General features: G+C 36.5%; 60 protein-coding genes, 2 pseudogenes and 3 other annotated features (2 of these 65 cut by a window edge). Of the genes and pseudogenes, 17 read left to right on the forward strand and 45 right to left on the reverse strand.

Features of this window, described 5'->3' with window-relative positions:
- Positions 1–304 carry the 5' portion of a YqeG family HAD IIIA-type phosphatase gene (locus SB773_RS06160; protein WP_002015225.1) on the reverse strand. The gene continues 209 nt to the left of window position 1, outside the view, so only the first 304 of its 513 coding nucleotides appear in the window; it begins with the start codon at positions 302–304; its stop codon lies off the left edge, out of view.
- Between the two features lie 246 nt (positions 305–550).
- Here SB773_RS06160 and sda point away from each other — a divergent pair, with 246 nt between their 5' ends.
- Positions 551–706 (forward strand): sporulation histidine kinase inhibitor Sda, encoded by a 156-nt coding sequence (gene sda, locus SB773_RS06165; protein WP_002015226.1) that lies wholly within the window; start codon positions 551–553, stop codon positions 704–706.
- 152 nt (positions 707–858) lie between these two features.
- Here sda and SB773_RS06170 read toward each other — a convergent pair whose 3' ends face one another.
- Both SB773_RS06170 and sigK read right to left on the reverse strand, forming a co-directional pair.
- Positions 859–1,647 carry a phosphatidylserine decarboxylase gene (locus tag SB773_RS06170; RefSeq protein WP_410589002.1) on the reverse strand — a complete coding sequence of 263 codons (789 nt, stop codon included), beginning with the start codon at positions 1,645–1,647 and terminating at the stop codon, positions 859–861.
- 291 nt (positions 1,648–1,938) lie between these two features.
- Positions 1,939–2,652 (reverse strand): RNA polymerase sporulation sigma factor SigK, encoded by a 714-nt coding sequence (gene sigK / locus SB773_RS06175; protein ID WP_000051382.1) that lies wholly within the window; start codon positions 2,650–2,652, stop codon positions 1,939–1,941.
- A 263-nt stretch (positions 2,653–2,915) separates the two neighbouring features.
- On the opposite strand from sigK, the gene SB773_RS06180 reads away from it, so the two are divergent.
- On the forward strand, positions 2,916–3,146 hold the full coding sequence (locus tag SB773_RS06180; RefSeq protein ID WP_410589004.1) for a hypothetical protein: 231 nt from the start codon (positions 2,916–2,918) through the stop codon (positions 3,144–3,146).
- A 54-nt stretch (positions 3,147–3,200) separates the two neighbouring features.
- Here the strand turns inward: SB773_RS06180 and SB773_RS06185 are convergent, their stop codons facing one another.
- The gene (locus tag SB773_RS06185) at positions 3,201–4,661 is read right to left on the reverse strand and encodes a YcdB/YcdC domain-containing protein (protein ID WP_410589006.1); all 1,461 of its coding nucleotides are present in this window, start codon (positions 4,659–4,661) and stop codon (positions 3,201–3,203) included.
- Positions 4,662–5,001: 340 nt separating this feature from the next.
- Between SB773_RS06185 and SB773_RS06190 the strand changes: the two genes are divergently transcribed.
- On the forward strand, positions 5,002–5,652 hold the full coding sequence (locus SB773_RS06190; protein WP_002015229.1) for a GTP pyrophosphokinase: 651 nt from the start codon (positions 5,002–5,004) through the stop codon (positions 5,650–5,652).
- A 26-nt stretch (positions 5,653–5,678) separates the two neighbouring features.
- Here SB773_RS06190 and SB773_RS06195 read toward each other — a convergent pair whose 3' ends face one another.
- Both SB773_RS06195 and SB773_RS06200 read right to left on the reverse strand, forming a co-directional pair.
- Positions 5,679–6,143 (reverse strand): hypothetical protein, encoded by a 465-nt coding sequence (locus SB773_RS06195; protein ID WP_410589008.1) that lies wholly within the window; start codon positions 6,141–6,143, stop codon positions 5,679–5,681.
- Positions 6,144–6,197: 54 nt separating this feature from the next.
- Positions 6,198–7,583 carry an alkaline phosphatase gene (locus SB773_RS06200; RefSeq protein ID WP_410589010.1) on the reverse strand — a complete coding sequence of 462 codons (1,386 nt, stop codon included), beginning with the start codon at positions 7,581–7,583 and terminating at the stop codon, positions 6,198–6,200.
- A gap of 269 nt (positions 7,584–7,852) precedes the next feature.
- Between SB773_RS06200 and SB773_RS06205 the strand changes: the two genes are divergently transcribed.
- Positions 7,853–8,692: a GNAT family N-acetyltransferase gene (locus tag SB773_RS06205; RefSeq protein WP_410589012.1), complete on the forward strand. Its 840-nt coding sequence runs from the start codon at positions 7,853–7,855 to the stop codon at positions 8,690–8,692.
- 15 nt (positions 8,693–8,707) lie between these two features.
- Positions 8,708–9,592: an alpha/beta fold hydrolase gene (locus SB773_RS06210; RefSeq protein WP_410589014.1), complete on the forward strand. Its 885-nt coding sequence runs from the start codon at positions 8,708–8,710 to the stop codon at positions 9,590–9,592.
- Positions 9,593–9,628: 36 nt separating this feature from the next.
- Here SB773_RS06210 and SB773_RS06215 read toward each other — a convergent pair whose 3' ends face one another.
- From SB773_RS06215 to SB773_RS06225, 3 genes and pseudogenes are all read right to left on the reverse strand, one after another.
- On the reverse strand, positions 9,629–10,129 hold the full coding sequence (locus SB773_RS06215) for a DoxX family protein (RefSeq protein ID WP_410589016.1): 501 nt from the start codon (positions 10,127–10,129) through the stop codon (positions 9,629–9,631).
- Between the two features lie 264 nt (positions 10,130–10,393).
- Positions 10,394–10,738 (reverse strand): annotated as a pseudogene (locus SB773_RS06220) (delta-aminolevulinic acid dehydratase); the annotation flags it as partial.
- Positions 10,739–11,314 (reverse strand): histidine phosphatase family protein, encoded by a 576-nt coding sequence (locus SB773_RS06225; protein WP_410589018.1) that lies wholly within the window; start codon positions 11,312–11,314, stop codon positions 10,739–10,741.
- A 169-nt stretch (positions 11,315–11,483) separates the two neighbouring features.
- Between SB773_RS06225 and SB773_RS06230 the strand changes: the two genes are divergently transcribed.
- From SB773_RS06230 to SB773_RS06240, 3 genes and pseudogenes are all read left to right on the forward strand, one after another.
- A complete protein-coding gene (locus SB773_RS06230; RefSeq protein ID WP_410589020.1) occupies positions 11,484–11,822 on the forward strand; it encodes a phosphoglycerate mutase in 339 nt (112 codons plus the stop codon).
- 285 nt (positions 11,823–12,107) lie between these two features.
- Positions 12,108–13,183 (forward strand): annotated as a pseudogene (locus SB773_RS06235) (RNA-guided endonuclease TnpB family protein).
- Positions 13,184–13,456: 273 nt separating this feature from the next.
- The gene (locus SB773_RS06240) at positions 13,457–13,579 is read left to right on the forward strand and encodes a DUF4023 domain-containing protein (RefSeq protein ID WP_000071866.1); all 123 of its coding nucleotides are present in this window, start codon (positions 13,457–13,459) and stop codon (positions 13,577–13,579) included.
- A gap of 43 nt (positions 13,580–13,622) precedes the next feature.
- Here the strand turns inward: SB773_RS06240 and SB773_RS06245 are convergent, their stop codons facing one another.
- Complete coding sequence (locus tag SB773_RS06245) at positions 13,623–14,861, reverse strand: TolB family protein (protein ID WP_113734193.1); 1,239 nt, start codon at positions 14,859–14,861, stop codon at positions 13,623–13,625.
- Positions 14,862–15,090: 229 nt separating this feature from the next.
- Between SB773_RS06245 and SB773_RS06250 the strand changes: the two genes are divergently transcribed.
- From SB773_RS06250 to SB773_RS06260, 3 genes are all read left to right on the forward strand, one after another.
- A complete protein-coding gene (locus SB773_RS06250) occupies positions 15,091–17,838 on the forward strand; it encodes a S8 family peptidase (protein ID WP_410589023.1) in 2,748 nt (915 codons plus the stop codon).
- A gap of 70 nt (positions 17,839–17,908) precedes the next feature.
- Positions 17,909–18,137 (forward strand) — a binding site (T-box leader).
- A gap of 52 nt (positions 18,138–18,189) precedes the next feature.
- Positions 18,190–18,417, forward strand: a binding site (T-box leader).
- 158 nt (positions 18,418–18,575) lie between these two features.
- Positions 18,576–20,330, forward strand: a complete 1,755-nt coding sequence (locus SB773_RS06255) for an aromatic amino acid hydroxylase (protein ID WP_060751081.1) — start codon at positions 18,576–18,578, stop codon at positions 20,328–20,330.
- Positions 20,311–20,625, forward strand: coding sequence for a 4a-hydroxytetrahydrobiopterin dehydratase (locus SB773_RS06260; RefSeq protein ID WP_060751082.1), 315 nt, complete (start codon positions 20,311–20,313; stop codon positions 20,623–20,625). Before SB773_RS06255 ends, SB773_RS06260 begins: the two co-directional genes overlap by 20 nt.
- A gap of 16 nt (positions 20,626–20,641) precedes the next feature.
- Here SB773_RS06260 and SB773_RS06265 read toward each other — a convergent pair whose 3' ends face one another.
- Both SB773_RS06265 and SB773_RS06270 read right to left on the reverse strand, forming a co-directional pair.
- On the reverse strand, positions 20,642–21,499 hold the full coding sequence (locus tag SB773_RS06265) for a VOC family protein (protein WP_410589026.1): 858 nt from the start codon (positions 21,497–21,499) through the stop codon (positions 20,642–20,644).
- Between the two features lie 21 nt (positions 21,500–21,520).
- Positions 21,521–21,925: a DoxX family protein gene (locus tag SB773_RS06270; protein WP_410589028.1), complete on the reverse strand. Its 405-nt coding sequence runs from the start codon at positions 21,923–21,925 to the stop codon at positions 21,521–21,523.
- 156 nt (positions 21,926–22,081) lie between these two features.
- Between SB773_RS06270 and SB773_RS06275 the strand changes: the two genes are divergently transcribed.
- Positions 22,082–22,627: a helix-turn-helix domain-containing protein gene (locus SB773_RS06275; protein ID WP_002015249.1), complete on the forward strand. Its 546-nt coding sequence runs from the start codon at positions 22,082–22,084 to the stop codon at positions 22,625–22,627.
- A 39-nt stretch (positions 22,628–22,666) separates the two neighbouring features.
- Here SB773_RS06275 and SB773_RS06280 read toward each other — a convergent pair whose 3' ends face one another.
- From SB773_RS06280 to SB773_RS06340, 13 genes are all read right to left on the reverse strand, one after another.
- Positions 22,667–23,044 carry a hotdog family protein gene (locus tag SB773_RS06280; protein WP_002015250.1) on the reverse strand — a complete coding sequence of 126 codons (378 nt, stop codon included), beginning with the start codon at positions 23,042–23,044 and terminating at the stop codon, positions 22,667–22,669.
- A gap of 110 nt (positions 23,045–23,154) precedes the next feature.
- Positions 23,155–23,613, reverse strand: coding sequence for a GNAT family N-acetyltransferase (locus tag SB773_RS06285; protein ID WP_002015252.1), 459 nt, complete (start codon positions 23,611–23,613; stop codon positions 23,155–23,157).
- 58 nt (positions 23,614–23,671) lie between these two features.
- A complete protein-coding gene (locus SB773_RS06290) occupies positions 23,672–24,199 on the reverse strand; it encodes a GNAT family N-acetyltransferase (RefSeq protein WP_002015253.1) in 528 nt (175 codons plus the stop codon).
- A gap of 294 nt (positions 24,200–24,493) precedes the next feature.
- A complete protein-coding gene (locus SB773_RS06295; protein WP_410589032.1) occupies positions 24,494–24,889 on the reverse strand; it encodes an ankyrin repeat domain-containing protein in 396 nt (131 codons plus the stop codon).
- The gene (locus tag SB773_RS06300) at positions 24,880–25,674 is read right to left on the reverse strand and encodes an ABC transporter ATP-binding protein (protein WP_410589034.1); all 795 of its coding nucleotides are present in this window, start codon (positions 25,672–25,674) and stop codon (positions 24,880–24,882) included. Before SB773_RS06300 ends, SB773_RS06295 begins: the two co-directional genes overlap by 10 nt.
- Complete coding sequence (locus tag SB773_RS06305) at positions 25,661–26,689, reverse strand: FecCD family ABC transporter permease (protein ID WP_410589036.1); 1,029 nt, start codon at positions 26,687–26,689, stop codon at positions 25,661–25,663. The genes SB773_RS06300 and SB773_RS06305 overlap by 14 nt, the downstream gene beginning before the upstream one ends.
- Before the next feature lie 5 nt (positions 26,690–26,694).
- Positions 26,695–27,642: an ABC transporter substrate-binding protein gene (locus SB773_RS06310; RefSeq protein ID WP_002015260.1), complete on the reverse strand. Its 948-nt coding sequence runs from the start codon at positions 27,640–27,642 to the stop codon at positions 26,695–26,697.
- A gap of 147 nt (positions 27,643–27,789) precedes the next feature.
- Entirely contained in the window at positions 27,790–28,026 is a 237-nt protein-coding gene (locus SB773_RS06315; protein ID WP_002034123.1) for a YrhC family protein, read from the reverse strand.
- A 126-nt stretch (positions 28,027–28,152) separates the two neighbouring features.
- Complete coding sequence (gene adhE, locus SB773_RS06320) at positions 28,153–30,756, reverse strand: bifunctional acetaldehyde-CoA/alcohol dehydrogenase (protein WP_410589039.1); 2,604 nt, start codon at positions 30,754–30,756, stop codon at positions 28,153–28,155.
- A gap of 257 nt (positions 30,757–31,013) precedes the next feature.
- Positions 31,014–32,147, reverse strand: a complete 1,134-nt coding sequence (locus tag SB773_RS06325; RefSeq protein WP_088034209.1) for a bifunctional cystathionine gamma-lyase/homocysteine desulfhydrase — start codon at positions 32,145–32,147, stop codon at positions 31,014–31,016.
- 3 nt (positions 32,148–32,150) lie between these two features.
- The gene (locus SB773_RS06330) at positions 32,151–33,074 is read right to left on the reverse strand and encodes an O-acetylserine dependent cystathionine beta-synthase (RefSeq protein ID WP_289404667.1); all 924 of its coding nucleotides are present in this window, start codon (positions 33,072–33,074) and stop codon (positions 32,151–32,153) included.
- Positions 33,075–33,156: 82 nt separating this feature from the next.
- A complete protein-coding gene (gene mtnN, locus SB773_RS06335) occupies positions 33,157–33,852 on the reverse strand; it encodes a 5'-methylthioadenosine/S-adenosylhomocysteine nucleosidase (RefSeq protein WP_113734184.1) in 696 nt (231 codons plus the stop codon).
- Positions 33,853–33,866: 14 nt separating this feature from the next.
- Positions 33,867–34,505 carry a class I SAM-dependent DNA methyltransferase gene (locus SB773_RS06340; RefSeq protein WP_113734183.1) on the reverse strand — a complete coding sequence of 213 codons (639 nt, stop codon included), beginning with the start codon at positions 34,503–34,505 and terminating at the stop codon, positions 33,867–33,869.
- A gap of 137 nt (positions 34,506–34,642) precedes the next feature.
- Here SB773_RS06340 and SB773_RS06345 point away from each other — a divergent pair, with 137 nt between their 5' ends.
- Positions 34,643–34,858, forward strand: a complete 216-nt coding sequence (locus SB773_RS06345) for a YrzA family protein (RefSeq protein WP_113734182.1) — start codon at positions 34,643–34,645, stop codon at positions 34,856–34,858.
- A gap of 34 nt (positions 34,859–34,892) precedes the next feature.
- Here SB773_RS06345 and SB773_RS06350 read toward each other — a convergent pair whose 3' ends face one another.
- The 12 genes from SB773_RS06350 to alaS form a co-directional block, all read right to left on the reverse strand.
- Complete coding sequence (locus tag SB773_RS06350; RefSeq protein WP_012261740.1) at positions 34,893–35,552, reverse strand: YrrS family protein; 660 nt, start codon at positions 35,550–35,552, stop codon at positions 34,893–34,895.
- A 116-nt stretch (positions 35,553–35,668) separates the two neighbouring features.
- Complete coding sequence (locus SB773_RS06355) at positions 35,669–37,420, reverse strand: peptidoglycan D,D-transpeptidase FtsI family protein (protein WP_088034200.1); 1,752 nt, start codon at positions 37,418–37,420, stop codon at positions 35,669–35,671.
- 92 nt (positions 37,421–37,512) lie between these two features.
- Positions 37,513–37,989: a transcription elongation factor GreA gene (gene greA, locus SB773_RS06360; protein WP_105584419.1), complete on the reverse strand. Its 477-nt coding sequence runs from the start codon at positions 37,987–37,989 to the stop codon at positions 37,513–37,515.
- Between the two features lie 276 nt (positions 37,990–38,265).
- The gene (gene udk / locus SB773_RS06365) at positions 38,266–38,904 is read right to left on the reverse strand and encodes a uridine kinase (RefSeq protein WP_002015274.1); all 639 of its coding nucleotides are present in this window, start codon (positions 38,902–38,904) and stop codon (positions 38,266–38,268) included.
- A 17-nt stretch (positions 38,905–38,921) separates the two neighbouring features.
- Positions 38,922–40,202, reverse strand: a complete 1,281-nt coding sequence (locus SB773_RS06370; protein ID WP_002015275.1) for a peptidase U32 family protein — start codon at positions 40,200–40,202, stop codon at positions 38,922–38,924.
- 18 nt (positions 40,203–40,220) lie between these two features.
- Complete coding sequence (locus tag SB773_RS06375; RefSeq protein ID WP_002015276.1) at positions 40,221–41,150, reverse strand: peptidase U32 family protein; 930 nt, start codon at positions 41,148–41,150, stop codon at positions 40,221–40,223.
- Between the two features lie 7 nt (positions 41,151–41,157).
- Positions 41,158–41,799, reverse strand: a complete 642-nt coding sequence (locus tag SB773_RS06380; RefSeq protein ID WP_002034114.1) for an O-methyltransferase — start codon at positions 41,797–41,799, stop codon at positions 41,158–41,160.
- 215 nt (positions 41,800–42,014) lie between these two features.
- Positions 42,015–43,085 carry an endolytic transglycosylase MltG gene (gene mltG, locus SB773_RS06385; RefSeq protein ID WP_410589046.1) on the reverse strand — a complete coding sequence of 357 codons (1,071 nt, stop codon included), beginning with the start codon at positions 43,083–43,085 and terminating at the stop codon, positions 42,015–42,017.
- 240 nt (positions 43,086–43,325) lie between these two features.
- The gene (locus SB773_RS06390; RefSeq protein WP_002034112.1) at positions 43,326–43,604 is read right to left on the reverse strand and encodes a DUF1292 domain-containing protein; all 279 of its coding nucleotides are present in this window, start codon (positions 43,602–43,604) and stop codon (positions 43,326–43,328) included.
- A 12-nt stretch (positions 43,605–43,616) separates the two neighbouring features.
- A complete protein-coding gene (gene ruvX / locus SB773_RS06395; protein WP_001221204.1) occupies positions 43,617–44,030 on the reverse strand; it encodes a Holliday junction resolvase RuvX in 414 nt (137 codons plus the stop codon).
- A gap of 3 nt (positions 44,031–44,033) precedes the next feature.
- Positions 44,034–44,300 carry an IreB family regulatory phosphoprotein gene (locus tag SB773_RS06400; protein WP_000348591.1) on the reverse strand — a complete coding sequence of 89 codons (267 nt, stop codon included), beginning with the start codon at positions 44,298–44,300 and terminating at the stop codon, positions 44,034–44,036.
- A gap of 78 nt (positions 44,301–44,378) precedes the next feature.
- Positions 44,379–47,021, reverse strand: a complete 2,643-nt coding sequence (alaS, locus tag SB773_RS06405) for an alanine--tRNA ligase (RefSeq protein WP_410589050.1) — start codon at positions 47,019–47,021, stop codon at positions 44,379–44,381.
- A gap of 41 nt (positions 47,022–47,062) precedes the next feature.
- Positions 47,063–47,281, reverse strand: a binding site (T-box leader).
- A 267-nt stretch (positions 47,282–47,548) separates the two neighbouring features.
- Between alaS and SB773_RS06410 the strand changes: the two genes are divergently transcribed.
- Positions 47,549–47,863, forward strand: coding sequence for a PH domain-containing protein (locus tag SB773_RS06410; RefSeq protein WP_410589052.1), 315 nt, complete (start codon positions 47,549–47,551; stop codon positions 47,861–47,863).
- Between the two features lie 38 nt (positions 47,864–47,901).
- Here SB773_RS06410 and SB773_RS06415 read toward each other — a convergent pair whose 3' ends face one another.
- The gene (locus tag SB773_RS06415) at positions 47,902–48,969 is read right to left on the reverse strand and encodes an AI-2E family transporter (protein ID WP_241875786.1); all 1,068 of its coding nucleotides are present in this window, start codon (positions 48,967–48,969) and stop codon (positions 47,902–47,904) included.
- Positions 48,970–49,145: 176 nt separating this feature from the next.
- Between SB773_RS06415 and SB773_RS06420 the strand changes: the two genes are divergently transcribed.
- Complete coding sequence (locus SB773_RS06420; RefSeq protein WP_002015285.1) at positions 49,146–49,358, forward strand: hypothetical protein; 213 nt, start codon at positions 49,146–49,148, stop codon at positions 49,356–49,358.
- Between the two features lie 36 nt (positions 49,359–49,394).
- Here SB773_RS06420 and SB773_RS06425 read toward each other — a convergent pair whose 3' ends face one another.
- The 7 genes from SB773_RS06425 to cymR all read right to left on the reverse strand — a co-directional run bounded on the left by SB773_RS06425 (position 49,395) and on the right by cymR (position 55,801).
- A complete protein-coding gene (locus SB773_RS06425) occupies positions 49,395–49,523 on the reverse strand; it encodes a YrzQ family protein (protein WP_002015286.1) in 129 nt (42 codons plus the stop codon).
- A gap of 18 nt (positions 49,524–49,541) precedes the next feature.
- Positions 49,542–49,730, reverse strand: a complete 189-nt coding sequence (locus tag SB773_RS06430) for a hypothetical protein (protein WP_002015288.1) — start codon at positions 49,728–49,730, stop codon at positions 49,542–49,544.
- 127 nt (positions 49,731–49,857) lie between these two features.
- Complete coding sequence (gene recD2 / locus SB773_RS06435; RefSeq protein WP_088293724.1) at positions 49,858–52,194, reverse strand: SF1B family DNA helicase RecD2; 2,337 nt, start codon at positions 52,192–52,194, stop codon at positions 49,858–49,860.
- Between the two features lie 107 nt (positions 52,195–52,301).
- Positions 52,302–52,961 carry a tetratricopeptide repeat protein gene (locus SB773_RS06440; RefSeq protein WP_002088750.1) on the reverse strand — a complete coding sequence of 220 codons (660 nt, stop codon included), beginning with the start codon at positions 52,959–52,961 and terminating at the stop codon, positions 52,302–52,304.
- 110 nt (positions 52,962–53,071) lie between these two features.
- Positions 53,072–54,187, reverse strand: coding sequence for a tRNA 2-thiouridine(34) synthase MnmA (gene mnmA / locus SB773_RS06445; RefSeq protein WP_002088752.1), 1,116 nt, complete (start codon positions 54,185–54,187; stop codon positions 53,072–53,074).
- A 16-nt stretch (positions 54,188–54,203) separates the two neighbouring features.
- Positions 54,204–55,349: a cysteine desulfurase family protein gene (locus SB773_RS06450; RefSeq protein WP_002143221.1), complete on the reverse strand. Its 1,146-nt coding sequence runs from the start codon at positions 55,347–55,349 to the stop codon at positions 54,204–54,206.
- Between the two features lie 35 nt (positions 55,350–55,384).
- Complete coding sequence (gene cymR / locus SB773_RS06455; protein ID WP_000704117.1) at positions 55,385–55,801, reverse strand: cysteine metabolism transcriptional regulator CymR; 417 nt, start codon at positions 55,799–55,801, stop codon at positions 55,385–55,387.
- Between the two features lie 394 nt (positions 55,802–56,195).
- Between cymR and SB773_RS06460 the strand changes: the two genes are divergently transcribed.
- The gene (locus tag SB773_RS06460) at positions 56,196–57,482 is read left to right on the forward strand and encodes a replication-associated recombination protein A (protein WP_410589057.1); all 1,287 of its coding nucleotides are present in this window, start codon (positions 56,196–56,198) and stop codon (positions 57,480–57,482) included.
- A 37-nt stretch (positions 57,483–57,519) separates the two neighbouring features.
- A protein-coding gene (locus SB773_RS06465; RefSeq protein WP_410589059.1) for an RsfA family transcriptional regulator crosses the window boundary here: on the forward strand, positions 57,520–57,671 show its 5' end (the start). Its footprint extends 490 nt past the window's final position; only the first 152 of its 642 coding nucleotides appear in the window; its start codon is at positions 57,520–57,522; its stop codon lies beyond the right edge, outside the window.

The raw sequence follows: 57,671 nt of genomic DNA on the forward strand, positions 1-57,671 counted from the left end.
GTATCGCACGCTTAAATGCGCGAACAAACGGTTTGCGCGCACTATGAATAAACGGAATACCTAATGGGTCAGCGAAGTCTTTAACGCGTTGCTCGTTGTTATTTGAAACGACCGTTACTTGAATATCATTTTCTTTCATTTTCAAAAACCACTCTTCAAGCTGTGGCGTTGCGTTTGGACGATCCCATTCAATTAAAGTGTTATCTAAATCAGTAATAACTCCTTTAATTCCACGTTTTTTCAAATCTTCTGGTTGAATATGATATATATTTTTCACATATTCATTTGGTAAAAATAACTTCAATTTCTTTCACCTCTTTGAGGATTTTCCATAAAATTTTTCGACAACATTTTTCGATAGATAACCTGTGGATAAACTTGTACACACTTTCCACGTTAATTTTTCAGTCAATTTGGAATTTACTAACAATCTATTCACACTTTATCCACTGAGTTATGTGGATAACCTCTTGTTTGTGACTGTCATATTTTTTTGGTACATTAAATGCAACAACGAATCAATCCTTATATTATTAGGAGGTGACTCACCTTGAAAACAAAACATATGGAACAGTTATCTACTGATTTACTCACTGAGTCTTATTATAAAGCAAAAGAACTAAAATTAAATCCCGACTTCATTTTACTTATAAAACAAGAAATTATTAGACGCTCGTTAGAGGACAAGCTCGTCAAATCTTCTTGAGTACATATAGATTGCTGATTGACCTGTAAAAAGAGCCATCCTGCGATGGCTCTCGAATAAACAAGTACTCCCATCTAGGGGATTTCTTCATTAAGCATCTTTGTCCACATTTCTTAATTAGAGCTTCATAAGTATATTATAAAACCTTTTCTTTACTTATGAGATACTCGGGTTGCAATTTTTTCACCAAGACGCAGCTCTTGCCCACTTGTCAATTCCTGCACTGCTTTAATCATATCTTTTTCAAATAATAAAACAACTGTTGAGCCAAATGTAAAGTATGCCATCTCTTCACCTTTTTGAACAGTACTTCTTTCATGAAGGAGCTCGATACTATTAACAAACATAGCACCTACTTTTACAAGCGCCATATGTTCGCCTTCACTATTTACTTCTGTAACAGAGCGATAATTTTTTGACAATGGTTCTTTCCCATACTCCATACCCGCTGCATTTACCGGATATGATTTTCTACCGAGTACAAATCTTTCAGTCACAGAGCCAGAAAGCGGGCTATGAATACGATGATAATGACTTGGACTCAAATAAATCACCATATATGTACCGCCTGCATATCGCTTTGCACGCTCTTCATTACCTAGCATATCCACAATTGAATAACGCTTTCCTTTTATATCGAATGTTTTTGTATCCTCAATAGGACCTTGATCAGCAAAAACACCATCAACAGGACTAACGATACTCGATGCATCAGTATCAACACTACGCTTTCCTTCTTTTAGCCTACGTGTAAATAAATCATGCAATGTTCCATATTCCTTCAAACCCTTTTCCATCTCATCTTGATTAATTTGAAAAACTTTCACATACGATGGAATAATGATAGAGCTCAAACGAGATTGTGCAAATTTACGTAATATATAAGAAGTAAAACGACCATTTGTAAGTTCGATCATAAGTCGATATAATGTCCGTCGCAAATTACGAAACCTCCTAATCAGCCTATAACTTTAGTTTCCCCTTCTTTTCTCTCTATATCATATGTAAAATTGGTTCTTATTCCCACATATAGAATGGAGCCATCTCGTTATACACGAAGAAAAACTAAGTATAATTTTTATTCTTAAATTGTTTAGCACCTTCTAATATTACAGATAGAACCCGCCATTTTCAACAGTGAACATGTATTTCTTCTTAGAACAGCTCGTTTTCTTTCCGTTTTCCCGAAAGAAAAGCAGCCACTTTTAAAGTGTAGCTGCTTACAATACACATTATTCTTTTGCTTTTTTCTCTTTCTCAGCCCGCACAAATTCATGGAACATTTTCATTAAAGCACGCTTTTCAATTCGCGATACGTAGCTTCTTGAAATACCGAGTGCCTTCGCAATCTCCCTCTGTGTTTTCTCTTTATCAAGCCCAAGTCCAAAACGCTTCACAATTACTTCTTTCTCTCGTTCGTCCAAAATATCGATATACTCTTTAATTTTTTCTAACTCCATACTAAGCTGAATCATATCAATTACATCTTCAGATTCTGATTTTAATATATCAATAAGCGATATTTCATTACCCTCTTTATCTTGCCCAATCGGATCATGAAGTGAAACGTCTTTTTTCGTTTTCTTCAGCACACGTAAATGCATCAAAATTTCATTTTCGATACAGCGTGCTGCATATGTTGCAAGCTTAGTTCCTTTCCCTGCTGAATAGCTTTCAATCGCTTTAATAAGCCCAATGGTACCAATTGAAATTAAATCTTCTGCATCTTCACCAGTGTTTTCGAATTTCTTAACAATATGAGCTACAAGCCGTAAATTATGTTCAATTAAAAGATTTCTCGCTTGAGCATCACCTTGCTCCATTAACTCTAAGTACTTTCTCTCATCATCTGATGATAACGGCTGCGGGAACGCATTGTTCTTCACATAAGAAACAAATACAAACACTTCTCGAACCATATATCCAATTGCGGCGAATAGACTCAAACCTTTCACCTCCGCCAAAATAGTGGTCTTTACTATGTGTATGTGGGCATGAGGTTGTTTGTGTCTGTACGATATCATTCCAACATGTTTTTAAGCATGATATTTGTTTTGTCGCACAAAGCTTCGTTACGTATACTTAAACAAAAGATAGGAGGGTAAAATGTGAAACATTTTATTACCTTCTTGTACCAGAGTAGCTTGTAAGAGATGAACTCCTTGTACGCTCTTGCAAGCTGCTTGTACTACAAGGAGGGATTACAAATATGAAATTTGAAAGAACACGCGCTTATACAAGACACCAACGTCAGCGTACAATGCGCCGAAAGATGAATATTGCAAAACACGCATGGGGATATACTTCTGAAATTGTCGGTATTTTTGCAAAAGGAAAAGTTCACTGTTCTTGCGGAATGTGTACAACAAAGTGGAGAACAGAAGGGCCACCTGCCAGTGTACAGAAGTGGTTATACAAAATTGATACATGCGAAGAATAATCGTTCTTTCTAAAAAAGGTCTTCTCTCGAAGACTTTTTTCCCTATTTAAAGACTTATTTACTCCAAATCTTTTCCCCAGTGTGGGCATCAATATAACGAATTTCTCGACTACAATCGAAGGGCTCTTTATGATTTTCATCCGTTGTTTGTTTATACAGTAATTGATATACCGTTTCCTCTGCATCATTATCTATATACCATTCTAATTTAACCCGGATGGCTTCTTTGTATATTTCTAACGCTTTTTCTTTTGTCACTTTTGGTGTTGTTTCATATGTGAGTAATTCTTTTATAAAGTTGCTAGATTCTCCTGAGTAGTGCATCACAGCACCATTTTCTGTATTGATATTGACCCTAAATTGGTTATACTCTGCTGGAATAGCATTCATATATACGGAAAAGGTAAATCTTTCAATCCCATCTTCTGCTTCTTCACGTTCTTCCCAAAGACGAAGATATTGTGTAACCTCTGGAATAACTCGTTCTAAAAATTGAAGTGCTTTTTGTAAACATTCCTCTCTAGACAGTATTTGTTTTACTTCTTTATCTTCAGTCAGTTTTATAAAACCAATTAATTCATTGGTTGATTTATCAATCGTAATGCCAACTAAATTATTATATTTTAACATCGGTAAATGCTTTTTAAAGAATTCATTCATTAAATATGGATTTTTTTCTTCTTTCTGCTGTTGTAATTCCTCTTTCGGAACAAATTTCATCCTTATTCCATCTTCATTTTCCGTCTCAGCTACTTTTATAAAACTTTCTTTATCCCAGTCAAATAAATCGAATATATCATCTTGTTGACTACCTTTTTTCGGTTTTTCAACAGCTACAGTTGGAGGCAATTTATAATGATCTGGGCCAAACAAATCTTTACTTGTACTTGCATCAATAAACGCATGACTAGGTTCTGGCTCATACACAAGATGGTACCCTTTTACTTCTTCTCCACTTTCATATTCACATGAGGAGTATGTTAAATCAGCAAATACAAGTCTTATATCTTGTCTAGCCTTGAGGTTATCTAAAACCGTGCTCTCATCAACAATTTCAATTGGCCATAACGGTTTTTTCTCTATAGCTTTTTGTCCATTGTAATGAAAATGCACAACATTACCTGAAGGATGAATTCGCACAACACATCCTGTATTCGGCAATGGATATCCATTCACTTCCTGCATATAATTTATTTCTTTCCAACCACGCCAGCCATCCTTAACTGACACATATGTATAAAATTCTAATTCTTCTTCCACATATTTTTTTATAAATACATTTGCAATCTCTCTTGCCTTATTCTTCTCTATCGCTTCTTTATCACTCGAAAAATAATTTTCATCATCTATCCTGAATTCAAATAAATTACCAGTATGCCTATTTAATGTAATTTGTATCTTTTTCTCCTCATCCTCTTTATGCCCCCACCATAATAGATGATACGGATCATCCACTCCTTCTTGATCATCTACAACAAGCCTATATTCATCTGGAATTTCAATAATATGAGCCACTTACTCTTTTCTTTTTTTATCTTTGGGATTCATCATACCCTCTCCTTTATTACAATTTAAGGTAATTATAACAAACAAAACCAAAAGCCATTAGCAAAAAGACAAAAAGCTGAAACAATTAGTTCATACGAATTTCACATGAATCTATTACTATAAGAATTGTACATAGTGAAATTACTAACAATGACGTTTATTCATATATAATTTCATTTGAAAGGGGTTGAAAAGATGAAAACTAAATATCGCTTTATGATCTCATCATTTGCTGCTTGCGCCTACATGATTTGGTGTTTAGTATAATAACAACTTCACTTGTAAATAAGAAAAGGTGTGTATAGAAATGGAATATAACCAATCAACCGTTAACTACTGGAAAGCTTTTGTATTACCTTATACATTTGCTTTAGAAGAGTTAAAAACTAAATTTGAAATTATGAACCGGGAAGCTCAATTTTTAGAAGACTACAACCCGTTTGAACATATAAAAACAAGACTTAAACAACCCGAAAGTATCATCAGGAAGCTTGAGCGTAAAAACTTATCACCAACAGTTGAAAATGCTCAAACACAATTACAAGATATTATTGGCATCCGTATTACATGTTGCTTTGTAGAAGATATTTATCATTTAAAAGAGGTTATTGAAAATCGTGGAGACATGGAAATTGTAGAAGTAAAAGATTATATTGCTAATCCAAAAGGAAATGGCTATAAAAGTTTGCATATGATTATTAAATATCCATTGTCACTAAATTCTGGTACGAAAGATGTCTTTGCAGAAATTCAATTACGTACACTTGCCATGGACTTTTGGGCAAGTTTAGAACATAAGCTTTACTACAAATATGAAGGAAATATACCTGACTATTTGAAAGATGAACTACATGACGCTGCTATGAAAGCTGAAGACCTCGATAATAAGATGGCAACAATCCGTCAAGATATTGATGACATTGAAGCATGTTCAAATCAAATTTTATTACCACTATAAAAAGGTTCTCTCCTATGAGAACCTTTTTATTTCTTCTCTATCATACGAACCTCTTCAATCTTCCACCCTTCGTCTTCTTTTCCAAGTGCATACTGCATTTTCTTTTGAAGAGTAACCCCTCCATCTACTTCTTTTTCCTCCGTTTCAACAATAACAAGCCCACCTTTAAGAGCTTTCATATTCATATGTTCCAATTCTATTTTCTTATTTCCCTTTTGAAATGCCGCTTCCTTTTGTGTTTTTAAGTCTTCAGCACTAGGCATCTTCTTTGAAAATAACTCCATATGCTCAGCAAGATTTTTTTCATTCGTCGTCCGTACAAATGCCTCAATAACATCTTGAATGGATTTCTCTTCTTCTTTCGTTATATGTACCTTTTTCTCAGTTTTCCCAGCAGATTTTTGTTCTATATTATTCTCTTGAGATTGACATCCAACTAGCAATAATACGAATACTAGAAGAAATCTTAATTTCCCTAAAAAAAATCTCATCTTTCCATCTCCTAAAAAGAAAAGTGAGGCATTTCGCCTCACTTTCATTTATAATTAGCGTCTTCCTTTATTCGGATCGCCGCCGCCAACGATGTCAAAGACACGTTTAGCTATATTTGTATTCTCTTGAACGCCAGAGAATAAGTATTTACCTGGTCCGAATGCATATACGTTCACATCTTCACCTGTATGTCCACCCGTTGTCCAACCTGTAACCGAACGCTTATTGAAGATATCTTCAATTGCATTATCAATCTTTGTTACATCTTTTGATGGAGCTATATCATTTACAGCTTTAATTTCTTCTGGTGTTAATTGTAGATCAATATACTTTTTCAATGTTTCTTCTACATTTGCACCTTTTGCAATCTCATTTGCCATAAAGTCTGGCGTACGTTTCGCAGCTTTAATCGGATCTACTTTAAAGTTATACTCACCATTCGCACCTAAAGATAATCCGCCAGTAGCATGGTCTGCAGTTGCAACAACTAATGTGTTCTTATCTTTTTTCGCAAACTCAATTGCTGCTTTAAACGCTTTTTCGAAGTCTTCCATTTCACTCATTGCACCGACAATATCATTATCATGTCCAGCCCAATCAATTTGACTACCTTCGACCATTAAGAAGAAACCATTTTTATTTTTGTTCAAGCGCTCAATCGCGGTATTTGTCATCTCTTCTAATGAAGGGGTTTTGTCAGTACGGTCAATCATTTTGTCTAAACCACCTGGTGCAAATAAACCAAGAACTTGATCGCTTTTATCATTTAATAATTGATTACGATCTGTTACATAACTATAACCAGACTTCTTAAATTCTTCTGTAAGATTGCGGTCTTTTCTAACAAAGTTATTTACGCCCCCGCCAAGCATAACATCTATTTTATGCTTACCTTTAATTTTCTCATCAAAGTAATCATTTGCAATTGCGTCCATATTTTTACGACTAATATCATGTGCACCGAATGCAGCTGGTGTTGCATGCGTAATTTCAGAAGTTGCAACGAGTCCCGTTGACTTCCCTTTTTCTTTCGCTTGCTCCAATACTGTTTTCACTTCAGCTTTATCATTATCTACTGCAATAGCTGCGTTATATGTTTTTATACCTGCTGACATCGCAGTAGCTGCCGATGCAGAGTCTGTAATATTTTCATGTTCATCTTCTGGATATGTTTTTTGTGTTCCTACAAGATGCTTATCAAATTCTGTAGATTCCATCTCAAATGTTTTTGGATTATCTTTCATATAACGATGAGCTGTCATATATGAAGGCCCCATACCGTCCCCAATTAATACAATGACATTTTTAATTTTTGCATTGTTTCCGTTCTCATCTGCATTAACCTCACTAGAACGCGTAAAATTCCATGTTGCTACCGAAGTAACTGCTAACGACGCCACAACTGCAAATGGCCATGCTTTTTTTACAAACTTTTTCACTGTCTTGTCCCCCTAATTAGGTTATTCATTTCCCACTATCAAATTTAATAGAAGACTGTTAAGAGAAAATGAGTTATATGTAAATTTTTTGTTAACTTATGTAAATTTAAGTTATAATTTGTATAAGTTTGTCTTTTCATATCAAGCATACTCCCCTTTACAAAGATAAATATAAACATGTTGGATTTCTTTTAATACGAACCTATTATTTTACATTTCGTAATATTATTCTTATTTTTTCTAATTTAAATAGAAATATGGTGAACTTTATGAAAACAGTAAAACTAGACGCATCTTCCATTCCAGATTTACTCTCTCTTTGCAAATCAGTCGGGTGGTTACAGCATGAAAGTTTTATGAAAGAGCAATTCCATATGTACCTTTCCATTGGCACAATTTTTGGCTATGTACATGAGAATAAACTTATTGCAGCGGGCGGGGTCTTTTCGTTTGCCCCTGGATTTTCTTCTATCGGTATGTTAATCGTGCATCCTGATTTTCAAAGAAAAGGAATTGGCCGTATTTTGTTAAACAATAGCTTAAAAGTAACTTATCCATCGCTCCCTATTACGCTCATTGCAACAAAAGCTGGTGAATCCTTATATGAATCTTATGGATTTCAATCAATAACAACAATTCATCGTTTCGAAAAACAAGCGGCTCATATAAGTACAAATTCTTTTCCCATAAAACAAATTCAGCAAGCCGATCTTCAATCTCTCATTTTTCTTGATCAAACTGCGACTGGTGCAGATCGTTCTAATCTTTATTTATCACTACTATCGAGAGCAACTTACTCCTTTAAAATAGAGCGGGATAATCAAATAGATGCTTTTGCTTTATGCATACAAAAAGGAGATGTACTATGTGTCACTCCGCTTATTTCAAAAAAAGAAAAAGACGCTATTCAGTTATTAAAAATGATTTATAAATCGTGGAATGGGACGATACGCATTGATGTTCCGCACTCACAATTCATATTCCGCCAATTTCTTCAAACAGCAAATTTCCATGAAACGCTCCTTTCACCTCTTATGATAAAGAATGGTAATCAACTTCCTGGAAATCGTAATATACTATTTGCTATGATAGATGCAGCGTTATGTTAGAAAGGGGACACCTAATTGAAGCGATTTAGCTATTTTATGGTAGGTTGTCTTACTCTTACACTATTAGTAGGATGTAGTGCAGCAGAAAAGCCAGTAGAACAAGTAAAACAAGTTAAAAATACAATTACAGCGAAACTGGCTACCGAGGAAAAAATGGTAGAGATAGATGGTCAAACGATTTACTTTAAAAAGATTGGTGATGAAAAACCACCTTTACTTATGATCCATGGATTTGGAGGATCATCCGATGGTTTTCAAAAGGTTTACTCAGATTTAGCAAAAGATCATACGATTATTTCTGTTGATGCTTTAGGATTCGGACGTTCCTCTAAACCGATGGATTTTTATTATTCTTTCCCAACTCATGCAAATTTGTATTATAAGTTAATGAAAAAACTAGGGTATGACTCATTCGCAATACTGGGACATTCTATGGGCGGAGAAATTCCTCTTAATTTAACATATTTATACCCTGAAGCGGTTACCCACCTTATTTTAACTGATGCTACAGGCGGCCCTCATACGTTCGTTAATAAACAAGGTTCACCAAAACCAAAGTTGTCGACTGATTTAAGTGCCGTTTCTTCTATTGCAGATTATGATGAGAGCAAAGTTAAATTCAAGCGTAATGATGAAGAGCATTATAATAAAATGAAATTATGGCCTAGGCGTCTTCAAATCAATGCAACTGAAATTAAGCAACCAACTTTAATTATATGGGGAAGAAATGATAATAGCGTTTCTTGGAAAGAAGGAGAAACTTATCATCAACTCTTAAAAAATAGCACTTTCCATATTATTGAAAAAGGTTATCATGCTCCATTTCGTCAAGAGCCACAAGAATTTGTAGGGTATGTAAAAGATTTCTTCGAGAAAAATCCTATAAGTGCTGAAAAATAAACGGGTATCTCATTTTGAGATACCCGTTTTCATATATTAAGCAGCTTGCTTTTGGCGTTTTTGAATTTTTGATCCTAGTACTTTGGGAATAACGAAGCCATCAATTCCAAATTTTCCAGCATTCATACCAGAAACAAGAACGAACATGGATAAGATAACCATTTCAGGGTTTACACCAATTGACCCACTAAACATATAGGAAAAGTTCATTAAAAGTCCGAAAAAGACCGCTGTTTTTGTTAAACAGCCTACAATTAAACCAATTCCGACTAAAATTTCTCCCCACGTCACAAGTGTATTAAATAAATCAACGTTTGGAATTGCAAAATCTTGTAAAAATGATGCCCACCAAGATTGAACAGCTGGTTGTGCTCCTTTAGACTTTTCAATTGCACCTTGTAAATAACCAGTTGCATCGAAGCCTTTTCCTTGTAGTTTACCGATTCCAGCCATTACCCATGTGTAACCAAGATACACTCGAATTATCGCTAATACAAAAGAAACTGCTTTGTTTTCTCTTAAAAATTGAATAATCATATCTTCCTCCTAAAGTTGTAATTAAGTCAGTTACAGATAATATAATAACAGTAGTTACTTACTTTTAAAATGTTAATTGTGAATAATTTGTGACATACGTACAAAACATTAAATGCTAACGTATATATAGTAACTTTTATTACCTGTAAAAACTTGAACATATCATACCACAGGTGATAATCATTTTCATTGAAGAAAATGCAAAAAAAATGTGAGTTAAATGTGAAACGCGTTTATTCGAATATAGAATAAACGTGTTTCACGCTATTTATATAATCGAAATGTATGTGTCCCCTCATCGGTTAATCTCGCTTCTTGAAAAGCCTCTTCTAACGTTTTTTATGGTTAATAAGCCCGTAAAATAAGCGTATTATAAAGATAAGCGCTACATTTCCATCTACATAATCTATCGATCCAACATATGATTTTACATCACTATGTAAAAAAGATTCTACTAGTTTCAACTCCCCAAAACTTATACCAACCATTTAAAATATGTGTAATATGCAATTTTGCATATCACTTAATTTCCGCTACGCTAAAGTATACTCTCGGCTCATTTAAGTCGTACACACATTCCCCTAACTCTTCCATTACAAATTTCCCCTCCTATAAGTCCATTTCATACATACCCGTTTCTTTCAAAAAATCAGCTCTAGTTAAAGCGACCTTCTGCAAATATTGCCTATAGGCTGTAATTGTTCCATCATGTGAAACGATACAAATTTTTTCTGCTTTTAACTGATAGCACCAGTGCAGAAATTCATCTACTATTTGCTGAAATTCCATCTCCGAGATGATATTGACTCCCTCATTCCATAACAATTCATTTGTACTTTCTTCTAATGAAAAATGTGGAAATAAATTTTGTATTATCTTTCGATCTAACAATTGATCGCACGGTAATGTTTTGGCGGATTCCCGATAAGGAAAAATACGCGGGGATATATATGGGTGAACAATTTTTTGACAAGCAACTTCCGCACTCCATATTGTCGCAGTTTGTAAAGTTCGAAGTGTAGGACTAGCGATTAATATATCCTTTTCTTGTAATGGTACATCGTACTGAAGCAATTTTGCCTGCTTCTTTCCCACGCCCGTCAATGGCGGATTCACTGCTTGTAAACTTAATGGTAAATCTTTCGTATGCTCACCTTCACCATGCCGAACAAAGACAAGTTTCATTCTCCTCTTCCTCTCACTAGGAAATAGTCTCACATATTTCTTCCCTATTTTTTTCTTTACTCCTGCTATTTTAAGCAGCAGGATGTAAAAAGTATTTGACATCATTATTTGGAAAATATTACAATTATATATGTAAAATACTTTTTACAATAAGGGGAGGAATACAAATATGAAATCGATTATCATCTTTATCGGAATAATCATATGGGGATACATAAATGGCTTTTTTATTAGTGATAAAACTGCTAATCCTTGGATTACAGATGATGAACGTAAAACGAAAATTAAACAAAAAGCAATTATCGCAAGCTGGTCCGGTGTTTTCATATTTTGTATCATGAACCTCTTAAACAAATGGTTAGGTTTAGGAACGAGCGATACATCACCTTACTTACCATCTTCTGTCGCAACTATTTTAAAAGAAAATGTAGAGTTACAAGTTTTACTCATGTTATTCATTACAGCTTTTCCCGAACAAGAAAGCCCATCGCCTTTAGGCATGGGATGAAAGTGAGGTTGGATACGGAGTACCACTAAAAATCGCAAGGTTCGTGGTACTTTAAGTATCCAAAGTATAGGTAGTTTCTCCGGAGTTTTGTTGGAATCTTTCGAAAATAAATGATATAACTAGAATAAATGATGATAGAAGAATATTTCAAAGTGTTTGAGAGGAAGATCTCCTCGTTTCATGCAGTTGTAAAGTGTATAAACACGTTCTGATTTTGTTATGATTGCTAGAAATGTATCAAATGAACACGATGTTGAAAATCAAAAAAACAAGGGGATGAAACGTATGTCACAGACCCTAACAGTGAAAGTGAAATTGATTCCAAGAAAAGGACAAATCTGTTTATTGGAACAAAGCAGTCACGAATATATCAAAGTTATAAATACACTTGTATCGGAAATGGTGGAAGCAAAGAAAAGTACGAAAAAAGCACAAAAGATATTGATGCAAATATCCCAAGTGCAGTGAAAAATCAAGCGATTAAAGATGCGAAAAGTTTGTTTGCTACAAAAGTAAAGAAAAGCCATTATAAAATCATCCCAATTCTAAAGAGACCTGTTTGTGTATGGAACAATCAAAATTATTCATTTGAACCTACTTATATTTCAATCCCATTTAAGGTAAATGGAAAGTCGACTCGTGTAAAAATCCGAGCTTTATTAAGTGATAAAAACAATCGTAATCTGAATCTGTTAAAACATAAATTAGGTACACTTCGCATCACAAAGAAATCGAATAAATGGATAGCCCAAATATCTGTCACACTTCCTATCAATAAAAGGACAGGAACGAAAATTTTAGGCGTAGACTTAGGTCTCAAGGTCCCCGCGGTAGCAATCACAGATGATAAGGTTCGTTTCTTTGGTAGTGGTAGGCACAATAAATATAAGAAGCGTAAGTTTCGTAGTGTTCGTAAGAAGTTAGGAAAAGACAAAAAGGTGAAAGCCATTCGGCGAATGGATGATAAAGAGCAAAGATGGATGCAAGATAAAGATCACAAAATAAGTCGTGAGATTATTAATTTTGCGATTGCAAATCATATTTCTGTCATTCGATTAGAACAACTAACGAATATAAGACAGACGGCAAGAACAAGCCGTAAAAACGAAAAAAACCTACACACTTGGTCATTCTATCGTTTGTCACAATTTATTTCGTATAAAGCAATGATAGCTGGTATTCAGATTGAATATGTGAATCCAGCTTATACAAGTCAAAGTTGTCCGAAATGTGCTAAAAAGAATAAGGCTCAAGATAGAAAATATAAGTGTCCATGTGGGTTTAAGACACATCGTGATATCGTTGGAGCGATGAATATTCGCTACGCAACTGTGATTGATGGTAACAGTCAATCAGCCTAAGCACCTTTATGGTCTGGTTTAGGAGGGGCAATGAGATGCCCTTATCTTGAAGGCTGTTCAAAGCAGAAATGGATTGCGAACGCTTAGTCATTCAAGAATCCCACCCGTAAATCCGTAAGGATTCGGGCTTGCGACTTTAGTCGTGGGAGTCTCAAGTATGGACTATTTTACTTATACTACCGAAGAAAACTAAGCGCTTAACTTTTATCTCATGATTATCCTCCTAAATGGTTATAGTAACTAGGACGCAATGAAAAAAGGAGAGATATACAAATGAGTAACTCAAATGAATTTTTAGATACATTACATGAAAAACAAGCAAAAGATGAACAAAATAGAAAGCGCCAAGGGAACGGAAACCCTGCGAAAAAAAAGCCAAATAAAACACATAAATAACATTGAAAAACCTACCTGAAAATTATATTTCAGGCAGGTTTTTTTACTCGTCTTTAACCGAAACGACATCTTCCCAATTCCATTTCTCATAATACCACTCTGGTACATCTATATTTTCAATCCACTTCTTCTCATGTTTTCCATCGTTATGAGCAAGCCATACATCAGCTTTCTTACGATTTGAACGGAGCCACATTAATTGGTTGCTTTTCTTACTAAAAATAGGGTTATAATCGCCTTGGCTATTGGATGGCTTTGTAATTTGATGTTGTTCATCTGTTGTACTATTTATTTCATATAAAGATGGTAGTGGTCTTTTTTCTAGAGGGACCGATAGCTCTGCTTCCTTTGCCCTTGAAACGATAATTACATTCTCGTTCTTCCATGTGAAATCCCAATCAACATAGCCTTTTGGAGTAAATGTATTTTGCTGGAGAGCCGGCAATTCTTTTATTTTTAAATGCTTATTCTCTAAAGCAACTCTCCCGCTTCCTTCAATATAGGCTAATATATTTTTTGATGGCGCCCATTTGAACCATTGTGTGTTTAATAACATTTGATCTACTGTTTCAAAACGACTGCCGTCTGATCGAATTAAGCAAAGGGTATTACTATCAGCTGACAAAGAAGCTGTTGGTACTGCCAAAAACGAAATCCATTTTTGATCTGGCGACCACTTAAATCCACTTCCAACTAATGCTAAAAAATCATCATGCTCATTCGGTAGTGCATATAAATGTTTCATCTTATGAGGATTCATATTTGCATCCTTTTGTATTTCATATAACTGAGCACCTGTCCATCCTGTTGGAAGCAAGTACGCTTCTGATGATACAAGGAACTTCTTACCATCAGGATACCATGCATAGTCACCGACACCATTAGCTACGTTTTCAAAATCTGCTTTCTTTTTTTCAGCATCAAATGTATTTAATGTGCGTGCAAATACAAATGCAATTATATTCTCTGTTGGTGACCATTGATAATTCGATGCTTCTGATTGAGATGGTGTAACTTTCTTTCCATCTTTCAGCCGATACAGTTCAAAGTGATTTCGCTTCTTTCCTTTTGCATATGCAAGCCATTCTCCATTGTGTGACCATTTCGGCCCTGTTATGTACTCTCCTTTTGTAATTTGTTTTTCTTTTTCACCGACTTTAATCCATAGATTATGATTACGAATAAAGGCAACTTTTACTCCATTGTTTTCCGCGCTAGTAATAGAACTTGAACAGAAAAAAAGGAACAAAATCACGATTCCACTTACTATAAACCTTTTCATATAGCACCCCCATTTCCCCCTTTAGCATTCCTCATATTCCGCTTACTATATGCAAATATTATCCATTCGACATAATTCCAAAAAATTTCCCAAGAAATTTTCAATTCAAAGAGGTTTAGTATGAATTATGTCGAATGTATAGTTTAGCCAACATCCGTTCCTATAATTAACGATAAAAATGTAATATTTATTTTCGGAAAATTGGCACTTTTTATTAGGGGGAGTTTCAATGAAGAAAACTACATCAACACTATTAAGTATGGCGCTCGTCTTTTCGAGCTTTGGAGCATTAAGCGCCCATGCTGAATCACTGCAAAAAGAGAAGCAATTTAGCCCACAGTTAAAAGCAAATATTGAACAATGGGGAGAAAACAAAATCGCGCAAAATGTTGAAACAAAAACATCAAAAAAAATTTCAGTTATTGTAGAATTGCAACATGCTCCACTCGCTTCACAAAGTAACATTCAACATGCTCCGGACCTACAAAATAGCAATGTGCAATCATACCATGCACAACTAAAAAAAGCACAAGAGGATACAACAAAGAAAATAAAAGAAAAAGCACCGAAAGCAACCATAAAAGAAACGTATAGTACGTTATTTTCTGGATTTTCTATTTCTATCCCAGGGGATCAAATTGCCTCTCTAGCTTCTTTACCTGAAGTAAAAGCAATTTATCCGAACTTAACATATAAATTACATGAAACGTCAAAAAGCCTAGCAGATCAAGAAACACCAAACGTTGGAGGCCCTACAGTTGATGCACCTGAAGCTTGGAATTTAAAAGATCCGACTGGCAAACCCCTTGATGGGAAAGGGATGAAAGTCGCTATTATCGATTCAGGTGTCGACTATACCCATCCTGATTTACAAGCAAATTATATCGGTGGCTATGATACAGTCGATGAAGATAATGATCCGATGGATGGAAATGTCCACGGTACCCATGTTGCTGGAATTATTGCTGGTAACGGAAAAATAAAGGGGATTGCTCCGAATGCTTCTATACTCGCTTACCGTGTCATGAATGATGGTGGTACCGGTACGACCGATGATATTATTCAAGGTATTGAGCGAGCTATTCAAGATGGTGCCGATGTTTTAAATCTATCTCTTGGTCAAGATTTGAATGTACCTGATCAACCTGTAACAATGACGTTAGAACGCGCAGCAAAACTTGGTGTTACTGCAGTCGTCTCAAATGGAAATGATGGACCAAAACCTTGGTCTGTTGACGCTCCTGGTAACGCAAGTAGTGTCATCTCTGTTGGTGCATCTACTGTTTCTATTCCATTTCCAACATTTCAAGTAGCTGGTTCCAATAAATCTTACCAAGGATTACCGTTATCAAAATCAGATTTCCAAGTAGGCAACGATGCTCAGCTTGTATATGTTGGCTACGGTAATTCAAGTGATTACGCTAAACAAGATGTGAAAGGTAAGTTCGCCCTTGTTTTACAAGGAACTTCAAGCACGTTAGTAAAAGCAGAACAAGCGAAACAAGCTGGCGCTCTTGGCGTGCTACTAATTTCTAACGAAAAAGAAATTAATCTTATGCCCGAATATTTTGCACGTGAAGATGTAGCTCTTCCAGTTATGCAACTATCAAATACAAATGGCGAAGAGTTAAAAACTTTAATTACAAAACGAAAGAAAAATATAAAAATTGGACAACCAAAGCAAACCGAACTTATTGGTAACTTCAGTTCAAGAGGACCATCACAAGGAAGTTGGCTCATAAAACCTGATGTTGTTGCACCTGGAGTACAAATTACTAGTACTGTCCCAAGAGGTGGCTATGAATCTCACAACGGAACAAGTATGGCTGCGCCACAAGTGGCGGGAGCCGTTGCCCTGCTGCGTCAAATGCATCCTGATTGGACGACAGAACAATTGAAAGCAGCTCTTGCCAACACTGCAAAAACATTAAAGGATGTCAATGAAAATACATATCCTGTCATGGCACAAGGATCTGGTTTAATTAACATTCCAAAAGCAGCCCAAACAGATGCATTAGTGAAACCTAACAATGTAAGTTTCGGTCTTATTAAACCTAATAGCGGCAAAGTGAAGTTAACACAAAATATTACGTTACAAAATCTTTCTAACAAAAAGAAAAACTTTTCAACTCGCATTGAATTACTAGATACAAAAACAAAAGTCCAGACTTCTTTCTCTTCTTCTATTAGTGTGAAACCTAATAGTAACATCGAAAAGCCTTTTACTATTACTGTAGATAGCTCCTTACCACAGGGTGTATATACAGGAAATCTATATGTGAAAGAGCAAGGGAAGACTGAAGAAATACGTATTCCATTTACGTTTAGCATTAATCCGAAAGAATACAAACGTATTGATGGTCTTGAAATCGTTAATTCTACTTTTAGTCCAAATAATGATGGAATACTAGATGACAACCTGATCAATTACTATTTAGTTACACCAGTGGAGGATGTAACATTTCACGCTAATTTAATTACGAAAGACCGTGTAACATATCAAGGCATGATACATCAAGGTAAAAACGAAACACCTGGTTATAAATCTTTCAAATGGAATGGTACGAAAACTGACGGATCTCCTCTACCTGATGGCTTATACCAAATCGAAGCTGTTGCTTCTAACTCTGGTGGAGAAACGAAACAGACAGGAGCTGTGTTCGTCGATCGCACTGCACCGAAATTATCACCTGAAGTAGATCAAGAAAACCTTGTAATTAGAGGGAAAGTAGATGATATACTTTTAGACTGGATGACAGAATCTGGATGGGTTGCTCCAGGACATCCAGTAACGATACAGTATGAAATTAATGGAAATGGTGTATGGGAAAATGCCTTCTTGAACCATTGGGAGAAAAACTTTGAAATTTATTTCGATCGCAATCAATTACAACAAGGGAAAAATACAATCCACATTGTAGCAACCGATGCAGCTGGAAATAAATCTAATTTGAACGTCGATTTAGAAGTGAAATAATAAAATTATTGTTGACAAGCTTTTAAATATAGTTTTATAATACAAAACATAGTTTAGTTGAACAAATTATATATCGGCTTTGAAGGAATACTAGTAGCGACTTATATCCCTGTCTCAGAGAACTGATGGTTGGTGTGAATCAGTACATATACAAGCGTGAATTACAATTCTGGAGCTTCTTTCCCGTAATGCTTTTTATGCATGAAGAGAAAGACGGATCTTTCCGTTATCTTAAAGTAAGTGGTAAACAATTAATTGTTTACAAATAGGGTGGTACCGCGATTTTTATCGTCCCTATCGGATTTTCCGATAGGGGCTTTTTTGCGCCTTCCCCTTTTAAATAAATTCATATATTATGCGTTGAAAGAATCGCAGTAGTATCTTATATCCCTGTTTCAGAGAGCTGATGGTCGGTGGAAATTAGCACATATATAAGTACGAATTACAATTCTGGAGCTTCTTTTTCGTAGTGCTTTTATGCATGAAGGAAAAGACGGAGTTTTTCCGTTATCATTAGTTGAGATGTAAGTATATTTCCACTTACAAATAGGGTGGTACCGCGATTCTTTCGCCCCTATCGGATCTTCCGATAGGGGCTTTTTCTATTTCTCACACAAACAAATGTTAAATAGTTCCGAATCTTATGATAAAATTTTATAAGCGCTTACAATTATAAAGGGAGGTGGTACAAGACGAAACAGGTATTCATTTTTATAGAGAAAAAGGAGGATGTCTAAATGACAAAGAAAACAGAAATTCCATCACATTTAAAACCATTCGTATCTACACAGCATTATGATCAATACACGCCGGTGAATCACGCTGTTTGGCGTTACATTATGAGACAAAACCATAGCTTTTTAAAAGATGTTGCTCATCCATCCTATGTTAACGGACTACAATCATCTGGTATTAATATAGATGCAATTCCAAAAGTAGAAGAAATGAATGACTGCTTAGCACCAAGCGGCTGGGGAGCTGTAACGATTGACGGACTTATTCCCGGCGTAGCATTCTTCGATTTTCAGGGGCACGGATTACTACCAATCGCAACAGATATTCGTAAAGTAGAAAATATCGAGTATACACCGGCTCCTGATATCGTTCATGAAGCAGCAGGACACGCACCGATTTTACTCGATTCTACATATGCAAAATATGTGAAGCGCTTTGGGCAAATTGGAGCGAAAGCTTTCTCAACAAAAGAAGAACATGAGGCTTTTGAAGCTGTTCGTACATTAACGATTGTAAAAGAAAGCCCGACTTCTACACCTGAAGAAGTTGCAGTTGCTGAAAATACTGTAATCGAAAAACAAAACTTAGTTTCTGGTTTATCAGAAGCAGAACAAATTTCACGTCTTTTCTGGTGGACAGTGGAATACGGATTGATTGGAAATATAGACGATCCTAAAATCTACGGTGCTGGTCTCCTTTCTTCTGTTGGTGAAAGCAAGCATTGCTTAACAGATGCTGTAGAAAAAGTTCCATTCTCAATTGAAGCTTGCACAGGAACAACTTATGACGTGACAAAAATGCAGCCACAGCTATTTGTTTGTGAATCATTTGAAGAGTTGACTGAAGAACTTGAGAAGTTCTCTGAAACGATGGCATTCAAAACAGGTGGCACAGAAGGATTAGAAAAAGCCATTCGCTCCGAAAATCATGCTACAACTGAGCTAAGTAGTGGATTACAAATTACCGGTACATTTACAGAGACAATTAAAAATGATACTGGTGAAGTCATTTATATGAGAACAAATACACCAACTGCATTAGCAATTAATCATAAACAATTGGTGAATCACTCTACATCTGTACACAAAGATGGATTTGGTACACCGGTCGGATTACTAGATGGTAATATCGCATTAGAAGATTGCACAGAAGAAAAGCTACAGTCATTAGGCATTATAATTGGCAATCTCGTCGAGCTTTCCTTCACAAGTGGAGTCCATGTAAAAGGAACAGTAACAGACATTGTAAAGAACGATAAAAAAATCGTCCTTATCTCATTTGCAGGTTGCACAGTTACTCATAAAGATTGTTTATTATTCGATCCTTCATGGGGAACTTTTGATATGGCTGTTGGTTCAACAATTACTTCTGTATTCCCAGGAGCGGCAGATGCGGCTGCATTTTTCCCGATGGATGAAGAAGTACATGAAACTCCTGCTCCGCTTGTATTAACTGAGGTTGAACGTATGTATCAAACAGTTCGCGACATTCGTAATCAAGGTACATTACAAGACGCTCATGTCGATCAACTAATAGCCATTCAAGAAGTGTTAAATACATTCTATCCGAAAGAATGGTTGCTTCGTCTTGAAATTTTAGAATTACTTTTACAACATAACAAAGGACACGAAACATCAACAGTTTTATTAAAACAACTTTCTACTTTCACTACTGACAAAGCTGTAACACGCCTTATTACTAACGGGCTTGCATTACTTCCAATAAAGGATGTGAAAAATGATGCTACGATTAGCTGACGAAGAAGTACATGAGGAATTAGCGAAGTTAGATAAATGGGTATTGAAAGATGAAAAATGGATTGAAAGAAAATATATGTTTTCCGACTACTTAAAAGGAGTCGAATTTGTCTCTGAAGCCGCCAAACTATCAGAAGAACATAATCACCACCCATTTATCCTTATCCAGTATAAAGCAGTCATTATTACTTTGTCATCATGGAATGCAAAAGGTTTAACGAAACTAGATTTTGACCTTGCAAAGCAATTTGATGACCTATTTTTACAAAATGAAAAAGCTATTATAAGAAAGTGAAAAAAGAGAAGCCTTTTTAGGCTTCTCCTTTCACTTTAAAATGTATACAATGTCCAAACGGATCCTTGGCCTGTAATATTCCATCTTTATACGTAGCAACTACGCCAATATATTTTAAACTTTCACACACTTGCTCTTTTTGTTTTTCATCTGCTAGTACAATTGTGAAATATTTCAAACCAACGGAATTTGGCATTTGTGGTGGTATACCTTCACCCTGCCATGTATTTAAACCGATATGGTGATGATAACCACCTGCTGATACGAACAACGCTCCATTACGAGCTGGAATCGTTACATCAAAACCAAGGCCATCAACATAGAAACGTTTCGCTTTTTCTAAGTCAGCTACATGTAAATGAATGTGCCCCATCACAGTACCAGCCGGGAACCCATTCCATGTACTTCCTTGCTGTAATAATCCTTTGCCGTCTAACGGGTTACTAACAAATGGTAACTCTCCATTTTCATCATGCCAAACTTCTTTTTGGCGATCATGATAAATTTCAATCCCGTTTCCATCTGGATCAGCTAAATAAAGAGCTTCACTAAAGTAATGGTCAGCCCCACCATGTAATGGGTGTACTCTCTCAACAAAATGACGAAGAATATTTGCTAAGTCTTGTCTGTTTGGTAATAAAATTGCATAGTGATATAAACCAGTTCGACCTCTTTGCTTCGGAAGAGCGTCTTCCTTTTCTTCTATTATGAGAAGTGGCTCATTGTCCTCATTACCAAACGTAACGATTGTACTTTTTTCTTCCAGTACCTTCATACGCAGTACTTCTGTATAAAACTCTAGCGATTTCTTTAAATTTGATACATATAAATGAACAACCCCAAGTGTTGTTTCGGGATGAAGTGGAAAGCCCATTTTGTTATACCCCCATTTTAATTAATTCTTCTTTAACATTTTCTCTTTTAAGAAATTATCTACAAAACCATTAGCTTTCGCAAGAAATAAGTAAGCACCCATCGCTAATAATGCAAGTTCTAACTCAAATCCAGGATTTTTCCCGTCTCCTAACAAACCAGCTGACCATTTTACTTTCACAATCGCTCCAACCATAACAAGTGCAAATAATAAGCCAATATACCTTACGCCTAAACCTAGAATTAACAATAGACCTCCAACTAATTCAACTGTTGCTACACCGTATGCAAGTCCTCCTGGTAAACCAATGCTTGTAAACCACCCTGCAATATTGTCAATTCCTGATTGGAATTTTGTTAAACCGTGCATAAAGAACGTTACCCCTAACACGATACGAATAATTAAGTTACCAATATGTTGATTCATTTCTTTCTCTCCTTTATAGTTTTGTTATACAAAACTTTTATTTACATTACAAAACATACACTAATTATTTTTATTCGTCAATTCATTTTTCATGAGAAAAAATATTTTTTTTTTGCTATGATACAAATAGTTGTTTACAAAAAGGAGCATGATTTTATGAATATCGGTTCTGCGATTCGTGAAATTCGTCAACGTAGAGGAATTACGATTGCCCAAATTTGTGAAGGAACAGGTCTTTCTAAAGGCTTTATGAGTCAGGTTGAAAACAATAAAACATCACCATCTATCTCAACTTTAGAAATGATCGCTAATTTTTTAAATGTTCCCCTTCCATATTTATTGTTAGAACAAAAAGATCGTTTAAAAATTGTAAAAAAAGAAGAGCGTAAATACAGTGTGTATGGAAAAGATGAACAAAGAATTGAGCATGTTGCGGAGCAAGGTGGTCTCCGCCTATCTCTAGTAGAAATTTCTGCCGGATTCCCGAAAGAAAACTCACCAAATGCTCATGAAGGTGAAGAGTGTCATCTTGTATTACGCGGAAAACTAGAAGTTCAACATGGAGAAGATATTGCGATTGTAGAAGAAGGTGATTCTTTCTCTTGGAATGCATGCGTTCCTCATATTGTTCGCAATATAGGTGAAGAATCTGCATTATTACTTATCTCTAGTCATGCGGAAAATCGAAAACGTGTTTACTAAACGATAAAAAAGAAGCCTGTTTCGTAACAGGCTTCTTTTTTATTCCCTTATAATTCCATAACTCGTCCCAACTAGTACGGTCTTTTCATGTTGATTGCGATAAACTGACTCAATTGAAACTTTTTTATATCCTTCCATTTGCTCAATATTTGTTAAAGTTAATTCACAAGTAACCGTATCCCCTGTAAAAACTGGTCTAATAAACTCACTTACTAATTCCCTCGCTATGTAATGTAACTCTTCGCCTACTTTCGTCCCAATGCTAGCAGTCAATAAACCATGGACCATTAATCGTCCATTCTCATCATATTCCATATGATGTCTACCTTTATCGCCTGTAATATTTGCAAATTCAAAAACTTCTTCCTCGGTAAATCTTCTTTCGTATTTAAATATATCCCCAACTTTTACATTCATTTTTATCCCCCGTTTAATAAACTGAATTTTCTTTTATTTTATCACAAAATGAGTCTCAGTTCAGTTTATATTATTAAAATAGCAATCCTTTTTCTTTATTACCTTATAAGTTATCGATGCCCTTCCTTTTTTGCCACTTGATACCCATAGTACGCACAGGTTCCATTTCTTGATAACTCTCTTACTTCAAAATCACAACTTCTATAAAAATCAAAATTGTTAGCGGACGTATGCGCAAACCAATCGCCATGCGGAAGCTTTTGTAAACAAAGAGCTACAAGTTTCTTACCTAACCCTTTCCCCCTATACTCACACTTCACAACTAAATTTACTATGTTAGCAACCATGATTTGATCAGAAATCACTCTAACCATCGCGACCATTTCTTCTTCATCCCAAATTGTGAAAGCCCATGTTGAATTTTCAAATGCAATCGTAAACTTTTCAATTTGCCAAGAAGGGATATTATCATTACTCCAGCCAGCATCTTCAAATAATGTCTTAATCGCATATGCTGGCACTCCATTCGTTCCTTCACGAATAATTAGTCCATTATGATAAATATACATGTAATCCCTCCCTTTATTTTTTATATACCATTCTCCAAAAAATGCAATTCACCTTTTTTCATCCAACCCGCTTAATGGAATAAACGAGAACATCCATCTCATGAAATGAAGTTGTTTTCTCATAACTAAGCCCTGTTTTTCTAGCAACAAATATTGAAGCTGGGTGGTTCGGATTAATAAGTGAAATTAATTTATTCATTTGTAATGCTTGAAAACCATAGTCTCGAAATGCCGCCGCAGCCTCTTTCGCATACCCTTTCCCCCAATACTTAGGAAGTAGCCAATAGCCAATCTCAATTTCCTCTTTTCCATCTACCTTCTGCTTGACAAGTCCTGCATGACCAATTCTTATCCCTGTTTCCTTTTCAATCATTACAAATAAACCGAGACCGTTTTTATAATTTGGAAGTACCCTCTCCTCCAAACTTTTTTTACATTGCATAAATGTTTTTAACGTTCCATTTCCAATATAGCGCATTACCTTCTCATCCCCCCATAAAGAAGCATAAAATGGTAAATCATCCATTGTATATTTGCGAAATTGTAAGCGATCTGTATGGAACACTCTTTTATTCACTCCCATCATTTTGAACCTCATTACATAACAACATATTTCAAACTACGTAAGTGTTGAATAATTCATATCAAGAAATTTATCAAAAAGAAAGAAAATTCAATCTTATAAAAGTGTATTATATCAAAAAAAAGCAGTAGACAAAAGAGTGTCTACTGCATCCATATCATAACTAGTATAAAGAAAACTACAATTGAGGGGGTGTAGGATTTTCAAATATACTAGATACTTATCCCGTTCTAACGGGCGGTAAACCTTCCAATCCTTTGAGTGGAAAGTTTACCGCACATAAGAACTTTGCGGTCATTAAGAAAGCACTGTTAAGTACTCAAATACACGCTGAGCTTTTTCTCCACCCATTCGTGCATGTTGAAGAAGAGAGATGCCATGTGGGCCAGATGCACGTAATGCTTCTGGTTGTGCTACTAAAATGGCTTGTACGACTTCAAGTTCACCCAGCATAGCTGCTGCAAAAATATCCATCCGAGCTCCCTTTTCCAGTAAATAAAGAGCAATATCTTTACGGCCTACATGGGCCGCTGCTCCTAAGGCACTTTCCCAATCTGAGCCACCCCAATTATAAGAAGCATGAAGTAAGCTTGGTGATTCGGCCAAAAGCTCCTGTACTCTTTCTAGATCTCCGTGAGCTGCCATAACAAATTCCCTTACTAACTCAGTGGTAATACGCTCTTCTATTTGCATCTCTCTTCTCCCTTTTCACAAATTCGTTTCGGTGTAAAAAATGGCTTGTCACTCCCTTGGAATATATCAACTTCAATTCCAAATACACGCTGAAACATTTGATGACATAGTACTTCTTCTGGTACGCCATCATACTGAATCTTCCCTTGTTTTAATACGAGTAAACGATCGCTATATTGAGCCGCTTGATTAATATCATGTAAAACCATTACAATCGTCATACCAAACTCTTCGTTTAATCGTTTAACAAGTTCCATTACTTCTAACTGATGAACGATATCTAAAAAGGTTGTTGGTTCATCTAATAGTAAGACATTTGTGCGTTGTGCAAGCGTCATTGCAATCCAAGCACGTTGCCTTTCTCCTCCTGATAAGGATTGTAAAAGACGATATTCATACCCTTCAAGCTTTGTAACAGACAATGCCCAATCAACAATTTCTTCATCTTCTTTATTTAAGCGACTACTCCATGATTTATGAGGACCTCTTCCGAACTCTATTAGTTCTTTCACTGTTAAATCTAATTGATGATCGTGCATTTGTGGTAACATCGCTAATTGCTTCGCTACATCTGCACTCTTCATCGTATAAATATTTTCCCCATCTAAAATGATGTCTCCTTCGCTTTGTTTAAGTAGCCGTGCTATTAAACGAAGCAAAGTAGATTTCCCCGATCCATTCGGACCGATTAAACTAACGATTTCTCCAGCTTTAATATGTACATTCATATTTTGCATTTGAAATCTTTCAGAATGTGCGTAAAACACTTTGTTAACGGAAATCACGTTGTTTTCCTCCTCTATGGATTAAATATAAGAAGAACGGACCACCTAAGAAGGACAATAAAATACCAACAGGCAATTCGATTGGATCGAACCAACTTCGAGCTATCGCATCCGCAAAAACAAGTAATATCCCACCGCCAAGGCATGATAATGGCAGTAAATATTTATAGTCATTTCCAACTAATAAACGTAACATATGCGGTACAACAAGACCGACAAATCCAATAAGACCAGAAACACTAACTGCTATTCCAGCTAACATTGTACTTACTACTATTAAATAAAACCGACTTCTTTCCACGTTATATCCTAATAGTTTTGCCATTTCATCCCCAAGCATTAATACTCGAATATGTTTAATACCGAAGAAAGCTAATATAATAGCGAATATCGCATAGTAAATAATCATATTTAAATGTGCCCAACTAACACCACCAATACCACCAGCTAACCACGGTAAAACTGATTGTACTTTGTCGCTATGTAATAACATTAGCGCTGAAGTCGCTGCACCAATTAAGGCGTTTATTGAAACACCTACTAATACAATTCGTGAAGGTGGCGCCCCCTTTTGCCATGATAGTGCGTAAATGACCATTGCTGTAATAAAAGCTCCTAAAAACGCTCCTAGTGGCAAGAATGCCATATGTTGAGGAAATAAAATCATGATTATAATTGCTACAAGACCTGCTCCTGATGAAACTCCGATAATTCCAGGATCTGCAAGAGGATTTCTCATAACCCCTTGCAATAATGCTCCTGATGCAGCTAAACACGTTCCTACTATAAAACCAACGAGCACTCTCGGTATACGAAGATCCCATACAATTCGATGAACTGTCGAACCTTCATCTTGTATACCTTCTATAATGTCTCGTAAAGAAAAAGATAAGCTCCCTGCAAAAAGGCCATAAAAAAGACCTATAACAGTTAATACGACTAAAGTAACTGTTATTATCCACCTTTTTCTCGCAAAAGGATGTTCCTTTTCTCTTACTATTTCACTACTCTCCATACTTATCATTTCCTTACATCTTGTATACTTTTATACATAAAGTCCATCGCTTCTGTAACTTTTGTCCCAGGATTTGATCCAAATAAATCTGGTGGTAAAATAACTACACGATTTTGTTTTACTGCATCTAAATTTTTCCATGCTTCATTTTTCATCATTTCGCCTTCAAATGCTTTTTTCACACTATTGGGATCTCCATGTGTAATTAAATAAATCACATCTGGATTTGCTTCAATAATACGTTCTACACTTAGCTGTGCATATTGCGGATACTCTTTCATTTCTGGAAAACTAGCTGCGATATTTTTCCCGCCTGTTTTTTCTAAAATATCCCCTGATAGAGATGTTGGTAATGCTGCTAAATAAGTGCCTGGTGCTCCATAAACTAGCAACGCTTTAACGTCACTCTTTTTCTCATATTTCTTCATTTGATCATTAATTTTTTGGTTAAGCTCTTTTGCTTTATCTTCTTTCTTCATTACTGTTCCATACATTTCAATACCCTTTTGAATATCTTTTACAGAGTTGGCTGAAGAAATGATTACTTTTGTTCCTTGTCCTTCGACCGTTGGAATGTTCTTTTGGAATCCATTGTTAGCAACAAGTACATCCGGTTTTAAACTAGCAATTTGCTCAAAATTCGGTTGATGTGCATTCCCGATTACTTGTGCTTTCTTTAATTCCTCTGGGAGAGTTAATTTTGTATCAGGACGACCTACTATTTTTCCACCTAAAGCATGAATAATATCCATGTCTCCCATACTCAACGTAGCAAAACTTTCAGGAACTTTATTGAATGTTATCTTTCTGTCTGAGAGATCGGTAATTTCGATTTTGTCTGTTCCTTTGTCTGTTTTTGTTGCGGATGCTTTTTCGTTTTCTTTTGCACTGCAACCTATTAATAAGAAAAAAATAGATAAGATCGCTGTGAACAGCGTAATAGATTTGTTCATTCTTTCACCTCTAATTGATAATAATAATCATTAACTACTATTCTACTTTAATTGATAAGGATTATCATTGTCAATATGAAACGCATACATTTTCTACAAAAATGAAAAAACGCTACAAAAAGATTTCTTCTTTTCGTAGCGCCCTATTTAACAATTTTCTTCATATTCGCTCTCCTCTAATTGATCACGCATCGTTCTAACACGCTTAAAGAAGAAAAAAGCAAGAACTAAAAATACAATAATACTCCCCATCATAACAAAAGACTGTACCATACTTTTTATTCCACTTGGAATTAATAAACCGATCATTAAAAACGTACTTATAGCTAAAAGTACTTGTGCAAACCGGGTATAATCTGCTATTTTTTCTTGTAATTCTTTCATCTGCTTATCACTCCCATCCTCACTTTATCACATTCTATCAAGCTTAAAGACAAGTAAATAGAACCAATCTGGGAGATGTTTTCCAAAGTAAACAAGAGCCGCTTACTCGCGGCTCTTGTTTATCTATTATACGCCTTTATATGCTTCCATATAGATTTCTTTCAGCTCTGAAATGAGCGGTAATTTTGGATTAGCTGTTGTACATTGATCTTCAAAAGCTCTTTCTGCTAATAATCCAACAACCCCTTCAAATTGGTCTTTAGCAACTCCTTGTCCTGCAATACTCATATTTATATTTAAGCTTTTTCCAAGCTCAATAATTGCTTGGACGAGTGATTCCACACCTTCCGCTGTTGAGCTTGCTGGAAGCCCGAGCATTCTCGCAATATGTGCATAGCGTTCATCAGCCACAAAGTGCTCATATTTTGGGAACAATGCGTGTTTTCTTGGCTTAATAGCATTATAGCGAACTACGTGCGGCATAAGAATTGCATTCGCACGTCCATGCGGAATATGGAATTCCGGTCCAATTTTATGCGCTAAACTGTGATTAATACCAAGGAAAGCATTAGCAAATGCCATCCCTGCAATCGCGGAAGCGTTATGCATTTTTTCTCGTGCTTCTTCATCATTTCCATTTTTATATGCTCTCGGTAAATATTTAAATACGAGATCAATTGCTTTTAATGCTAAACCATCAGTATAGTCATTTGCCAGAACAGACACATACGCTTCAATTGCATGTGTTAATACGTCCATACCAGTATCTGCCGTCACATGAGGTGGTACTGTCATTACAAATTGCGGATCAACAATCGCTACATCTGGTGTTAATTCATAATCCGCAAGCGGGTATTTAATATTATTTTTCTTATCTGTAATAACCGCAAATGGCGTCACTTCTGATCCCGTCCCTGATGTTGTTGGAATGGCAACAAATTGTGCTTTATTTCCCAAGTTCGGATACTTACATGTACGTTTTCTTATATCTAAAAACTTCTGTTTTATTCCATAGAATGTCGTTTCTGGGTGCTCATAGAATAGCCACATCCCTTTTGCTGCATCCATAGCTGAACCGCCACCAAGCGCGATAATTACATCTGGTTTAAAGCTTTTCATCATGTCTGCACCTTTAAATACAGTTTCATCTGATGGATCTGGCTCGACCTCGAAGAAAACTTCAACTTTCACATCATTTGCATGTTTACGTAAATAGTGCGTGACAGTATCTACATATCCATGCTCAACCATTCCTGGATCCGTTACAATAAATGCACGTGAAATATTAGGCATGTTCGCTAAATATGCTGTAGCATGTTTTTCAAAATAAATTTTTGGTGGTAATTTGAACCACTGCATATTCTTTTTTCTATTTGCCAGCCTTTTTATATTTAGTAAATGAGTAGCTGTTACATTTTGGGAAACAGAGTTTTTTCCATAGGAACCACATCCAAGCGTAAGTGATGGAATAAACCCATTATATATATCACCAATTCCCCCTTGTGATGAAGGTGCATTTACTATGAGACGGCAAGCTTTCATACGCAAGCCAAATTGTTTTTGCACTTCTTTATTTGCAGAATGGATTACAGCTGAATGCCCTAAACCGCCAAGATCTAGCATTCCTTCACAATATGTAAAGCCTTCTTCTAATGAATTTGCTTTTACACAAGCTAATACTGGACTCAGTTTTTCACGAGATAGTGGATACGCCGATCCAATTCCTTTAATTTCAGCTACAAGCATTTTTGTATGTTCAGGTACAGTAATTCCTACTAATTCGGCAATATACTGTGCTGATTTCCCAACAATATCACTATTTACTGCACATGTATTTTCATTAATAACAAGCTTTTCTAATTCTTTTCTCTCTTCTTCTGTTACAAAGTAACAATTATTTGCAATCATTTCTGTTTTAACATCATCATAGATTTCCTTATCTACAATGATAGCTTGTTCCGATGCACAAATCATACCGTTATCAAATGTTTTCGATAAAATCAAATCATTAACAGCTCGTTTTACATGTGCCGATTTCTCTATATAACATGGTACATTACCAGGACCTACACCTAGCGCTGGTTTGCCAGTAGAATAAGCTGATTTCACCATACCAGCTCCTCCAGTTGCTAGAACGAGCGCAATACCTTCATGGTTCATTAATTGTTTCGTTGCTTCGACAGAAGGTCTTTCAATCCATTGAATACAGTGCTTTGGTGCACCAGCCTTCACTGCTGCATCGTATACTGTTTTCGCTGCTGCAATAGAACAATTTTGTGCAGAAGGATGAAATGCGAAAATAATTGGATTTCTCGTTTTTATCGCGATTAATGCTTTAAACATCGTTGTCGACGTTGGGTTAGTTACTGGCGTTACCCCAGCTACTACACCGACAGGTTCCGCAATTTCTATTATTTCTTCATGAGGATCTTCGTGAATAATCCCTACTGTTTTATCTTTCTTCATGCTATGCCAAATATATTCAGTGGCAAAAATATTTTTTATACATTTGTCTTCATATACACCACGGCCCGTTTCTTCAACAGCCAATTTCGCAAGCGGCATATGTTGGTCAACACCTGCAAGCGCCATTTCATGAACAATGTTGTCAATTTGCTCTTGTGTAAAACTTTCTAATGCTTGTAAAGCTTTTTGACCGTTCTCTACTAACGTATCAATCATCTCTTTTGCCTCTTGCATTTCATTTACAACTTTCTCTTTGACTACCATGTAAATTTCCTCCTATTCTGCTATTACGGCCTTTATAAGTCCCTATAGGTCATAATAAGTCCCGATTAGCGTAAAAAAATAGAGTTGCCTTCCTACATGAATCTCATCGTTTGTGAAACATTTCACAAGTTTGTTCGTGAGTAATATTTCATGACTTCACTATACATGAAATCATTTTATTTGTGTATGTCCATTTTGTGAAAAGTTTCACAAAATAATCTTAAAAAAGCACTGCTCTATTTAGCAGTGCTTTTTTATTATGCTAACGCTTGTGCTAAATCTTCAATCAAATCTTCACCATCTTCAATACCGACAGAAATACGAATCAATGTATCTGTAATCCCTAATTCTTTACGGCGATCAGCAGGAATAGATGCATGTGTCATTTGTGATGGAATTGAAATTAAACTTTCTACTGCTCCTAAACTTTCAGCAAGTGTGAAGTATTGTAACTTCTCAAGTACTCTATTTAATGTTTCTTCACTATCTACATCGAATGAGATGATTGCACCAAATCCGTTCGCCTGTTCTTTTGCTAATTCGTGATTTTGATGTGATTCAAGACCTGGATAATATACTTTATTTACTTTCGGATGGTTATTTAAAAACTCAGCAATTGCGCGTGAATTTATTTCATGCTCTTCCATACGAATTCCTAATGTTTTTAAACCGCGAAGTAGTAAGAAGCTATCTTGTGGTCCAAGAATACCTCCTGTTGAGTTTTGTACAAAATGAAGGTCTTCTGCTAGTTGCGGGCTATTTACAACTACTAGGCCTGCAACTACATCACTATGCCCACCTAAATATTTCGTTGCACTATGAAGTACAATATCTGCTCCTAAAGAAATTGGCGACTGCCAATATGGCGTCATGAATGTGTTATCAATAATTGTTAATAAATCGTTTTCTTTAGCAAGAGCAGATATTTTCTTAATATCAGTAATTTTCAGTAATGGATTCGTTGGTGTTTCCACATAGATCGCTTTCGTATTTGGACGAATCGCTTCTACAACTTCCTCTAGGTTTGTTGTATCTACAAATGTATGCTCAATACCGAAGCGGTTTAATACTTTCGTAATAACGCGGTATGTTCCACCGTAAACATCATCTGTTAAAATGACGTGGTCACCTTTTGAGAACAACATAATTGTTGCTGTAATAGCTGCCATCCCTGAACCAAATGCAAATCCAGCATGACCATTTTCTAATACTGCAATCATTTCTTCTAAAGCTGAACGAGTTGGATTACCAGTTCTAGAATATTCATATCCTTGATGCTTACCAACTGCTTCTTGTTTGTACGTACTTGTTTGATAAATCGGCACATTTACAGATCCAGTTGAAGGTTCTCCTATGCGAATACCATGAATTAACTTTGTCTTTGCTCTCATTTTTTATTCCCACCCTTTGTATATATCTTTACTTAAATAACGCTCACTACTATCTGGAAAAATCGTTACAATATTTGTACCTGGTGCTGCTTTCTCCGCCTCAAGTAAGCTTGCATGAAATGCTGCTCCTGAAGAGCTTCCAACGAGAAGACCTTCTTTTTTCGCTAATTCTTTCACTCGTAAAAATGCATTTCGATCAGAAATTGTATGAATTTCATCAAAATAAGATGTTTTCAAAAATGGCGGGATGAACTCAAGACCAATTCCTTCTGTTTCATGTGAACCAACCTTACCACCATTTAAAATAGATCCTTCTGGTTCTACAATAACCGTTTTAATATCAATGTTTTTCTCTTTTAAATAAGACGCAGTTCCCATAAATGTACCGCCAGTTCCTGCTCCTGCAACAAATATGTTAATCTCTCCATTCAGTGCGTCCCAAAGTTCAGGACCTAGTGTTTTGAAATAAGCACGAGGGTTTGCTTCATTAGCAAACTGACTTGGAGAGTATGAATTCGGTATTTCCTTTACTAATTCTTTTGCCTTTGCAATTGCGCCGGTCATTCCTTGCTCAGTCGGGGTATGCACGACTGTTGCACCTAGCGCTTTCATTAATTCTTGTTTTTCAACACTAAATTTCTCTGGTACACAAACAATGACGCGTAAATCATGTTCTAACGCTGCAAGTGCCAGTCCAATACCTGTATTTCCAGCCGTCGGTTCAATAATTGTTCCGCCCTCTGCAACAAGCCCTTTTTCTAACGCATCTTCGATTAATTCTCTTCCTAAACGATCCTTAACGCTTCCGCCTGGGTTGTAAAATTCAAGCTTTGCAAATAAACGGACTCCTTCCGGAAGTGAAAAACGAGTAATTTCTACGATTGGTGTATGACCAATCAACTCATGAACTCCACGATATACATTCATCGTGTTCTCCCCCTTATTTGCCAATAAAGAAAAGGCAACTGTATGTATTTTCTTTATATGAGACAGTTGCCTTTTTGTTACATTACTTTAACTCTTCTAATACTTTTACGATAAAGTTTGTAGAATGAAGAGCTGCTTGATCTAAAAATTGATCAAATGAAACATTTGATTCTTTACCTGCAATATCAGAAAGTGCACGAATAATAACAAACGGAACTTCATATTGGTGGCATACTTGCGCAACAGCTGCTGCTTCCATTTCTACTGCATAAAGGTCTTCAAATTTATCACGAATTGCTGCAACGCGGTTCGGATCATTCATAAATGAATCACCTGTTGCAATCATTCCTTTTACAACTTGAATATTTTCTTCTGCCTGCATACATTTCTCAGCTAATGCAACTAATGCCTCATCAGCTTTAAATCCAGGTGGCATTCCTGGCACTTGACCATATTCGTAGTTAAATACTGTTACATCTACGTCATGGTGACGAACTTCTGTTGAAATAACCACATCTCCAACATTTAAAGAATGATGGAATCCACCAGCTGAACCAGTGTTGATTACTTTTTCAGGTTTATATTTTTCTAATAAAATTGTCGTTGACATAGCTGCATTTACTTTACCAATACCAGACTTTAGCAAGATTACTTCATGTCCTGCCAATAGTCCTTTCGTAAATTCACAACCTGCAACAGTTTCTGTTTCTGCTTGTTCTAATTTGTCACGTAAAATACGTACTTCTTCTTCCATTGCTCCAATTACAGCAATTCTCAATCTAATCCCTCTTTCTATTGCTTAGTTGCCTCCATTACCCAAACGAAATGATTTAATCTCGTAAACGTTACATGGAAGCCATTGTTTTCAAAAATAGATTGCATGATCGGAATACGTGTATAGTATTCTGTTTGCAAATCGTTTGCTAACTGATGAAAACCTCTTTGTTTTGCTGTCTCAACAGTTTTATCATATGCATCTTGATCTGCAAATATCGTATCAGCAAACACTATTTTACCACCTTTGTTTAGCAATTGACTATACTTCGCAATTGCTACGTCTTTTTCATCATCTGTTAAATGATGAAATGCATAGGTGCTCACAATTGTATCAATTGAATTTGGAACTTCAAATGAAAGAAAATCACCCTCTGTAATTGAAAACTCTTTTGGTAATTTCTCTTTTGCGATAGTACGCATTTCACGTGACGGTTCTATACCGTAAACTGTGCGGCCAGCAAGTAATAATTTATTTGTTAAATTGCCAGTACCAACACCAAATTCTAATACGTTGCCAAATGACTTGTTAACTACATCCTCTAAAATGTCCTCATAATGGGCAAAAACTTCTTTATATTGTATATCTTCGCCTTGTACAAATGAGTCGTACGTATGAGCCCATTCATCAAATAAACCATTAAATTCTATGCCCATAAAAATTCCCCTTTTTCTTATCGGTTTTATCAGTATGATATTCCCTCTTTCTAAAAATGTCAATTGAAATGTACATAGTATTTCCTTCTTTTCTTTGTTACACTATAGGTGATTATCACAGGAGAGGGGGCATCTTTGTGTCATTTACCTTTGAAATGTTAGAAGATAAAGTAGAATTTTTCGAGGCTGCAAACTTGGTTTCTTTAGAAAAGAAAATTAGCGAACAAATTGATAATAATAAAGCACTTATGCTCGAAGTTCATCATATTTCTCACCAAATGATTATGGATCCTGAAAGCAAAAGACCTTATTATAGTGCGGTTGTTCATTTTAAATTAAAGAAATTACGCTAACTAAAAAAGAGAGGCTCCTAAGAGCCTCTCTTTTTTAGTTTAGAGTTTGAACGAGTACTGGTTTCCAGCCCTCATTGTCTACCCAATCAATATTTACATAATATTTTTTACCTGATTGCTTATCTTGCACGTTACCGTAAGCTTTATTCTTACCGTTATTTCCGATTCTATGAATAACCAATTGCTCTACCGGAACGTCAATTGCAGCGGAAATCGCCTGATTCATCTCATTCCAATCTGCTGTACCTTTTTGAAACGTCATCGCAGGTGTTGCACCTTGTTCTGTACCTACTGGCTTCCAAGAAGGTTTCGTATAAGCATCTGTTGCCTTTGGCTGTGTTTTTTCAGCTGATATTTTCTCATTAGTTTTTGCTTCTTCTTCAGCTTTTTTCTTTTCTTCTTCAGCCTTTAGCTTCTCTTCTTCTTCCTTCTTCTTAGCCTCTGCTTTCTCTTTCTCTTGCTCGTTCTTCTTCGTCTCTTCTTTACCTTTTGCTTTCTCAGCTTTATTTTCTTTTGTTGTTTGCTGAGCTACTTTTTTATTATCACTAGAAGACGCTTGCTCTTTTGTGTCAGGAACAAACAATTGATATGCTACAATAGCTACTGCTACTAATACAATAGCAATCGCAATATTTAAAACACCGTTTTGACGACGTTTTTGTTGTTTCTGTTGGAATCTAGATCCTCCTGCCATTCTTCAAACCTCCATGCAGTTTTTCATACTTGCTATTGTAACATTAAATCTAGAAAGGTTGAACATTTACAATAATATTTTCACGAAATGAAAACATTTCATAAATAATTGCAAGATTACTTTTCAATTTCTAATTGATGAATTGCTTCTACCATTTCTGCAAAAGCTGGTGTAACTACATTTACGTTATCTGTTTCTATATCAACTACAACTAAAGCATATCTTGGGTTTTCATATGGAAAATAACCTGCAAACCAGCGATTCACCTTCTCTCCTTTTCCTGTTTGTGCCGTCCCAGATTTTCCAGCGACAGTTAGTGGCAACGAACGGAATGCGGTTCCCGTTCCTTTCTCCATCGTTACAACGCCTCTTAACAACTGTTGTAATTTTTTCATCGTTTCATAAGAAAGCTGTTTCCCATTTAATTTATGATTTTCAAATGTAAAAAAGTCGGTTCCATTTTTATACGCTATTTTTTTAACGACTTTCACTTCCATCTTCTCTCCACCTCTAGCAATTGTCGCCATCATATTCGCTATAGCTAGAGGTGACACACGTACATCTTTTTGTCCGACCATCGTTTGAGCAATCGCTTTTCTACTATCTTTATTTTCTTCGCTTTCCCAAATAATAGCACTCTTTTCTTCTGGCAATTGCTCAAATTCTGGTGTATGAAATACCGAACCTTTCCAACCTACCTTCTCACTTGCTCCTAAGGCCTCTAAATACGTTTCTAATACTTCCCTATCCTTTTGCATTAGTTCATCACCTAATACGGCAAACGTTCGATTACAGCTTCTAGCAACGCTTTCCTTAAAGTTTAATGACCCCATCATAACTTGCGGAAGATTTTCACCGTATAAATCCGTATTACAGTTAAATGTACGATTAAACCGCACCAAATTCTCATTAATTCCTGCTGCTGCAACTACTGTTTTAAAAACAGACCCCGGAAAATGAGGAGTTAACATTTGATTTTCAAGTGTAGCTTTATATATCCTCCTATCATTCATCTGTAAAGAAGGCCTACTTACCATTGCTACAACTTCACTATTCTTTATGTCTAGTAATACTAACCCACCTTTTTTTATTCCGTTTTCATCTATAATCTTCTCTGCTCGTCGTTGCAACGTTTTATGTATTGTTGTTTGAATAGTAACTGGATAAAATGGATTTCCTGGTGAAGTGTATTTCGCCTGCTTCCCAAAAATCGGTTCTCCTTGTCGATCCACTTGATATAGTACTTTCGCTTCTCCATCAGTCAGTAAAAATTCATCAAATGATTGTTGCAATCCAGAAATACCAATTGGCGTTTGTTTCGAAGTTTTTTTCATTTCTCCATAACGCTTTTGAAATTCCTGTTCATTCTCTCCCACATCACCAATTAAATGATCTGCCTCTCCCATTTGCTTCAGTCGAACTTCTGCTGCTACAATACCTAAAATATCTAATTGATTTACCTTCTTCATCTGCTCGAGCGTTAATTGAAATGGGGTATTCTCCCTTCGTAATATAAATGCTTGATTCTTATTTTTCATTTGCAGTCTTATCTCTTGTCTCGACACACCAATGATATGCGCAATTTTCTCTAACATGTCATTTTTTATTTGTAAAAATGGAAAAATAATTAAGACTGGATATTTCTCTTCACCAATTTCCTTACCATTTCGATCTGTAAAATGCCCTCTTCCATTATCTACTGTAAGTGATTGTGTTCGTTGCGTAACACTTTTTTCAATCAGATTGATATTTCGGTCAGTAAATGATTCCGTATCTATAATCTGTATTTGGATTAGACGACAAAGTAATAAAAAAATCACACCCATAAAACAAATTAAAACAATTATAATTCTCCGTTTCATTTTCATAAAAAACACCTCGTCTATTGTAGTTTAGACGAGGTGTTTCACCTTTTATACAAATAAAAAATCACTCGTTTTTACACGAGTGATTTTTTACGTTATTTTACAGAGATAATCTCTACTTGCATTTCTCCACCTGGTGTTTGGATTGCTACCTTCTCACCAATTTGCTTACCTAATAAGCTTTTTGCGATTGGAGAATCGTTAGAAATTCTTCCTTCAAATGGATCGGCTTCTGCGCTACCTACGATTATGTATGCTTCTTCGTCTCCACCTGGTAACTCTTTAAATGTTACTGTTTTACCTAATGTTACAACTGTAGACTCTTCACCATTGTCTTCAATGATAACCGCATTACGAATCATGTTTTCAAGTTGTGTAATACGTCCTTCTACGAATGCTTGCTCATCTTTCGCTGCATCGTACTCAGAGTTCTCAGAAAGATCTCCGAAGCTACGTGCGATCTTAATACGCTCTACAACTTCTTTACGTCTTACTGTTTTTAATTGTTCAACTTCGTTCTCTAGTTTTTGCTTACCCTCTTGCGTCATAGGGTATGTTTTTTCTGTTGCCATGTTTTCCACTCCTTTTATATACCAATCCCCCGAAAAAAAGAGGAGTTCCATATGAAAACTCCTCCGCTTATATAGCGGAGGTTTCTAGCACACGTAGCACTAGTGGAGTTGTCACATACAACCCCTTATTCTCCAATTCTTCCTTATATAAAGAAGGTATGTATGGAAAGTTGATATAAATATGCCCTCACCTATTGGTAGGTGAGGTTTCATGTTTCATTGTATTCGATAAGAAGGGAAAAAATCCCTTCCTATCGTATATCTTTTACTATGCTATTACAAATTTACTTTTTGTTCAAGAATTGTTGCAATTTTTGTAACCATAATATCAATTGCAACATGGTTTTGTCCACCTTCAGGGATAATAATATCCGCGAATTTCTTAGAAGGCTCAATAAATTGATTATGCATTGGACGTACAACGTTTACGTATTGGTCGATAACTGAATCCATTGTACGACCGCGCTCTTCAATATCGCGCTGCATGCGGCGTAAAATACGAAGGTCTGCATCTGTATCAACGAACACCTTAATATCCATTAACTCACAAAGACGTGGGTCTTCTAAAATAAGAATTCCTTCTAAAATGATTACATCTTTCGGCTCAACTGGAATAATTTTTTCTGAACGCGTATGCAATGTATAGTCATATATAGGCTTTTCCACTTGCTCATATGCAAGCAACTGCTGCAAATGGTCAATTAACAAATCATTATCAAACGCTAACGGATGATCGTAATTTGTTTTTAAACGTTCTTCCATTGGTAAATGGCTTTGATCTTTGTAATAATAATCTTGCTCCAAGATTAAAATGGAATGACCTTTAAAATGGTCAAAAATCGCTTTCGTTACACTTGTTTTTCCTGATCCTGAACCACCAGCGATTCCAATTACAACAGGCTTATTCGTCCCCATTCGACTACCACTCTTTCTTATTGAAGTATGTTTTTGCGCATCATATTATTCACATACACTGGTTGATCCACTTTGAATTTCACGATTTGCAACGGATGTCTCGCTGCATCTAATTCGTTTCCATCCTCATCCCAAATTTTCTCCACCGTCTGCGTAAAGTTTTCTATTTCTGGCCCAAAGAACTCCACTTCATGTCCTGGTTTGAAGTGATTACGTTGCTCAAGCGTTACGATGCCCGTTTCTTCATTATAATCTAACACTAAACCAGCAAAATCATACGTTGTTTTCTTACTATGATTTCCAAACATTTGCTCTTGATGTCCTGGAACCCCTTCAAAGAATGCAGGAGCTGTATCACGATTTGCACATTTATCAAGTTCATCTAACCATTCTTGTTTAAACTCAAAGTTATCCGGATCCGCACAATACGCATCAATTACTTTACGATATACAGTTGCTACAGTCGCTACGTAATGGATAGATTTCATACGTCCTTCAACTTTTAAGCTATCAATTCCAATTTCAATCATTTTCGGAATTGATAAGATTAAATTTAAATCTTTTGGGCTCATCGCAAAGTGAGCATCTTCTTCTTGGAATAGAGGAAGCTCTTTTGCATCTTTATGTTGTGATACCGTTTGAACTAAATCATAATCCCAGCGGCAAGATTGACAACAACCACCACGGTTAGAGTCACGCGCTGTCATATGGTTACTTAATGTACATCTCCCTGAATACGCGATACACATTGCACCATGAACGAATGCTTCAATTTCAACATCAACTTTTTCTTTAATTTCTTTCATTTCTTCATAGCTTGCTTCACGAGCTAATACAAGACGATGTAAACCTTCTTCTTTCCAATACTGTGCTGCTTTCCAGTTGGATAGTGATTGTTGTGTACTTAAATGTACCTCAACAGAAGGAGCTACACGTTTACATGTCTCAATAATAAGCGGATCGGCAACGATAATTCCCGTTACGCCAGCTTTTTCAATCCCTTTTAAATATTCCTCTAGCCCATCCATATTTTCATTATGTGCAAAAATATTTGTTGTTACGTATATTTTTGCTCCATATTTCTTTGCAAATTCAACGCCTTCTGCCATGTCTTCCAGCGTAAAGTTACCTGCATTAGAACGAAGACCAAATTCTTGTCCACCTAAATATACAGCATCTGCCCCATAATGGATAGCTACTTTTAATTTTTCTAAGTTACCCGCAGGGATTAACAGTTCAGGTTTTTTCACAATAACGCGTTTGCCATCGATCACTCGTGAAATTTCTTGTACAGTCATTTCCTACACCCTCCTCGTTTAGTAAACCGTTTCTTTAAAGAAGAATCCTGTATCTAACGGACGATTTACCGGTTGTATTTCTTCTATCTCTTTAAATAAATCATCTTTCACGTCATAATACGCATCACGATCTTCTACACATAAATCAATCGCCTTACGATATTTCTTCGTTACCTCAATAATGTACTCAGAACTTTTTAGGACACCATCAATTTTTAAGCTATCGACTTCAGCATCGATTAGTTCCTCTAACTCATCGATGAAACAAATATCATTCGGACTCATAATGTGAGTACCATTTTCATCTTCATAAATTGGATATTTGTTATTACGTTCCGGGTCGTATAAGAACATATTCTCTTCATACTTTTTCTTTTCGATGTCGAGATTACGCCCTTGATACTCAAAGTAGTTTCCTACTAGTGAACGCTTCGATTGGAACATGCAAGTCATACCGTGAATTTGCACTTCAAGTTCCACTTCAGCATTTTCTTTTAATTCAGCGATTTCATCTAAGCTAAGCTCACGAGCTAATACAGCGCGTTTCGCTCCTCTTTGCCCCCAATAGTTACAAGTAAACCAGTTTGTTGCTGTCGTTTCTGTATTCCAGTGAAGTTGCATATTTGGTGCAACTTCACGAACAGCCATTAATACCGCTGGATCTCCGAAAACAATCGCATCTACATTTACCTCATTTAAAAAGGCAACATAGTCCGTTAATTCTTCTACTTTATCATTGTGGAACATCGCATTCATTGCAACGTATACTTTCACACCATTTTCATGCGCAATGTTTACAGCTTGTTTCACATCTTCACGTGAAAACTCTCCTGCCAAACGTAAACCAAACTTTTGTTCACCAACCATTACTGCATCTGCCCCTGCTTTCGCAAGAGGTTCAATATCCGCCACCGCTCTAGGCGTTACTAACAATTCAGGTTTCTTCATACTTTTGTCACCCTCTCTTTTTACTTACAGCCACTCCATCGCCAATTGGGAAAATCGTTGTATCATATCCTTCATGATTCATAAGCCATTCATTGTACGTCTTAATACGACGAATCAAACCACGGGTACGTCTATTTTCAATTTTCTCTTTTGTCGTCACAAGACCATGGTACATAACGTTATCTGAAATAATAACGCCACCAGGATTTAATAACGGTTCGTATAAGTCAAAAAAGCGACGATACTGCCCTTTCGCTGCATCAATAAAAATAACATCAAATGTTCCATGTTCTTTCACTTGTTCGCCCGTTTCTAAAGCATCACCGTAAATAACAGAAATACGGTCTGTTACCGAGGAACATTCTATATATTCAAGTGCCTTTTCATATCGTTCACGATTGCGCTCTACTGTCACAATGCGAGAGTTCGGAATAGCTTGCATCATACGAATACTAGAATAACCGATTGCTGTTCCAAGTTCTAAAATACTTTCCGGTCCAATTAAACGTAAAAATTGCAGCATAAATTCCATTCCAAGTCGATCCATAATCGGCACATGGTTTTCAGTTGCATACTCTTCCATTTCAAGAATTAATTTATCTTTTGGATCAATAAATGATAATAGGTACTCGTTAACTGCATCCTCCATAATTGGTCCTCCTTATTTACATGGAGAAGTGCCTCTATGACGCGTCAACCTTTGTCTTTTCACACATAGAATGCAATAAAAATACAAGCCAGTTTCACCCTTAGCTTGTACGTCCCGTTTTGATATTAAAAACGATTCTTCTGCCAGTTTTTAACCCGATATATTTTACCACAAAAAAGAGGGATATGCGACCCTTTTCGCTATCCCTCCCCATTTCACTGTTTTTTCGTAATGTATTTTTGCTTTAATGCATTATGTTCTTCTAATGTTTTCGCATAATACACTTCACCACTTGGTGCAGCTAAGAAATAATAATAATCTGTTTGCGCAGGATCTAATGCTGCTTCCACTGAATGTTTACCAGAGTTTGCAATCGGTCCAACCGGCAACCCTTTCACAACATACGTATTGTACGGTGAGTTTACTTTCAAGTCTTCGTATAATACACGTTGTTTATGCTTTCCAAGCGCGTATAATACCGTCGGATCCGTTTGAAGCGGCATACCTTTCGCTAAACGATTATAGAAAACACTAGAGATTTTCTGACGATCAGTAAAGCCAGTAGCCTCTTCTTCAATAAGTGAAGACAACGTGAGAAGTTGATGAACATCCCAGTTCTTCCCTTTCATTTTCGCCTCATTTTGAACAATAATTGCATTTGTTTTCTCAAGCATCGGGATTACAATTTCTTCTAATTTTGTATCCTTTTTATAGAGAGAATACGTTGCTGGATATAAGTATCCTTCTAATGGATATTTAATGTTGCTATCAAAAATTTTATCTGTTAATAGCTTCGGATACTTTTGCTGCATTTTTTGAATAAATGCTTTATCGTTTAATTGACGCACAACATCATCTTTATTCCACTTTAATTCTGCCGCAATCACTTCAGCAATTTCAGTTACTTGCGCCCCTTCTTTAATTGTCACTTTATAAAGAGCCGGACGATGTACGTTGCCAGATGACATTTGTTCAATGACATCGTTGGCACTCATCGAAGGATTTAATAAATATGTACCTGCTTGTAAGCTTTTCGACTTAAATTTCGTATAAAAACTAAAAACTGTACTGCTTTTCACAGCACCTTTTTCTTCTAAAATCTCACCGATTTTACTTGTAGATGACCCCTTTGGAATCTCTACCTCAATCTCTTTTTTATTTCCACTATCAACTGGCCCTAATGCAGATGAAATATACGCATAGACTGATCCACAAACTAAAAGCAGTGCGATAATCGAAATTAAAAAAATGCGTCTACGCTTCTTCTTCACTTGATTCTCTACCAAAATTCTTCCTCCTTATTCAATTGTAGACCGTATACACTTCCTCTATACAATGCCCTACAAACATAAAGCAAAACCAATCATTTCTAAATAATCGGTGACAGCTACTTATTTAAAGCCTTTTTTCATACAACCCGTCTTATTATACTATAAACAATTAAGTAGTTTCGAAAAAAAATCTGTCATTTTGCATATGAATACAAAAAGGCGAACTGTGTACACAGTTCGCCTTTTTATCCATTACTATTCTTCTTCTTGCTCATCAGCAAGAGTGTTAAACATTTCTTGTACCATTTCCCACTCTTCTTCAGATTCAATTGAAAGTAATGTTCCGCCCTCTTCTTCACTTTGCTCATATGCCATTGCATCGAAGATTTGGTCTCCATCTTCGTCTACTTCACCGATTGGAGAGAAGACTACGTAAGATTTTTTGCCGAATTTTTCAGCATCAAAAGTGAAAATAATTTCACATAAATGTTCGTTTCCTTTTTCGTCTACAATTGTAATTTGATTTTCTTCCATTTTGGTCACCTCTTATTTACTATCTAAAAATCCTTGTAAGATCACGACTGCAGCCATCTTATCGATTACCTGTTTTCGCTTCTTACGGCTCACATCAGCTGAAATGAGCAGACGTTCCGCTGCCATCGTCGACAAACGCTCGTCCCACATTACAACTTCTAATTGTAACAGATTTCGCAGGTTTTCTGCAAATTGCTGGCACGCTTCACCACGAGGGCCGATTGTACCATTCATATTTTTAGGTAAACCTACTACTATTTTGTCCACATTGTACTGTTTTACCAACTCAGAAATACGGTCAAAACCAAAGTGGCCTCGTTCTTCGTTAATCCTGATTGTTTCCAGCCCTTGTGCTGTCCAGCCCATTTCATCGCTCATTGCAACACCGACTGTTTTAGTACCAACATCTAAACCTAATATCCGCATAAACTACTCCTCACGATGATGTTTCAAGTAAGACTTCACAAGCTCTTCAATTATCTCATCACGTTCAAGCTTGCGAACGATGCTTCGTGCATCTTTATGGCGAGGTATGTATGCTGGATCTCCACTTAATAAATAACCGACGATTTGGTTAATCGGATTATAACCTTTTTCTTGAAGTGCATCATACACAGTTAAAAGTACATCATTTACATGGACACTCTGTTTTTCATCTTGAATGCTAAACTTCATTGTCTTATCAAAACCGTCCATTTCAAGCACCTCACTTGTAAGTAGTAAGTATAGGGAGAAGAACTTCTCCTCTCCCTACCATTGTACACTACTATCTCTTTATTTTGAAACAGATTTAACGTACTCTTGTACAAACGCTAAAGCTTCCTCTACTTGCGCTGGGTTTTTACCGCCTGCTTGTGCCATATCAGGACGGCCACCACCGCCGCCTCCACAACGAGAAGCTACTTCTTTCACAAGTTTACCCGCATGGTAACCTTGACTAATTAAATCTTTCGTTACGCCAGCTAAAATGTTTACCTTATCGTCATTTACAGACGCTAATACAACAACTGCAGACTCTAATTTATTTTTAAGGTCATCCATCATTGTACGTAAGTTGTTCATATCTGCAACATTTACTTTCGCCGCTAATACGTTCACGCCATCAACTGTCATTACTGAATCAGTTAAGTTTCCAGCTTCGATATTGCTTAATTTCGCAGCAAGAGATTCGTTTTCTTTTTGAAGTTGTTTTACTTCAGTAAATAAACCATCAACTCTTGTTAAAATATCTTTTGGATTTGTTTTCATTTTTCCTGCTGCTTCTTTTAATAAACCTACTTGATCGTTCATTAATTCGTATGCAGACTTACCAGTTACCGCCTCAATACGACGAGTTCCTGCACCGATACCAGACTCAGCAACGATTTTGAAAATACCAATAGAAGCTGTGTTATCAACGTGACAACCACCGCAAAGCTCTAAGCTGTAATCGCCTACTTGCACAACGCGTACAACATCGCCGTATTTTTCACCGAATAATGCCATTGCGCCCATTTCTTTCGCTTCTTCGATTGCTTTTTGAGAAATCGCAACATCAATACTTTCCCAAATTTTTCCGTTTACGATACGCTCAATTTTTTCTAATTCATCAGCTTGTACTTGACCGAAGTGAGAGAAGTCAAAACGTAAACGTTCAGATGTTACAAGAGAACCCGCTTGGTTAACATGTGTTCCAAGTATATCTTTTAATGCTTGGTGCAGTAAGTGAGTTGCTGTATGGTTTTTCACAACGCTACTACGGTTTTTCGTATCGATAAGAGCTTTTACAGCCGCTTCTTTCGTTAATGTACCTTCTTCCACAACTACTTTGTGTAAGTTTTGACCATTTGGTGCTTTTTGTACGTCTTTTACAACAACTTTCACGCCGTCAGCAAGAAGGTAACCACGGTCTGCAATTTGCCCACCGCTCTCAGCGTAGAATGGCGTTACATCAAGCATTAATTGTCCTTCTTCACCTGCTTGTAAGCTATCTGTATACTCACCATTTTTCACAAGGGCAACGACGTTACTTTCTGTTGCAACTGTACCGTAACCAACGAATTCGCTCGCTACTTTAACTTCACCAAGTACACCGCCTTGAACTTGCATAGAATCAACGTCTTGACGAGCAGCACGTGCACGCTCACGTTGTTTCTCCATTTCATTTTCAAAGCCCGCTTGATCAACTGTCATACCAGCTTCTTCTGCATATTCTTCTGTTAATTCAATTGGGAAACCGTACGTGTCGTATAGGCGGAACGCATCTACGCCAGAAATAACAGTTGTTTTTTCTTCTTTCGCTTTTGCAATTACTTCAGCTAAAATTGATTCACCATCATGAAGTGTTTCATGGAAACGCTCTTCTTCATTCTTCACAACTTTTGCGATGAAATCTTTCTTTTCAAGTACTTCTGGATAGAAGTCTTTCATTACTTCTCCAACAACCGGTACTAATTCAAACATGAACGGACGGTTGATATTTAATTTCTTAGAATAACGAACAGCACGGCGTAATAAACGACGTAATACATAACCACGGCCTTCGTTAGATGGAAGAGCACCGTCACCAACAGCGAATGTTACTGTACGGATATGGTCAGCAATTACTTTAAACGCCATATCTTTTTCCAAATCGCCATTACGATATTTCTCACCAGAAATTGATTCTGTTGCACCAATCATCGGCATGAATAGGTCTGTATCAAAGTTCGTAGGTACATCTTGAACGATAGATGTCATACGCTCTAGACCCATTCCTGTATCGATGTTTTTCTTAGGAAGTGGCGTATATGAACCGTCTGGATTATGGTTAAATTGAGAGAATACAAGGTTCCATACTTCTAAGTAACGCTCGTTTTCTCCGCCCGGATATAATTCTGGGTCACTAAAGTCATTACCGTAAGATTCACCGCGGTCATAGAAAATTTCTGTATTCGGTCCACTTGGTCCTTCACCGATATCCCAGAAGTTTTCTTCTAAACGGATGATGCGTTCTTTTGGAACACCCATTTTCTCATTCCAAATTGTGAATGCTTCTTCATCTTCCGGATGAATTGTAACAGATAGTAATTCTTTATCGAATCCGATCCATTTGTCGCTCGTTAGAAATTCCCAAGCCCAAGTAATTGCTTCTTCTTTGAAGTAATCACCGATTGAGAAGTTCCCTAACATTTCAAAGAATGTATGGTGACGAGCAGTTTTCCCAACGTTTTCAATATCGTTTGTACGAATTGATTTTTGTGCATTTGTAATACGTGGATTTTGTGGGATTACACGACCATCAAAATATTTCTTTAATGTCGCTACACCACTATTAATCCATAACAGAGATGGATCTTCATGAGGAACTAGTGATGCACTTGGTTCTACTGCATGTCCTTTTTCTTGGAAAAAGTCTAAAAACATTTGACGAATTTGTGCGCCTGTTAGTTGTTTCATTGTATTTTCCTCCTTAAATATAAAAAACTCCCGCCCCTAATAAAAGGGACGAGAGTTAACTCGCGATACCACCCTAATTATGAATTGATTATTATAACAATCAATTCATCACCTCATGGTGCCGTAACGTGGCAAGACGGCAGTGATTAGCTGCTCTCAGGATTAGCTTTCTGTTACCCTTCATTTAAAGCTCCTTTCAGCCAGTGGAAGCTTCTCTCTACAAATGGACTGTAACGTACTTGTTCCGTCATTGATTTAATGTATTATATGACTAAATATAATAGAATTCTCTTAAGTTTGTCAATGTAGATAATCATTTATATTGTATCAATTGCTTATTAATCATAGTTATTCTACTATTCATTCTTAACAGCCTTTAAATATATTATGCATTTATTACTAAATAGGAATCTCCTCTCAAAAAATAATTTATGCAAATTTCTAAATATTACATTATTTGTTATAATTAAATTATTAACAATAAAGGAGCGATTACAATGACAACCTTATTGAATTAAGCTAAAGAAATGTTAACAACTGATGAAAAAATCCTTTTTTATGCAGCATGCTCATTAAATATATTTATATATCGTTCCGTCGCAAGACCAGGACTGTTAATTTTAACGAACAAACGGCTCTTCTTTTATGGACCAGATGTAAGTAAGAACCCAATATTTGAAGAGTACTCTTTTGCAAACATTTCTAATCTACAAGAGCAAAAGCGTCTTTTCAGCAATCAAATTATATTTATGTACGATAATGAATGGAAAAAAATAAAACATATTCAAACAAATGATGTAAGCTCTCTCGTTCAACAAATACACGAGCAACTCTCTAAATAATGATAGCCCTCTACTTTTATAAGTAGAGGGCTATCATATTACACATCTTCTTTTTTCCAAAGAGGCCTTACATGAACAATCACTGTACGAATAACTGCTAAAATTGGAACTGATATTAGTAATCCTACAATCCCGGCTATCTCTCCTCCAACTAGTAATGCAAGCATAATAATAACAGGATGCATACGAAGCGACTTACCAACGATGTAAGGCGATAAAATGTTACTTTCCAAAAATTGCAAAATAGCAATCGTAATCCCCGCCTTAATGAGTAAACTCGTTGATACCGTTGCCGCAATCATCAACGTCGGAATCGCCCCTAAAATAGGACCAAAGTACGGGATTATATCCGTTACCCCAATAATAATGCCGAGTAATAACGGATATTTCATACCGATAAACCAAAAAGAAAGAACAGATACTCCCCCTAATACTAAGCAAACAAATAACTGTCCTCGAATATAACTTCCGAGTGATTTATCAATTTCTTTCGCAAGCATTTGCCCCGTACTACGCCACTTACTCGGGACTAATTTCCAAAATATATGATAAAACTCACCGTAATCTTTTAATATGTAAAATACAATGAACGGAATTAAGAAAATAATGAGTAACGAATCCAGTACACCACGAGCTGTGCTCATGACTTTATTTAAAAGCGCTTGAATCTTCGTTTCTACACCACCAAAAATTTGTTTCACCTTTTCATGAATAAATGATGGGAAATTCGCTGTTTGTTCTGTAACTCCATCCATCCAAGAATCGTACATTTTTGTAAACTGCGGAAATTGTTCATTAATTTCTTGTAACTGTTTAATAACAACTGGCGTTCCTTTATAAATTCCATAGCCAATTCCGCCAAAGAAAAGAATATAAATGAGCAAAATAGCAAGTGTGCGTGGCATTCCTTCCTTATGGATTTTTTCAATTAAAGGGTGTAATAAATAAGCAATAAAACAAGCAATAAAGAACGGTGTGATTGCCACTTTAAATACAAAAATAATCGGTGCCCATAGTGGCTTAATTTTTAAAAAGACGAGCAAACAAAGAAAAACGAGTAACAATAATCCTAAACGATATATCCAAATGATTTTAAGATTCTTCACACGAAAAACCTCCTCCATCTTTATTTTGAAAATAAATAGGTTAGGTTATGTGCAAAAGTTTTAAAATCTTTTTATACAGACCATACTGTTTTTTAAAGACATACATATATTTAACATAATAAGGACAACCACCCCTGAAAATACAAAATGTCAAAATATAATCAGGAGGGCTCATAATGATCTTATTTATGCTTGCATTATCCGCACTTTTTATGCTTCTTGAATGGATTTGTATCGGGTTTGGTATTTGGAAAGGCTTCTTTATTCGTTCCTCACGAAAGGAAAGAGCTAAGCACTTATGGCATTATGGAATGCTTGGCGTTGGATGCTACGGTTTATCTTATCTCTTCTCTGAAATCGGACTTTTATATTTGCATACAAGCGCATAAAAAAACTCCCTTATCATAAAGGGAGTTTTTTACGCCTTATAAATAAGACTTAATCATCTTACGTGCTTTTTTCACATTGCGTTTTGAGAATACATCTTGTTTGCGAGCATATTGATACGCTGCAGCTCCAACACCTAATGCGATTAATGAATTGCGTAGATTCAAAGTAAATCCCCCTTTTCGTTATCCGATCGTTCTTTCATTATCATCAAATAAATCATCAAGAGAGCTTAATGAACCATCTTCCTCTACTTGATGTGTATGGATTTTCCCCTTTGAAACCGATAATTCGATATAACAATTCCAGCAATAAAATTGGTTGACACCTATTTTTCCGATGTCTTTCCCTTTGCAATTTGGACAACTGAACATATGGCTTTCATCTCCTTACAGTCTCCCAGATTCTATTCGCCATTATGTCCAAACTGCATTCATTTATACATTGCTAGAACCTTTCAACGTTATACGTTTGAAAGGTTCACTATATAATTTCACCTTGTTACATGAAATCATACGGTGAAATGTTTTCCACATCCATTTCTTCACCATTAACCGTCACCATCTGCACTTCTCCTTGTGATTCTTGCAATCGGCCAGCTAAAGTCGTTTGACGCATTGCATCATCAAGGCGATTTACACCGGATTGAAACGCTGCTTCCTCCCCGCAAATAATAAGGAATTTCTTACTCCTTGTAATACCCGTGTAAATTAAATTACGACGTAACATACGGTAGTAGCTCTTTACAATTGGCATAATAACTATTGGGAATTCACTACCTTGTGATTTATGAATCGAGCAGCAATAGGCATGCGTAATTTGATTTAAATCCGGCTTTGTATATGTTACTTCAATTCCATCAAATGAAACGATAATCATATCTTGTTGCTCGACATTTTCTTTCGCATAAAATACTGAAACAATTTCTCCAATATCACCATTAAACACTTGGCTTTCCGGCTGATTGACTAATTGAAGTACTTTATCACCTCTCCGGTATACAACGTCACCGTAGGCAATTTCTTTACTCTTTTCTTTTTTCGGATTAAACACTTCTTGAAGAGCTTCATTTAACACATTAATACCTGCTGGTCCGCGGTACATTGGTGCCAACACTTGTACATCTCTTGCACTAAAGCCTTTTGTCTTAGCATTTTCACAAACCTTTTTAACAACCTCAACAATTTGAGCACCTGCACAGCTGATAAATGAACGATCTTTTTTATTTTGTGCTAAATCTGGCGGAAGTGTTCCGTCTTTTATCGCATGGGCAAGCTGAATAACAGACGAACCTTCTGCCTGACGATAAATTTCTGTGAGTTTTACCGTTGGAATGGCACCTGCATTTAATAAATCTTTCAACACTTGTCCAGGTCCTACCGATGGTAATTGGTCTTCATCACCTACAACGATTACTTGGATGTTCGTCGGCAAGGATTTAAACAATTGATTTGCCAGCCAAATATCTACCATCGAAAACTCATCAATAATAAGGAGCTTCCCTTGAACAGGGTCTGTTTCATTTCGCTGGAAAGACCCTTCTGGCGTCCATCCAAGCAGGCGATGAATTGTGCACGCCGGAAGCCCCGTCGATTCACTCATTCGCTTCGCTGCTCTTCCTGTTGGAGCCGTTAATAGTATTGGAAATGGATTGTCATCACTATATTCATTTAGATTTAGTGATAGCCCGTGAAGCGACGCATACATTTCAACAATTCCTTTAATAACTGTAGTTTTCCCCGTTCCTGGTCCACCTGTTAATAACATCATCGGCTTATGAAGTGCAGTTTGAACTGCTTCTTGCTGAAGCGGTGCATACTGTACCTTTAGCTGTTCTTCAATTTCACCTAATGTCTTTAACACTTCTGCTTCAGGAAATGCAGGGGTTTCCTCTTGATTCATAAGCCTGCGAATGGACTTTACAACGCCTTTTTCAGAGTAAAATAACGAAGCTAAATACACACGCTCTTCTTCTATGATGACTTTCCCTTCACTTTGCATCATTTCAACGCAGCCTACAATATCTTCCTCAGTCACTCCGCCTTCTTGATTATTTAAAAGTGACATCGTTTCTCTTACAAGCTGACCTTTTTCCATATACACGTGACCGAGTTGTAATGAAATATTCTCTAACGTATAAAAACACCCTGCACGTACACGGTCATCGTGATTGCCCGTTATTCCGATTGCACGCCCTATATCATCTGCTCTTCCAAATCCAATTCCGTCCACTTCTTCAATAAGTTTATACGGATTATTACGAATCACTTCTAATGTCATCTCTTTATATTGCTGATAAATTTTAATAGAAAGTTTTGTTCCAAAACCGTAACCATTTAAAAAACTCATCACTTTCTCGAGCCCTTGATGCTCAATAATCGTCTCATATATTTCCTGCGCTTTTTGCTTGTTTACAACACCACTTAACGCATCCGGATCATCCATAATTTTAGAAATCGCATGCTCACCAAGATGGTCCACGATTTTTTCGGCTGTACGCTTTCCAATCCCTTTAAATAAATCGCTCGCTAAATATTGCACCATACCTGCTTTTGTTTGTGGCAATTCTTTTTTAAACGTTTCAACTAAATATTGTTTTCCATACTTTGGGTGGTCTTTAAAATGACCTGTTAATGTAAACACTTCATCTTCATGCATACGGGGAAAATGACCGTTTATCATTACTTTTTTTTCGTCGTATGTTTCATTCGTTTCAATGACTTTCATACTGACAACGGAATAGAGGTTTTCTTCGTTGTGGAAAATGGTATGAAGAACTTGCGCTTTTATAAATCTTTTTTCTTCCTCAAACAAATCCATTGCATGTTGATTTCCCATATTTCCTCTCCTTTCCGAGTTCTTTTCACTTTAATGAGCAGTACATCCCCCACCTCTTTCACAATCTTTAGATGAGGGGTAACTGCGCATTAAACTATAATTTCACTTTATTCAGCTTCTTGCTCTAATAAACGAATACCATTACCAGCTAAAAAGTGGTCTGCTTGAATTTCAGTCGCTTTCTTAAATAAAGTAAGAGCTTTCTCATTATTCTCCTCGAATACGTACGCAACACCTAAATTATAATACGCATCTGCATGCTCTTCATCCATTTCTAACACCTTTTCAAAATAAGGTTTTGCCTCTTGAATATGTTCTAGTCGTGCGAAGCAAAGTCCGCATTGGAAAACAGCTTCTACATCGCCTTCATCTAATTCCGTCGCTCTTTGTAAAAATGGAAGTGCAAGACGATCATTTCCAAGTTGCACATGTGTGATACCTAACATAAATGTTACGTCAGCTGATTGTAATCCCACTTGCATCGCTTGTTCAAATACAGCCTTCGCCTCTGCAAATTGCTCTTGACCGTAATATACGTTGCCTAATCCATAATAAGCAGCCGCAGATTTACCATCTAATTCTAATGCACGTTTATAAAATAAAATTGCTCGCTCACTATCACCTAATACATCTAATAAATTCGCAAAGTTAATGTATCCAAGCGCATCTTTCGGGTTTTCTTCGATTGCTTCTGTGAAATTTTCAGCTGCTTCTTCCCAGTTTCCTTCTTGCATATATTTAATACCTGTTTCAAGTTTGTTTGACATATCCTTCACCTCTACAACAAATTATAACAAAGAATGTATTTTCCAAGCGAACAAAAATTCGCTTTATGTAAAAGAAACCTCTAACCGCTAATCGGCAGAGGCTTCTCGTGTTATCCTAAATAATCTAATTTCTTACCACTATGATATACTTCATCAATTGTAGCGCCGCCTAAGCACTCATCTCCATCATAGAAAACAACTGCTTGGCCTGGCGTAATCGCACGAATTGGCTCATCACAAAGAATACGAACTGTATTTTCATCAACGATTTGAACCGTTACTTTATTGTCTGCTTGACGATAACGGAATTTCGCTGTACACGTAAATTCTTTTTCCTTCGCTTTATTACTTACCCAGCCTACATTCGTAGCAATAACTTCATCACCATATAGAAGTTCGTTATGGAATCCTTGATCAACATATAAAATGTTTTCTTTCAAGTTTTTTCCCACAGCAAACCACGGATCACCATTACCACCAATACCAAGGCCATGACGTTGTCCAATTGTATAATACATTAAACCATCATGTTTCCCTTTCACTTCACCAGATAATGTTTGCATCACACCTGGTTGCGCCGGTAAATAGTTACTTAAGAAATCTTTAAAGTTACGCTCACCGATGAAGCAAATACCAGTACTATCTTTCTTCGCCGCTGTCGCTAAACCAGCTTCTGTCGCCATTTCGCGAATTTGTGGTTTCTTTAATTCACCTAATGGGAACATTGTTTTTGATAGTTGCTCTTGGCTTAATTGATTTAAGAAATATGTTTGATCTTTATTGTCATCAACGCCGCGAAGCATTTTATATTCGCCGTCCATATAAGCAACGCGTGCATAATGACCTGTTGCTACATAATCAGCACCAAGTGCAATTGCATGCTCTAAAAATGCTTTAAATTTAATTTCTTTGTTACACATTACATCTGGGTTTGGTGTACGACCAGCTCGGTACTCATCTAAAAAGTACGTGAATACTTTATCCCAGTATTGTTTTTCAAAGTTTACTGCATAATACGGAATGCCGATTTGGTTACACACTTCAATTACATCATTGTAATCTTCTGTTGCTGTGCAGACACCATTTGCATCTGTATCATCCCAGTTTTTCATAAAAATTCCGATTACATCATAACCCTGCTCTTTTAATAAAAGAGCTGCTACAGATGAATCGACGCCACCGGACATCCCGATGACAACGCGTGTTTCTTGAGGTAGTTTGTTCATCATGTCACCTCCCATGCTAATTTTGTGTTAATCGCTTCACGATTTTCACTGTTTCGTACGCCGCTTTTTCAATTTGCTCTTTCGTATTTCCAAGTCCGAAACTAAAGCGTACGGATGAACGTATTTGATCGGAGTCTTTTCCGAACATCGCCACTAATACATGTGATGGATCAATCGAACCAGCTGTACAAGCAGAACCACTTGATACTGCAATACCAGCTAAGTCTAGGTTTACAAGAAACGGTTCAATATTCATTCCTGTAAAACTTATATTAAACACATGTGGTAAGCGATATTCCAAGTCTCCGTTTACCTCGAAATGAATGTCCTCATTTTTGAAGACAGATACCATTATATCTTTAAACTCTTCATATTGGGCATTTTTTTGCTCACGAGTTTTTTCAGCTAGCGAAACTGCATGTTGAAGTCCAACAATACTAGGTATATTTTCAGTACCAGCACGACGTTTTCTTTCTTGCTCTCCGCCTATTAATAACGGTTCAAATTTCACATTTGCACCAGCATATAGGAACCCTACACCTTTTGGGCCGTTAATTTTGTGAGCGGAAATCGATAATAAATCAATACCAAACTCTTTCACATCTATTTCTATTAAACCGTAAGCTTGTACAGCATCTGTGTGGAAATAAGCTTGATGCTCTTTTAACAACTTTCCTATTTCCACAATTGGTTGTATTGTCCCTACTTCATTATTCCCGAACATAATAGATACAAGAATCGTCTCTTCTGTTAGTGCCTTTTGTATGTCAGAAACTTGAACACGCCCTGTTTCATCAACAGGTAAATACGTCACTTCAAATCCTTCACGCTCTAACAATTCACACGTATGCAAAATCGCATGATGTTCAATTTGCGTTGTAATAATGTGGTTACCTTTATGACGATTCGCGCGCGCTACACCTATAAGTGCTAAATTATCAGCTTCTGTACCACCGCTCGTGAATATAATTTCATTTGGACTCGCGTGAATGCTACGTGCACACACACGTCTCGCCTCATCTACCGCATGGCGCGTTTGACGCCCATAAAAGTGAATACTAGACGGGTTTCCAAATGTTTCTGTCATATATGGAATCATCTTTTCGACCACTTCTGGGTGAGTCGGAGATGTCGCAGCATGATCTAAGTAAATGCGTTCCATTAAATCTCCTTCTTTCCAAATCGTTTCACAAGGAATTAAATGTAAAACATATAGCCCCCGTGATTTTCTTCCTCATAACGTACTAAATCTTCTAAAGTTGTACTATCTAATACTTCTTGCACCGCATCACGAACACGCATCCATAATTGGCGTTGTGCTGGTTCTTCTTCTTCTATCATTTCTACAACACTAATTGGACCCTCTAGTACACGGATTACATCTCCAGCTGTAATGTTGACTGGCTGATCAGATAATACATATCCGCCATATGCACCACGCGTACTCTTTACAAGACGAGCGTTACGAAGTGGTGAAATTAATTGCTCTAAGTAATGCTCAGATAGGTCATGTGCCTGTGCAATTGATTTTAATGAAATTGGGCCTTCACCAAACTTTTTTGCAAGGTCGATCATAATTGTTAAGCCGTAGCGGCCTTTCGTTGAAATCTTCATCTATTTGCACCTCATTTCAAATTTTCACTTCTATTGGTTATATCTTATTTATCCCGCTATTTGCGGGCAGTAAAACTCCCACCTCAAAATTCGGCTGGAGCAAAGAAGTTAGGTGGGGGATGAACAAAACCCCCACTAATTAAAGTTTCACTTTATAAAAGAACACAATTTAAAATCCTATGAAATTATAGCATAATATAGTATTATAAGAAATTTCAACTTGTGTATCAAAATGATAACATAAAATCACATTGAAAAACTCGGAAATTATTACAATTGAAAGAAAAATAGGAATTTTCATATTCATCCCCCCCACAAAACAGCATCCTATTTCAAATTTCATCAAAAAAAATGATACGATAGAATGAGATTATACATTAAGGGAGAGGGTCAAATGAAACAACCACTCGCACATCGAATGCGCCCTACAAATATTCAAGAAATTATCGGACAACAGCATTTAGTTGGTGAAGGTAAGATTTTATGGCGAATGGTCCAAGCAAATCATTTTCAATCAATGATTTTATACGGTCCTCCAGGCACAGGAAAAACATCAATCGCCAGCGCAATTGCAGGAAGTACTGGAACCCTGTTTCGCCTCTTAAACGCTGTTACTCATAATAAAAAAGATATGGAAGTTGTCGTACAAGAAGCGAAAATGCATCGGCACCTCGTTTTAATTTTGGATGAAGTTCATAGGCTAGATAAAGCGAAGCAAGACTTTCTATTACCCCATTTAGAAAGCGGACTTCTTACTTTAATTGGTGCAACGACAAGCAATCCGTTCCATGCTATTAATTCTGCTATTCGAAGTCGTTGTCAAATCTTCGAATTACACGCATTAACAGAAGATGATATTTTAATTGGCTTAAAACGAGCGCTTGAAGATAAAGAAAAAGGGCTTGGGGAATATGATGTAACTGTTACGGATGAGGCATTACATCACTTTGCAAATGCGTCAGGCGGAGATATGCGCTCAGCTTATAATGCACTTGAACTAGCTGTTTTATCTAGCTTTACAACTGACGACAAAGCCGCGGAAATCACACTTGAAATCGCGGAAGAATGCTTACAGAAAAAGAGTTTCGTTCACGACAAAGGTGGCGATGCTCACTATGACGTTTTATCTGCTTTTCAAAAATCAGTACGCGGAAGTGATGTGAACGCCGCACTTCATTATTTAGCACGTCTTATTGAAGCTGGTGACTTACAAAGCATCGGTAGACGTCTGCTTATTATGGCATATGAAGATATCGGACTTGCTAGCCCACAAGCTGGACAACGTACACTTGCAGCGATTGAATCAGCTGAACGGGTCGGCTTCCCAGAGGCACGCATACCACTTGCAAATGCTGTTATTGAACTTTGTCTATCACCGAAATCAAACTCGGCCTATAAAGCACTCGATGCCGCACTACACGATTTACGTAATGGCCAAACAGGCGATATTCCAAGTCATTTAAAAGATAGTCATTATACAGGAGCCGAATCGTTAGGAAGAGGCATCGGATACTTATATCCACACGATCACCCAAACGGTTGGGTACAACAACAATACTTACCTGATAAAATTAAAAACAAGCAATATTATAAACCGAAAACGACAGGAAAATTTGAACAAGCACTTTCTACTGTTTATGAAAGATTACAAAGTTCGCATAAAACGAAGAATAAAGGGTAATATAAGCGAAAACGTCACCATTACGGAGGGTTCGCTTATGAAAACACGTCAAGATGCATGGACAAAAGAAGACGATCTCCTTTTAGCAGAAACTGTTTTACGACATATCCGCAGCGGAAGTACACAAATAAAAGCATTCGATGAAGTTGGTGATACATTAAACCGAACTTCAGCAGCTTGTGGCTTTAG

The organism is Bacillus sp. SIMBA_074 (genome assembly GCF_046534555.1).
In the GTDB taxonomy this organism is placed as follows: domain Bacteria; phylum Bacillota; class Bacilli; order Bacillales; family Bacillaceae_G; genus Bacillus_A; species Bacillus_A mycoides.

Excerpts from the sequence above, each read along its gene's own strand:
- SB773_RS06305 (WP_410589036.1), bottom strand. The coding sequence starts at position 26,689 with ATGGAGAGTAGTGAAATAGTAAGAGAAAAGGAACATCCTTTTGCGAGA.
- SB773_RS06355 (WP_088034200.1), bottom strand. The coding sequence starts at position 37,420 with ATGAAAATGAAACGGAGAATTATAATTGTTTTAATTTGTTTTATGGGT.
- SB773_RS06450 (WP_002143221.1), bottom strand. The coding sequence starts at position 55,349 with ATGGAACGCATTTACTTAGATCATGCTGCGACATCTCCGACTCACCCA.
- ruvX (WP_001221204.1), bottom strand. The coding sequence starts at position 44,030 with ATGCGGATATTAGGTTTAGATGTTGGTACTAAAACAGTCGGTGTTGCA.
- SB773_RS06390 (WP_002034112.1), bottom strand. The coding sequence starts at position 43,604 with ATGGAAGAAAATCAAATTACAATTGTAGACGAAAAAGGAAACGAACAT.
- SB773_RS06240 (WP_000071866.1), top strand. The coding sequence starts at position 13,457 with ATGAGTAACTCAAATGAATTTTTAGATACATTACATGAAAAACAAGCA.
- greA (WP_105584419.1), bottom strand. The coding sequence starts at position 37,989 with ATGGCAACAGAAAAAACATACCCTATGACGCAAGAGGGTAAGCAAAAA.
- SB773_RS06190 (WP_002015229.1), top strand. The coding sequence starts at position 5,002 with ATGGAATATAACCAATCAACCGTTAACTACTGGAAAGCTTTTGTATTA.
- SB773_RS06215 (WP_410589016.1), bottom strand. The coding sequence starts at position 10,129 with ATGATTATTCAATTTTTAAGAGAAAACAAAGCAGTTTCTTTTGTATTA.
- SB773_RS06325 (WP_088034209.1), bottom strand. The coding sequence starts at position 32,147 with ATGAGAGCAAAGACAAAGTTAATTCATGGTATTCGCATAGGAGAACCT.
- SB773_RS06205 (WP_410589012.1), top strand. The coding sequence starts at position 7,853 with ATGAAAACAGTAAAACTAGACGCATCTTCCATTCCAGATTTACTCTCT.
- recD2 (WP_088293724.1), bottom strand. The coding sequence starts at position 52,194 with ATGGGAAATCAACATGCAATGGATTTGTTTGAGGAAGAAAAAAGATTT.
- cymR (WP_000704117.1), bottom strand. The coding sequence starts at position 55,801 with ATGAAGATTTCAACGAAAGGCCGCTACGGCTTAACAATTATGATCGAC.
- SB773_RS06260 (WP_060751082.1), top strand. The coding sequence starts at position 20,311 with ATGATGCTACGATTAGCTGACGAAGAAGTACATGAGGAATTAGCGAAG.
- SB773_RS06230 (WP_410589020.1), top strand. The coding sequence starts at position 11,484 with ATGAAATCGATTATCATCTTTATCGGAATAATCATATGGGGATACATA.
- adhE (WP_410589039.1), bottom strand. The coding sequence starts at position 30,756 with ATGGTAGTCAAAGAGAAAGTTGTAAATGAAATGCAAGAGGCAAAAGAG.
- SB773_RS06375 (WP_002015276.1), bottom strand. The coding sequence starts at position 41,150 with ATGAAGAAACCTGAATTGTTAGTAACGCCTAGAGCGGTGGCGGATATT.
- SB773_RS06225 (WP_410589018.1), bottom strand. The coding sequence starts at position 11,314 with ATGAAACTTGTCTTTGTTCGGCATGGTGAAGGTGAGCATACGAAAGAT.
- SB773_RS06280 (WP_002015250.1), bottom strand. The coding sequence starts at position 23,044 with ATGAATGTAAAAGTTGGGGATATATTTAAATACGAAAGAAGATTTACC.
- SB773_RS06330 (WP_289404667.1), bottom strand. The coding sequence starts at position 33,074 with ATGAATGTATATCGTGGAGTTCATGAGTTGATTGGTCATACACCAATC.
- mnmA (WP_002088752.1), bottom strand. The coding sequence starts at position 54,187 with ATGAACAAACTACCTCAAGAAACACGCGTTGTCATCGGGATGTCCGGT.
- SB773_RS06180 (WP_410589004.1), top strand. The coding sequence starts at position 2,916 with ATGAAATTTGAAAGAACACGCGCTTATACAAGACACCAACGTCAGCGT.
- SB773_RS06440 (WP_002088750.1), bottom strand. The coding sequence starts at position 52,961 with ATGTCAAACAAACTTGAAACAGGTATTAAATATATGCAAGAAGGAAAC.
- SB773_RS06420 (WP_002015285.1), top strand. The coding sequence starts at position 49,146 with ATGATCTTATTTATGCTTGCATTATCCGCACTTTTTATGCTTCTTGAA.
- SB773_RS06410 (WP_410589052.1), top strand. The coding sequence starts at position 47,549 with ATGTTAACAACTGATGAAAAAATCCTTTTTTATGCAGCATGCTCATTA.
- SB773_RS06275 (WP_002015249.1), top strand. The coding sequence starts at position 22,082 with ATGAATATCGGTTCTGCGATTCGTGAAATTCGTCAACGTAGAGGAATT.
- alaS (WP_410589050.1), bottom strand. The coding sequence starts at position 47,021 with ATGAAACAACTAACAGGCGCACAAATTCGTCAAATGTTTTTAGACTTT.
- SB773_RS06400 (WP_000348591.1), bottom strand. The coding sequence starts at position 44,300 with ATGGACGGTTTTGATAAGACAATGAAGTTTAGCATTCAAGATGAAAAA.
- SB773_RS06350 (WP_012261740.1), bottom strand. The coding sequence starts at position 35,552 with ATGGCAGGAGGATCTAGATTCCAACAGAAACAACAAAAACGTCGTCAA.
- SB773_RS06315 (WP_002034123.1), bottom strand. The coding sequence starts at position 28,026 with ATGAAAGAATTACAAGAAAAAATAGCAGATTATACCCGGTTTGCACAA.
- udk (WP_002015274.1), bottom strand. The coding sequence starts at position 38,904 with ATGGGGACGAATAAGCCTGTTGTAATTGGAATCGCTGGTGGTTCAGGA.
- SB773_RS06340 (WP_113734183.1), bottom strand. The coding sequence starts at position 34,505 with ATGGGCATAGAATTTAATGGTTTATTTGATGAATGGGCTCATACGTAC.
- SB773_RS06380 (WP_002034114.1), bottom strand. The coding sequence starts at position 41,799 with ATGGAGGATGCAGTTAACGAGTACCTATTATCATTTATTGATCCAAAA.
- SB773_RS06310 (WP_002015260.1), bottom strand. The coding sequence starts at position 27,642 with ATGAACAAATCTATTACGCTGTTCACAGCGATCTTATCTATTTTTTTC.
- SB773_RS06270 (WP_410589028.1), bottom strand. The coding sequence starts at position 21,925 with ATGAATCAACATATTGGTAACTTAATTATTCGTATCGTGTTAGGGGTA.
- SB773_RS06370 (WP_002015275.1), bottom strand. The coding sequence starts at position 40,202 with ATGACTGTACAAGAAATTTCACGAGTGATCGATGGCAAACGCGTTATT.
- SB773_RS06245 (WP_113734193.1), bottom strand. The coding sequence starts at position 14,861 with ATGAAAAGGTTTATAGTAAGTGGAATCGTGATTTTGTTCCTTTTTTTC.
- SB773_RS06295 (WP_410589032.1), bottom strand. The coding sequence starts at position 24,889 with ATGCAAATAGAAGAGCGTATTACCACTGAGTTAGTAAGGGAATTTGTT.
- SB773_RS06290 (WP_002015253.1), bottom strand. The coding sequence starts at position 24,199 with ATGATGGGAGTGAATAAAAGAGTGTTCCATACAGATCGCTTACAATTT.
- SB773_RS06430 (WP_002015288.1), bottom strand. The coding sequence starts at position 49,730 with ATGTTCAGTTGTCCAAATTGCAAAGGGAAAGACATCGGAAAAATAGGT.
- SB773_RS06285 (WP_002015252.1), bottom strand. The coding sequence starts at position 23,613 with ATGTATATTTATCATAATGGACTAATTATTCGTGAAGGAACGAATGGA.
- SB773_RS06255 (WP_060751081.1), top strand. The coding sequence starts at position 18,576 with ATGACAAAGAAAACAGAAATTCCATCACATTTAAAACCATTCGTATCT.
- SB773_RS06195 (WP_410589008.1), bottom strand. The coding sequence starts at position 6,143 with ATGAGATTTTTTTTAGGGAAATTAAGATTTCTTCTAGTATTCGTATTA.
- SB773_RS06265 (WP_410589026.1), bottom strand. The coding sequence starts at position 21,499 with ATGGGCTTTCCACTTCATCCCGAAACAACACTTGGGGTTGTTCATTTA.
- SB773_RS06250 (WP_410589023.1), top strand. The coding sequence starts at position 15,091 with ATGAAGAAAACTACATCAACACTATTAAGTATGGCGCTCGTCTTTTCG.
- SB773_RS06460 (WP_410589057.1), top strand. The coding sequence starts at position 56,196 with ATGAAACAACCACTCGCACATCGAATGCGCCCTACAAATATTCAAGAA.